Below are 52,912 nucleotides of genomic sequence, written 5' to 3' on the forward strand. Positions count from 1 at the left end.
GGAAAAGCCCTATTAGACACCACGGATTTGTATTGTTCATCTTCATTATAAGCTAAACTTCTTTTTCTGTCATGAGTTAGCAGGCTCTGCCTGCTTAGAGTTTTTTTAGTTCTAAGAACGCCATCTTAACTAGATGGTTTTCTTGTCCATTGTTTGTGATAGTTAAGACCTCACCTGTAATATCCTCTCGCATGCTAAAGCTATGAAAGGCTAAATCATCTTGGAAATAATTACTATCGACAATTGCGATAGCGTATACTGGTGCGATGTGTTTATAGCTCTGGTGGGTATCACCTTCTCGCTGGCGAACTTTTTCAAGATTTTGATTGACCTGACTGCAAAGGTAAGCCCACAGGCGATTGATTAAAAAATTCTGATGATGAACTTGAATCTCAATGATAACTTGAGTCCCATTGTCTAGTTCAGCTAAAACGTCTATGCTGGTATAGAAATCTTGTGCTGAATAAGGTAGGGAAGGCAAGACGTGAATATTGCTTCCCTCCAAAATAGTCACATTTTTAGCTGGCAAGTCCAGCATATCGCGAATAAATTGACAAGTGATTTCTGGATTGCTGAAAATTTTCTTAGCTACCAAGTCATTAGTTGGGCTGATGCCCGGATGTCTTAGAATCATCCTTTTCCTCCTTTTATTATACCACAGTTTTAAATCTAAGTTTACTAGATTCACTGCTACTATCTATTTATTCGGAAAAGTAAACAAAAATCAAAAAGAAAAGTATAAATCTTATCTAGTACAGCTCAAAATATTGATTTGAGACCGATGATAAGACTGGAATGCCAATTAATGAATTTATAGTAAATAGCTGACAGCTTGTATAATTGCTTAGTTTAAAATAAGCATGTTATAATAAAGCTATTGCATATAGTAGAGAGTTTAAACAAAGAACACTAGATTACATCAAACAGGGGCATAGACATGTCGAAGCAGCCAAAGTTTTTGATGTTGGAGTTAGAACTCTCTTCACGTGGGAAAAGAAATTACATGAACAAGGACACTTAGAGCGGAAGTAGATAGAGAGTTTATAGTTCCTAAGATCTATAAGGAAAGTATGACGAGCGACTTTTTTGTAGAGTGTTTCAAAATGCAACTCCTACCTGCTTGGAAGACACCTCATATTATTGTCATGGACAATGATATATGCATAAATCAAGTACCTTAAAGATTCCGATCGAACTTTGGAAGATGTCATGAATCAACTTCAAGATGTCATACAAGGACTGGAGAAGGAGGTGATAAAGTCCATCGTTAATCGGAGATGGACTAGAATGCTTTTTGAAAGCAGATGAGTATTAAAAAGCAGAAAAACGCATAGTATCAGGTGTTGAAAAACTTGATATTATGCGTTTTTTTGATTATGTGACTATTAGTCCGTCTCGCTCCGTTAGGTGCGAGACAAAAAAACCACCCGCTATGCGGGTGCGCGTCGAAGGTTATACCCAAAAAACTCCAAACGCGATACAATAAAGGTATTCAAACCAATTGTAAAGCGAAAGGAGAAAAATATGGCACAAAAAGCTCATAGTTTATCGCACACAAAGTGGCACTGTTCTATCACATTGTGTTCACCCCTAATTATAGACGAAAAGTCATCTATAATCAATATCGAAGTAGTTTAGGCGAAATATTTCATCGCTTGTGTAGTTATAAAGGAGTTGAAATTATCGAGGGTCACTTAATGCCAGGCCATGTACACATATTAGTAAGTATTCCACCAAAGATAAGTGTCTCGAGTTTCATGGGTTATTTAAAAGGCAAAAGTGCACTCATGATGTTTGACAAACACGCCAACCTCAAGTACAAGTTTGGGAATCGGCATTTCTGGGCAGAAGATTATTATGTAAGTATAGTAGGGCTTAATGAAGCCACAATTAAGAAATATATCCAAGATTAAAGAAATTATCCAGTGGATGATTTCTTCATGAGTATGAAAATTTGAGAACGAGTAAAGCATGATATAGCACTAGATAAATTGAGTGTGAAAGATATGAGGATCCCTTTAGGGATAGTGGCAAGTAATACTAAAGCCTCTTTAAGAGGAAAGTGACGAGTCAAGAGCAATGAGGCTTGAACAAAGTGAAAGCCAGCGTCTTTAGGCGCTGGCTGGTAATTTTGGCTTATAGCCCTGGGACAAACCACCCGTTTGACGGGTGGTCATGATTGTGGAAAGATCTACTTCAATTTCTCCTAAAATTGAGTTTTTTCCCAGCCTCCTCATTTATCCTATATTACAAAATCTATTATTTCTCATCTTCTTCCTTCTTCTTGAAGAATCCTAATCCTAGACCAGCTAACAAGGTCATGATACCAGCGCTAGCCAAGGTAGCATTAGCTTCTGTACCTGTGTTTGGCAACTCCTCTCTTCTATTTGTCTCAGAAGTTGGAACTTCTGGTTTTGGACTCACTGGAGTTTCAGGTTCAGGAGTTGGTTCTGGTTGGTTCGGTAGTTCTGGGCTTGGTGTCGGAGCACTTGGATGCTCTGGATTTGGTTGTGGTCTTGGCTCCTCAGGTCTATCTGGAATTGGTTCGTTAGGAAGAACTGGCGGTATCTTTTCAAATCTATGAATCGTAATACCATCCTTCGTTACAGTTGTAATATATCTGTATCCAGGAATATTTCCAGCTTCATGAGTACCTGGTTGGTCTGGTTTAAGTCGAGTACCATCTTTATCAAACCAGACTGTAATTTTATATTCTTGTTCTGGCTTGTCTACAGATGGAGAACCTGCAAAGAAAATATGTGTGACTTTTTTTCCTTCCAAACGACTTTCCAACCAAACATGATTTGCAATTCGACCTTTTTCATGTAAACCATTTTCAGTTGGTCTTAATACTTTTCCATTTACGTCAATCCATTCTGTCGTTCCTTCAAATTTAGGTAAATCAAGGATATTCGTCATAACACTAACAATCTTACTTTGTTTGTATTTATGTTTTGTTTGCGTATCTACCCATGTCTTCGGTTGAACTTGCTTACTTGGAATGTAGACACGACCATTTGTCGGATTGATAGTAACTCCATCTGGAGATTTTTCAATTTTCCACGTACCATCTTTATCTTTCTTCGTAACGATAGTTTCTTTTTCAGTACTGTTTCGTTTTGTAAATGTAATAGATAAAGTATCGGCATCTTTATTTGGCACGTCAACTTCTACAGTATTACCGCTTGGACGTTCGACAATTCTCGGTGTCGGTGGAATAACATAGATTTGACGTAACTTCACGACAAAGACTTGAGACGGATCTTTTCCTTCTTCATCTTTTACGTTATCAAATGTTGCTCCATCTTTCAGAGGATTGTCTACTAACTCGTAGTCACCATTATTAACTGGGTCACCTGTTAGTTTCTTCAATGTATCATTAAAGTTTTCTGTTGGGATTCCCTCTCCAGTTTTACCTGTCAGCGACATCCTTGAAGCAACAAGCTCCGTTTCTTTTCCGTCTTCGCCTATGACAACAAATTTGACAATAGCTCTTTGTCCATCTGGTGTATACTTGATTGGTGTATCCATCTTAGGATCATTTGGCGTTTCTGGAACTGGTGGCACCTTATATCCTTTTTCTGGATGTTTTGGATCCACTGGTTCTAACGGATTCCCTCCAATTTTTGGTGTGTAACCTGGAACGTATGGAATCACTGGTGGTGTTGGTTTATTAGGATCCGATGGAGTTCCTGGTGTCTCATTACCACCTGGTGTTTCTGGATATTCCGGATTCTTAGGTTTAGTAGGGTCGTCTGGATCGTTTGGATATGGAATTGGAGTTATATCCGTTCCTGTTGGTGGTTTTACTCCATCTGGAACTTTCGGTACCCTGATCCGATTTTTCTATATACAATTTTTTCCACAATATCCGCACTGTCAGCTGTTACTTCACTTGATTCTACTTTAGCTTTATCAGCTATATATCCTGTTAAAACTGGAGTTTTTACTTCTTCGAAAGTTTGTTTTTCACTCCATGGTCCATTTGTTGTTAATCCTGTAACTAGGTTAATTGTTAAGTTGCGTGTAAACTCAACTGTTTTCGTATTTGTTGGCTGTACATTTTCAACTTCTACTTCTTTTCCGGTTGAATCGTCAATTTTAACGTATTTAATTGTACGTGTTACTTTTTTAGTTTCCGTATCAGTTGTTATACGTTCCTTAACTACTACATTATACACCTGACTTGGCTCTTGTCCATCAGCATCGGTCTGAGAATCAATTTTTTTACTTTTTGTTTCAAATTCATTCGTTACAATATCATATCCACGTCTTTTCAGTTCTGTAATTGTAGAATTAACTGAATCAGATGAAAATTCTTTTCCTACTTCACCTTCTAGAGTAATATCATCATAACCTTTTAATGCTTCAGTTTTAGTCTCCGTCACTTGTTTCTTAAAGCGTACGACACCTTTACCTGTTGTTGGTGCTACTGGCTTTTCTATTTCTTCATATACAAAAGTAACAACTTTATCATCTACCGAATCAATTTCGCCTTTAACAGGTGCTGATCCTGTTAAAAGTCCACCATTTTCTTCAACTAATTTATAGTAGTGGTCATTCGTTCCTTCAATTGTCGCATGTTTACTTGATGTTACATCATATTCACTTGTTAATAAGACATCTTTTGCGGCAATATAAGTATTATCGCTATCTTTTTTACCGAAATTACTATCATCCTTAATGTTCAAGGCATTTCCCTGTTTATCTACATACTTCACCTTGACATTGGCTGATAATAAACTACGTAGCTCAGAAGTTTTTTTCTTTTTCTCAATTTTTTCTTTTATTTTTTTTCTCTTCTTCTTCAGTAATCTTACCTTTTTCTTTTAGTTTAGTAATAATTCGTTTTGTGACTTCTTTAGACGGTGCTACTGTATCTTGAATAACTGAGAAGTCGGCTAGGATAGGTAAGTTATATTGAAGTCTTGGACTTTGCTTATTAACACCAACACGTTTTTCGTTTTCAGCAAACACCTGTATCTTGTAGGCTACAACATCTTTGTCCAATGGAATATCTCCCGTTGAGAAATAACCCCCTTTACCTAGTTTATTCTCATCTCCACCAATTTCCTCAGTAATTTTTTTGGATAATTCAGCATCAGGTAGTACGTTTGAACGCTTAACTTTGTATTTTTCGACAAAGTAGGCAGTGAATTTTGAAAGACCGTCTTCTGCCTTCGCAGCAAGTTCATTCGTCTTTATTCTATTGTACTTATCTGCTGCTAGTTCACTTGCACTAGGTTGTTCAGTCGCTTCCATTTTTGAGCCAAGGATTTTCGCTTCTTTACTACCGTTTCTTGCTTCTACGTAAGTGTATGAGTTTGTGGATCCAATGGCTGATTTTAAGGCTGAGATTTCTTTCTTAAGTTTAGTTTTATCATCCTCTTTCGTAGTAGTCTCTAAAAGAGCTACTTTTGCCTCTAGTCTCTTTTTTAACTCCGCACGATGAGTCTTCACTTTTTCTGGATCTGTTTGAAGTTCTAATTGATCTGTATCTGCATGATAGATAATTTTTTTCGCAGTCGGCAATACAAAATCTAATATTTTATAAACACGATCTGAGTCTTTAGCTTTTACTGTTCCGTCTAAATTTGTTTCAGTGCTAACCAACCATATTGGGGAGTTTTTTCGCACCTCTGTATCCAATTTTTTGTTAAGACTATTATTAAGCTTATTGGCTACAGTTGCATATGGAACTGTAAAAATACTTCCCTCTTTAAATTTATAAGTTGGTTTTCCATTTTTTTCTACTTCATGCAATTCATCCTTATCTATAGGTAACTCAAATGTAACGTCTCCCTTTTTGGCAAGTTCTTGTTTAACTTCCTCTTTTAAAGCGTCTAGTTTGTCTTTATCTATTTTTTTGTCGTTCGGATATTTTTCTTTATATTTAGGATTTGCAAGAGCATTGACTTTTTTAATGTATTCATCTTTTAATAATTTTTTAATTACTTGATTAAACACACTTAAATCTACACCTTGACTGTAACGTTCTTCGTTCTCTACTATACCGTCAATTCGGTTGATCGTGTGGTCATAGACAGTTTCTTCAGAATTATCCTTTTTAATAGCTTTAACAACGATACGATAAGTCCCTTTTGACCCTTCATAGTCTGAGATATACCCAGTTACAAAGTCGATTTTCAAACGACTTCCATATTCTGTCGAAAAGGCTTTAAAAGTTTTTTCCATTCCATTGAACCCTTCGATATTTGGTGAATGTTGAAGCTTATCATCTTTTTCTTTCACAGGTAATTTATTAAGTTCATCTTTTTCAAACTTGTTATTTGCTGTCTTTATATCAAACTCAGATTTATCTTGTGCTTCATCTTCTTTATTGGCGATAGTACGTCCTTTGGCAAGCATTAACATATATTTGAAGCGACGGTCTAATGCTTGCTCGTGAAGAAAGATTTGGTCAAGGGCATTAGAACCAAGCATTCCACCTTCTTGGCGTTCACCATTTTTGTTATACCAACCAGTGAAATAGCCTTGTTCATTTTTCATCCCAATAGCGAACTTACCAGTTTCACCATCTTTTTTCATAATAGCTGTCCATCCACCAAAGCTACTGATTTCTCTAATTTCACCTGGTTGAAGTTTTTTACCATTTGGATTATCAGTGACGTTCCCATTTTCGTCAAATCGAAGATTGTCCCCAAGCGTATCCATATTTCTTAAATAAGAACGCTCGTTATTTTGAAAATCATCCGGCATATTTTGGATAATTTTCCACATTTCTTCAACTGTAGCATCATCTCCAGGTTTCTTAAATGTTAAATGAGCATTAGGATCGTCTGCGCCTTCCTCACCTTTTTTAGGCACGTTTACACCCGGATGATTTTCTTGTACTGTCTCACCCTTACGTTTTGGGTCAACGACTGTTTCCTTTTTATTTACTGTGGTTCCGGTAGAGGTTTCATCTGTTCCTCCATCTGTATTATCCCCTACCTCTCTTCTCACACGACGACTTCTAGTAGTTGTCGTTTCTGAAGTTGATGAAGAATTACTTGATGCAGATTCCTTTTTAGAATAATACACCAGCACTGTTTCATCTTTAGTTGACGATGTTACTTCTTTTGCTTCTACAGTATTGTTTCCAGACACATCATATCCATCAACTGGCGGAGCAGTTTTCGCTTCCCATTTTTCTGTTGACCACTCTTCTGTACCTTTTTTACGTGTTAAGGTAACTGTTTGAATGACTGGTGTTGCTACTTCTTTACTTTCATCAGAAGCATCTACATATTTAATGGTACGTGTAACGGTTTTTGTTTCTGTTTCTTCCTTAACAGAATGAGCCACTCCAGCTAGAAGGGTAGCTGGATTTGGGGCAGGTTCCGCCTGATAGTTAGACCCAGGCAAACTATTAGGGTTATTGGTATTAGATTCTGGGGACGGACTAGAGTGGCTTGTTCCTCCCTCAGTAGTAGCATTCGTCTCCGCATGTACTACACCTGCACCCATAGCAAAGTAAAAAGCGCCAATAACGACACTAGCTGCACCGACGCTTACTTTTCGAATACTGTATTTTAATTGTTTTTCTGTATGATTCATTTTTACACTCCATATATATATTGCGCTCTATTGCTTGCTATATATATATATATTATTTAATAGACAAACTATACATATTATACACCAAATGACTGTAAATTTCAAATTTTACGAATGGTAGATTAGGTGATAGAAGACTCTTTTTGCCAAAAGCAACGGGAGCTTCATCAGTAAGCCGACATCAAAGATGAAGCCTCATTAACCTTGCCTTGTCGTGTGCATCTTATGGACTTACTTCCTCCTATCAGCAAGCTCAGCGCCGTGCTTCAGGTAAACCCTACCGAGACTTGTCTATAACATCAAAGAGCGCTTTTATATTGATAATCTACCTAAAAAATATATCAATCCCTCCGTATCCAAGAGTCAGTGACAGAAAGGACTGTATTATACGGAAAGAGAGGATTTTTTGACTTCAAACACCTATAAACTTTAAGCACGATGGCGATGGAGAAGAAAGAAACCCAACTGATTTACAAGCAAACAGCCTTACTATTTTTAAACTTTCTCCTCTCTTTTCCGAATAAATAGATAGTAGCAGTGAATCTAGTAAACCTAGATTTAAAAATGTGCTATAATGAAAGGAGAAGAAATATGACTGTACGTCATCCGGGCATCAGCCCAACTAATGACTTGGTTGCTAAGAAAATCTTTAGTAATCCAGAAATCACTTGTCAATTTATTCGCGATATGCTGGATTTACCAGCAAAAAATGTGACCATTTTGGAGGGAAGCAATATTCATATCTTGCCTCCCATGCCCTACTCGGATCAGGATTTCTATACCAGTATTGATGTCTTGGCGGAGTTGGATAATGGAACGCAAGTAATTATTGAAATCCAAGTTCATCATCAGAATTTTTTCATCAATCGTTTGTGGGCTTATCTATGTAGTCAAGTCAATCAAAACCTAGAAAAAATTCGCCAGCGAGAAGGTGATACCCACCAGAGTTACAAACATATTGCACCCGTTTATGCTATTGCTATCGTAGATAGCAATTATTTCCAAGATGACTTGGCTTTCCATAGCTTTAGTATGCGCGAGGACACGACAGGTGAAGTCTTAACTATCACAAACAATGGTCAAGAAAACCATCTGGTCAAGATGGCGTTCTTGGAATTAAGAAAATACAGAGAAACCAGCAAAGATAGCATTCGCAAGCCATGGTTGGAGTTTTTCGGGAACAAACCCTTTACCCAAGAACCCGAGCGAGCCATCAGCCAGGCAGACCAACTGCTAGACTACAAGAGCTGGTCCGAGGAGGACAGGAAGATGTTTAGTCAACTACGTATGCGAGAAGAACAGGCATTGTTAGCGCATGACTATGCCTTGGAACAAGCGGAGGAGCGTGGTCGTGCTGAAGGTGGTTTCGCGATGTTAGCAAATCTAGTCCGCCAACATGTATTAAGCACTGAGTTTGCCAGTCAGCAATTAGGTATGTCAGTATCTGAGTTTGAAGCCTTGCTGGAAGATTATCACCAATAACAGTCAAGAAAACCATCTAATCAAGATGGCATTCTTAGAACTAAACGTCTAGTCACAGATTACTCAAAACACTGTTTTGAGGTTGTGTATAAAGATGCTGGGTAAAAGTCTTCTCATAATAAAACGTTTAGTATCAATGTTTTATTATGAGAAGACTTACTTTTTTACTGAAATTGAATTTTTCCTAGCCTCAACATCATATAAACCCCAAATTCAATCTGACCTGGTTTGAAGAGATTTTCGAAGCAGATAAGGTTTTACTAAAACTAAAAAAAATGATATAATCAAACTGATTAAATGTTTTAAAAATAAAGGAGAATTTGAATGTCTTACCAAGAAAATTACCAGAAATGGGTTGATTTTGCGGAGCTTCCTGACTATCTTCGTCAAGATTTGGAAAATATGGATGAAAAAACTAAGGAAGATGCCTTCTATACAAATCTTGAATTTGGTACTGCAGGTATGCGTGGCTTGATTGGTGCTGGTACAAACCGTATCAACATCTACGTTGTTCGCCAAGCTACTGAGGGATTGGCTCGTTTGATTGAGTCAAAAGGTGGAAACGAGAAAGAACGCGGTGTAGCAATCGCCTACGATAGCCGTCACTTCTCACCTGAGTTTGCCTTTGAATCTGCGGCAGTTCTTGCTAAACACGGCATCAAATCTTACGTATTTGAAAGCCTTCGTCCAACTCCAGAACTATCATTTGCGGTTCGTCACCTCAACTGTTTCGCAGGTATCATGGTCACAGCCAGCCACAACCCTGCTCCATTTAACGGTTACAAGGTTTACGGTGAAGACGGTGGACAAATGCCTCCACACGACGCGGACGCTTTGACTACTTATATCCGTGCAATCGAAAACCCATTTGCGGTAGAAGTTGCTGATGTGGAAGCTGAAAAAGCTTCTGGCTTGATTGAAGTTATCGGCGAAGCTGTCGATGTAGAATACCTCAAAGAAGTCAAAGATGTGAACATCAACCCAGCCTTGATTGAAGAATTTGGTAAAGACATGAAGATTGTCTACACACCACTTCATGGTACTGGTGAAATGTTGGCTCGTCGTGCTCTTGCCCAAGCAGGATTTGACTCTGTTCAAGTCGTTGAAGCGCAAGCAACTGCTGATCCTGACTTCTCAACTGTAAAATCTCCAAACCCAGAAAGCCAAGCAGCTTTTGCCCTTGCTGAAGAACTTGGTCGTCAAGTTGGTGCAGATGTTCTTGTCGCAACTGACCCTGATGCTGACCGTGTTGGTGTTGAAGTTCTTCAAAAAGATGGTAGCTACCTCAACCTTTCAGGTAACCAAATCGGTGCCATCATGGCTAAATACATCTTGGAAGCCCACAAAAATGCTGGAACTCTTCCTGAAAATGCAGCGCTCTGCAAATCTATCGTATCAACTGACTTGGTAACGAAGATTGCTGAAAGCTACGGCGCAACCATGTTCAACGTCTTGACAGGTTTCAAATTTATCGCTGAAAAAATCCAAGAATTCGAAGAAAAACATAATCACACTTACATGATGGGATTCGAAGAAAGCTTCGGTTACTTGATTAAACCATTCGTACGTGATAAAGATGCTATCCAAGCCGTTCTTGTCGTTGCTGAACTTGCTGCCTACTACCGTTCACGCGGTTTGACACTTGCTGATGGTATCGAAGAAATCTACAAAGAGTACGGCTACTATGCAGAAAAGACAATCTCTGTTACCCTTTCAGGTGTCGATGGTGCTGAACAAATCAAAGCAATTATGGCTAAATTCCGCAACAATGCTCCAAAAGAATGGAACGCAACAGCTATCACTGTCGTAGAAGACTTTAAAGCTCAAACTGCTACTGCTGCTGACGGTACTGTTACAAACTTAACAACTCCTCCAAGTGATGTTTTGAAATACACACTTGCTGACGGTTCATGGATTGCCGTTCGTCCTTCAGGTACAGAACCAAAAATCAAGTTCTACATTGCAGTTGTAGGGGAAACCAACGAAGAATCACAAGCTAAGATTGCTAATATCGAAGCAGAAATCAATGCTTTTGTAAAATAAAGACCTAAAAAGATGAGACCAATCAATCTCATCTTTTTTTCATATCAAATCTAAGCAATTTTAGAAACTTTATGGCATACTAGACATATCAATGAAAGCGAGGTAATCTCATGGAACAATTTTTAGATAATATCAAAGACCTTGAAGTCACTACAGTTGCGCGTGCGCAAGAAGCTCTTGATAAAAAAGAAACTGCAACCTTCTTTATCGGTCGCAAAACTTGCCCTTACTGCCGTAAATTTGCGGGTACCTTGGCAGGTGTCGTAGCTGAAACTAAAGCTCACATCTACTTCATCAATAGTGAAGAACCAAGCCAACTCAATGAGTTGCAAGCATTCCGCTCACGCTACGGAATCCCAACTGTACCAGGATTTGTTCACATTGCGGATGGACAAATCAATGTCCGTTGCGACTCTTCAATGTCAGCACAAGAAATCAAAGATTTCGCAGGATTGTAAAAAAGCCACTCATCGAGTGGTTTTTAAATGGTCAAAATTACCTTTTTTCAATCAAATCTTGTATCATTCTATGCAGTTCTTCTATCTTCTCGGATTGTTTCTCTAGTAATATTCTCTGACTAGACAATTCATCTTGAAGTTTATCAAGTTTTATCTGTTCATCTGGATTATCTTTTACAAAAAAGTTCGTCAAGGCACTTGTTAACATCCCTATTGTTCCAATACCGACAAGCATCAGTAAAACTGCTATCCATTTCCCAAAAAGGGAAACTGGAACAATATCACCATAACCAACAGTAGTTACTGTCACAAGAGCCCACCAAAGACTATCTGAGAATGATTTTTCTTCAACTACAGATAAAATTGAACTTCCTACTAGCACGATAAATATATTAACATACAAGACATAAATCAGGCCATTTGTCCGTAAGAATCTACTAATTTTTCTTTCTAATTTACCTGTAAGTCCAATTATTCTAAGTAAACGAGTCAGTTTCAGTAATTTTGTCAGCCTTGCTAAGCGGAAGATACGCCCTAATCGAAACACTGTAAAAATAGCATTTAAAGGCAGGATAGCTAGCAGATCAAAGATATTTTCAATTATGAATCGCCATTTCCCTTTACTTAAAAAGAACCGCCAGCCATAATCTACCACAAAAACACCCCAGATTGCTAAATCAATAATACTATAAGGCGGATTATCCAAATCAATCATCTCAGAAAATCCAAGCAAGACTAGAACAACAGATATCAACGCAAGTATGATAATCGATGTGTCATAGTAATCTTTAAATAACCATTTTCTTTTCACGCTATTTCTCCTATACCATTTTTGAACATTATACCACAACAAATATCTATTAATTTATAAAAAAGAAGGCCCTCGCCTTCTTTTTTATATATCTGTCAATGGTGTTGCGGTATCTGGTGAGGTATCATAAACCTTAAAGTCTACTCCAACTCCCAGATCAGCTTGTGCTAGCTGATTGACCATGGTCATATGAGCCAGTTCCTTGATATTGTTCTCCTTAGATAAATGCCCAAGGTAGATTTTCTTAGTACGATTCCCAAGTGTACGAATCATAGCTTCAGCACCGTCCTCGTTAGAAAGGTGACCTAGATCCGATAGGATTCGTTGTTTAAGTCGCCAAGCGTAAGAACCTGCTCGCAAAATCTCTACATCATGGTTGGACTCGATAAGATATCCATCCGCATTTTCGACAATTCCCGCCATACGGTCACTAACATAACCTGTATCTGTCAAAAGGACAAAACTCTTATCATCCTTCATAAAGCGATAGAACTGCGGTGCGACTGCATCATGGCTTACACCAAAACTCTCGATGTCGATATCTCCAAAGGTTTTGGTTTTACCCATTTCAAAGATATGCTTTTGCGAAGAATCCACCTTGCCGAGATACTTGCTATTTTCCATAGCCTGCCAGGTCTTTTCATTGGCATACAAATCCATACCATACTTTCGAGCCAAAACACCTACTCCATGAATATGGTCTGAATGCTCATGCGTAATCAAGATGGCATCCAAGTCTTCTGGCTTGCGATTGATTTCAGCAAGTAAGCTGGTGATTTTCTTACCAGACAAGCCAGCATCCACTAAAAGCTTCTTTTTTGGGGTTTCCAGATAAAAGGAATTTCCACTGGAACCCGACGCTAAAATACTGTATTTAAAGCCTATTTCACTCATTCTAGTCTTCTACTTCATCCTCCCATACTTCTTCTTTCACTGCATCCTTATCATAAGGGAGCACAATGGTAAAGGTTGATCCCTTACCGTATTCACTCTTGGCCCAAATAAAGCCCTTATGTTGTTTGATAATTTCTTTGGCAATAGACAGTCCCAAACCTGTACCACCTTGGGCACGACTTCTAGCACGATCCACACGATAGAAACGATCAAAAATACGTGGTAAATCCTGCTTAGGAATGCCTAAACCATGGTCAGAAATGGATAAAATCATCTGGTCTTCAGTTGTCTTCATTCTGACAGTGATTTTACCCCCATCTGGCGAATACTTAATAGCATTATTTAAAATATTGTCGATAACCTGCGTCATCTTATCTGTATCAATTTCCATCCAGATAGAATTGATGGGGTAATCTCTCACCAACTCATATTTTTTCTCCTTTTCCTGTCCTTTCATCTTGTCAAAACGATTGAGGATAAAGGTAATAAAGGCAGTGAAGTTAATCAGTTCCACATCCAAGTGACTAGTGGCGTTATCAATCCGTGAAAGATGAAGGAGGTCCGTCACCATGCGCATCATACGGTTGGTTTCGTCCAGAGACACCTTGATGAAGTCTGGTGCTACAGTTTCACACAAAGCTCCCTCATCCAAGGCTTCAAGATAGGATTTCACGCTGGTTAAAGGAGTCCGTAACTCATGACTAACGTTGGAAACAAAGAGTCTCCGTTCGCGCTCTTCCTTCTCCTGCTCCGTCGTATCATGCAAAACAGCCACCAAACCTGAAATAAAGCCAGACTCTCGACGAATCAAGGCAAAGCGAACTCGAAGGCTCAGATATTCGCCATTGATGTCTTGAGAATCTAGCAACAATTCTGGACTTTGGGTAATCAAATCACGCAATTCATAGTCTTCTTCTATCTTGAGCAATTCCAAAATGCTTCTATTCAGAACATCTTCTTTAACCAGCCCCAGTTGCTTCTTGGCTGTATCGTTAATCATGATAATCTGCCCCCGACGATTGGTCGCAAGAACCCCATCCGTCATATAAAACAGGATACTATTTAGTCTCTTACTCTCTTGTTCTAGATTTTCCTGAGTGAGACGAATAACCTCCGACAAGTCATTCAAATTATTGGTAATATTGGTGATTTCAGACCCACCTTGCATATCAAGAACCTTGGAATAATCTCCTGCAATCAAATCTTTAACCTTTTGATTGATTTGCTTCAATCGAATATTATCACGTCTATTTTCCAGTAATAAGAGGGTCACAACAAGGATGAAACCTAACAAAATCAGGATAAAGATAAAATCTCTGGTAAAAATGGTTTGTTTCAGTAAATCAAGCATTATTTCTCATGTAATACCCTACACCACGGCGCGTCAAGATATACTCTGGTCGGCTGGGCGTATCTTCAATCTTCTCACGCAGACGTCGGACAGTCACATCAACTGTACGGACATCACCAAAATAGTCATAGCCCCAGACAGTCTCAAGCAAGTGTTCGCGCGTAATGACTTGACCTGTATGCGATGCTAAATGATACAAAAGCTCAAACTCACGGTGGGTTAAGTCTAGTTCTTCGCCATATTTTTTAGCCACGTAGGCGTCTGGAACAATTTCTAAATCCCCAATTTGGATAGGCTGAGGTTTGCTATCTGCTTCCTGCCCATCTACTGGCATAGGTTGAGAACGACGCAGCAAAGCTTTAACACGCGCCTGTAACTCACGATTGGAGAAGGGTTTTGTCACATAGTCATCTGCCCCAAGCTCCAAACCGATGACCTTATCAAATTCGCTGTCTTTAGCCGACAGCATGATAATAGGTACACTACTTGTCTTGCGAATGGTCTTAGCAACTTCTAAACCATCAATTTCCGGAAGCATCAAATCCAGAATAATAATATCTGGCTGCTCTGCTTCAAATTGCTCTAGCGCTTCACGACCATTAAAAGCAGTTACAACCTCGTAACCTTCCTTGGTCATATTAAACTTGATAATATCCGAGATTGGTTTTTCATCATCTACAATTAGTATTTTTTTCATATGTTCACCTTTTTCTCTACTATTATACCAAAAAAATAGCAAGAAGACACGATAGCTAGTCTTGGCTACTGTCTAAGTTGGCTTTTGCATAAGCCTGCCAGATTTTTTGTTGGGGTTTAGCAAGTGGGTAATTCTTAAACTCTTCTGGTGAAAGCCAGCGAACTTCCCTATCTGAAAAGTCATGGAAGTCACTTACCTGACCTGCTGCAATTTGAACATGCCACTTGCGATGGCTAAAGATATGCTTGACAGTCTCAAAATAAGTATCAAACCAATCAACATCTAGGTCATAGTCCTGCTGGAAACTCTCCTCTGGACTGGGGCCAAAGTTCACACTTTCTTCTGCAACCTGATGAAAGAGGTCAAACTGCTCTTCTTGCGGAAACTCATCAACTTCTATCAAGGGGAAATGCCAAAATCCTGCCAAGAGCTTTTCACTTTCATTTTTTTCAAGCAAAAATTGTCCCTGACTATTCTTTACCACCAAGGCTTTAAGATAAATAGGGACCGGCTTTTTCTTGGGAGCCTTGATTGGATAACGGTCCATTGTGCCATTCTGATATGCCGCACTAAAGTCCTTAACTGGACTTTCTTCTGGTCTGGGATTTACAGGAGCCTCAATATCTGAGCCCAAGTCCATTAAGGCTTGGTTAAAGTCACCTGGCCGTTCTGGGTCAATCAAGATTTCCATCATTGCCTGAAAAATTTTGCGATTACTTGGAATCCCAATATCGTGGTTGACTTCAAACAGACGCGCCAAGACCCGCATGACATTACCATCGACCGCTGGCTCAGGCAAGTTAAAAGCAATACTGGAAATCGCTCCTGCTGTGTAAGGGCCAATCCCTTTCAAACTGGAAATTCCTTCATAGGTGTTTGGAAATTGGCCACCAAAATCAGTCATAATCTGCTGGGCTGCAGCCTGCATATTACGAACTCGAGAATAATAACCCAAACCTTCCCAAGCCTTCAACAAACGCTCTTCAGGCGCATTCGCCAAACTTTCTACTGTTGGAAACCAGTCCAAGAATCGTTCATAGTAAGGGATAACCGTATCCACCCTGGTCTGCTGAAGCATGATTTCAGATACCCAGATGTGATAAGGATTTTTACTTCTACGCCACGGTAAATCTCTTTTGTTTTCATCATACCAACTGAGAAGTTTCTCACGGAAAGAAATAATCTTCTCCTCTGACCATATAACGATACCGTATTCTTTCAAATCTAACATATCTCTAGTATAACACAGAAGACTCTAACTGTCCTTTTCCCAGTATTAAAAAGCCTCTTCCCAAGGGAAAGAGGACTAAATCTTATTGATGAACTGCTTGAGCTGCTGTGATAAGGGTCAACTTGTAAACATCATCTGCATTACATCCACGAGAAAGGTCATTAACTGGCTTGTTTAAACCTTGCAAAACAGGTCCTACAGCCGCAAAGCCACCAAGACGTTCGGCCATCTTGTAGCCAATATTTCCTGCTTCGATACCTGGGAAGATGAAGACATTTGCTTGACCAGCTACCGTACTTCCAGGAGCTTTCAGAGCTGCAGTTTCTGGAACAAAGGCTGCATCAAATTGCAACTCACCATCAATTTCAAGGTCAGGACGCAAGTCGTGAGCAATTTTAGTTGCTTCAACGACCTTATCAACGCTTTCACCAAAACCTGAACCTTTAGTAGAATAGCTTAGCATAGCAATTTTAGGTTCGATACCAAACATCTTAGCTGTGATTGCTGAGTTGATGGCAATTTCAGCCAAGGCTTCTGCATCAGGATTGATGTTAATGGCACAGTCTCCAAATAGATAACGTTCAGAGCCACGAACCATGAGAAAAGCACCTGAAGTACGCGTTACATTTGGACGAGTTTTGATGATTTGTAGGGCTGGGCGAACTGTCGAAGCTGTTGAGTGAATAGCTCCAGATACCATTCCATCAACCAAGCCCAAGTAAACCAACATAACACCAAAGTAGTTTACATCTTCAACCAAAACCTTGCGTGCTTCTTCTTCAGTCATTTTACCCTTGCGACGCTCCACCAAGGCAGCAACCATTTCTTCAAATTGAGGATAATGTTGAGGGTCAATGACTTCATAACCATCCATGATCCCTTCAATTTCAAGATAAATTTTAATTTTTTCAGGATTTCCAAGCAAAACAGGAATCACTTCTGTTTCTTTTACCAAGCGTTTAGTCGCTTGAAGAATACGTGGCTCTTCCCCTTCGGGGAGAACGATACGAGCATTTTTACCAACTAGGTTGGCTTTGAGACTTTCAAAAACTTCCATGAGTTTTCTCCTTTAAGATAATAATTATACTCTGAAATAGTTTTTATAGAGTATTAGTTGTTAACTGAGTAATAAGGTTACTGAAATCATCCGGCAAGGGACTTTCTAACTGCAAGTCTTGCTCTAAAAATGGATGATAAAAGGATAGGTAATGGCAATGCAGGGCCTGACGTTGAATGCCGTCGTCCAGACTACCACCGTACAAGTCATCTCCCAACAAAGGAAAACCAATATGAGAAAAATGGACTCGGATTTGGTGGGTTCGTCCAGTGTGCAAACGAATATCTACCAGGTGAATATTTCCATAAGAAGCTACAATCTTGTAGGATGTATGGGCATACTTTCCACCTTTAGCCACCCGTCTGGTGATAATAGAGTCTTCATCACGCGCAATAGGAGCAATAATTTCCTCCTCTGGCTCCAAGTATCCATCACCTTTAACCAAAGCAAAATAGCGTTTCTCGATAGATTTCTTCTGCAACTGCTTGTCTAATCGTGCGTGGGCATAGCCGTGCTTGGCAAAGAGCATCAAGCCAGAAGTATCTCTATCAAGCCTGGTTACAATGTGAACCTGCTGATTTTCATAATTTTGCTTGACATAGTAACCCTTAATAAAATTGGCAATGGTATTAGAGTGATTGATACTAGGAATAGAAGCCACTCCATAGGGTTTGTTTAAAACTAGAAAATGATCATCCTCATAGAGAATGTCTAATGGTCTCTCGATAGCTTCTAGAGTTTCAAAGCCTTCCTCAGCGGGAATATCAATGGTAACGCGGTCCCCAATATCCAATAGATGGGTTGCATTTTGAGGTTGGTCATTGACCAGAATAGCTCCGCCTCGAAACTTAATCTTGGCCAGAAGTCCCTTAGAAACCTCGTGCTTTTTTAAGAAGGTCTTAACCTTGACATGTTCATCTGCGATAAATTCAAACCTCATTCATCCACCTCGCCGATAAATGCATCCTTAACACGATTCCAGAAACTGGTGTGGCTAGGTGTAGCGACAAAGTGAATCTTATGATGGTCAATTTGATACTCGATTCGCTCGATACTACGAAAAGAATAGACACTATTGTCAACCGAAATGGTGTGGTAATCATTTCTTGTTGGAATGAGTTCAATCTTATCCTTCTTAGGCACAATAATGGACGAACCCAGCGTTCGATAGACGCGATTGTTAAGACTGGCAATTTCCGTTAACTGAAGAGCTTCAATGGTAGGGTGCAAAACAGCACCACCAAGAGACTTGTTATAGGCAGTACTACCAGTCGGTGTCGAAACTGTTAGCCCGTCTCCACGAAAACGTTCAAAGGGAACACCATTGATGACAATATCTGCCACCATGGTTCGATCAGACCTGCGGATGCTGGCTTCATTGAGGGCACGAAAAATCTTGACCTCTCCATTTCCAAGAAAAACCTTCACATTTAGAACAGGGTAAGAAACCCTTGCTCCGGTATCTAGCTGCAAATTGGTCATTAACTTATCCAACTCAAAATCACGATAATCAGTATAAAAGCCCAGATGTCCTGTATGAAGACCGATAAAGCGTACCTTATCAAGTTGGTCTTCGTACTTATGAAAGGCCGACAAGAGCATGCCATCTCCACCAATGGAAATGACAATGTCCGGACTGCTATCATTAAGTATAAACTGATTTCTCTTCAAACGATCTCTCAATTCATACAAAACCTTTTGACTCTGCGGTTTTCTATTGGCTATCAGATCAATTCGTTTACCTGTATTCTTCATCTGTATCGTCACTGTTTCCTACACCGTCATTTAATTTTCTACTCAAGGGATCAAAAAGTGCCTGGGCTTCTTGGATATCATCACGAATTTTACCCATTTCTTCATCCAACTGATGGGCGATTCTAGCTGTAATTTCCAGTCGCTTCTTAATCTCATCTGGGAAATCCCCTTGGTACTTGTAGTTGAGAGAATGTTCTATCGTTGCCCAGAAATTCATGGCCAAGGTACGAATTTGAATCTCTGCCAAAATAGTCTTAGCTCCATTGATGGTATCAACCATATATTCTACTACCACATGATAGGAACGGTAGCCTGAAGCCTTTCGATGAGTAATGTAATCTCGCTCCTGTATGATTCGCATATCCTGACGCTTGTGCAAAATAGCCACAACTTCTTGGACGTCATCTACAAACTGAACCATCACACGTAAGCCAGCAATATCCTGCAAATCGTGTTCCAAGGTCGCATAAGTAATGCCACGACGAGCCATTTTTTCCTTGATACTTTCAATTGGCTTGACTCGACCAGTCACAAACTCAATCGGAGAGTGCTTATTTTGCTTACGATATTGCTTGCGAATACCACGTAGTTTAATCTTTAACTCACCAACAGCTTGAATGTAAGGATCTAGAAATTCTTCCCATTCTAAGGTCATATATTCTCCCTTGTTCTCATATTATCCGTCAAAAATATCTTTGATTTTTTCTCCAGATTCATATACAATAAATACAAAGCTATTATATCATATAATCCGCTTTCATAGATAAAGAAAAGGTAAGAAAAATGAAACATTTAGAAATTGAATTGAAAACACTCTTGAAAAAAGATGAGTATGATCGTCTAAAAGACCAGTTCACAGGTGTCACTCCTGTTCTTCAAAAAAATTACTACATGGACACGCCTGATTTTGAGCTGCGAGAAAAGAAAGTTGCTATGCGCATTCGAACCTTTGAAGACTGGGCAGAATTGACACTCAAAGTCCCACAAAGTGTTGGGAACATGGAATACAACCAAAAATTGCAACTAAAAGATGCTGAAAACTATCTGAGCAAGAAAGAACTTCCTCAAGGGCTGGTTCTTGATGAATTGGCTAAACATGGTATCCAAACTAGTGAATGGCAGGTTCTTGGTTGTCTAACGACACTTCGCTATGAAATGAAGACAGCTATTGGCCTCATGGCACTGGATGAAAGTCAGTACTTTGATATGATAGATTACGAATTGGAGCTTGAAGTGGAAAATCATGAGCAAGGCAAACAGGATTTCCAGCAATTTTTAGAGGAAAATCAGATTTCTTATCAAAAAGCTCCCTCAAAATTGGTTCGATTTGTCAAAAGTATGAAAAATAGCTGAAATAATCTCCATTTTTTGGTAAAATAGAAAAAATAAAAATACACGAATCCCAGTTCATATATGTAAGGCAAATATCACTAGGATTTATAAAGTTTACAGAGGACGGTCTATAATGTCAGATAGAAAAAACATGAAACTTTTCGCACTCAACTCTAACCAAGAGATTGCACAGAAAATTGCACAAGCTGTTGGTGTCCCACTTGGAAAACTATCATCACGTCAATTTTCAGACGGAGAAATCCAAGTGAATATCGAAGAAAGTGTCCGTGGTTATGATGTTTACATCATCCAGTCTACAAGTTTCCCTGTTAACAACCACCTAATGGAATTGTTGATCATGGTTGACGCTTGTGTGCGCGCAAGTGCCCACAGTATCAACGTTGTCCTTCCATATTTTGGCTATGCACGTCAAGACCGCATTGCTTCACCACGTGAGCCACTTACAGCGAAACTAGTTGCAAATATGCTGGTTAAGGCTGGTGTTGATCGTATCCTGACTCTTGATTTGCATGCTGTTCAGGTTCAAGGTTTCTTTGATATTCCAGTGGATAATCTTTTCACTGTTCCCCTATTTGCAAAACATTACTGCGATAAAGGTCTACTTGGCTCAGATGTTGTTGTCGTCAGCCCTAAAAATTCAGGTGTCAAACGTGCTCGTAGCTTGGCTGAATATCTTGATGCTCCTATCGCCATTATCGACTACCCTCAAGACGATGCAACTCGTAACGAAGGTTATATTATTGGTGATGTTGAAGGTAAGAAAGCCATCTTAATTGACGATATTCTGAATACAGGACGTACCTTCTCTGAAGCTGCTAAAATCGTTGAACGTGAAGGGGCTACAGAAATTTATGCTGTTTCTAGCCACGGTCTCTTCGTCGAGGGAGCTGCTGAACTTCTTGACAATACTAAGATTAAAGAAATTCTTGTGACTGATTCAGTAGCAACAAAAGAAAAAACTCCTAAAAACGTATGCTACATCACTGCTAGTGAGTTAATTGGTGATGCCATCGTCCGTATTCACGAAAGAAAACCAGTCAGCCCACTCTTTGCCTACAACAAAAAGAAATAAGGTGATTCTTTGATTTATTTGGACAATGCTGCGACGACTCCTATGTCAGCAGTTGCTATTTCAGCTATGACCGAGGTTATGCAAGGAACCTATGGAAATCCTTCTAGTATTCATGGTCATGGTCGTCAAGCTGGTAAACTCTTACGAGAAGCCCGTCAGGAACTAGCTCAGTTACTGGGGACAAAACCTCAACATATCTTTTTCACTTCTGGTGGGACTGAAGGCAACAATACTGCCATCATTGGCTACTGCCTTCGTCATCAAGAACAAGGAAAACATATCATCACAACTGCCATTGAGCACCATGCCGTCCTTGAAACCATTGATTACTTGGTTCAACACTTTGGTTTTGAAGCAACCATTATCCAGCCAAAAAATCAAGAAATCGCAGCCCAGCAAATTCAAAAGGCTTTACGTGACGATACGATTTTGGTTTCTACCATGTTTGCCAATAATGAGACAGGAAACCTACTGCCCATTGCTGAAATTGGCCAAATACTCAAGCAACACCCAGCCGCCTATCATGTCGATGCTGTTCAGGCTATTGGTAAGATCCCTATACATCCAGAAGAATTGGGCATTGATTTTCTCACTGCTTCTGCCCACAAGTTCCATGGTCCTAAGGGAATCGGTTTTCTCTACGCATCTAGCATGGACTTTGATTCCTATCTTCATGGCGGAGACCAAGAACAGAAAAAACGAGCCGGAACTGAAAATCTAGCTGCCATCGTGGGTATGGTTGCAGCCCTAAAAGAAGACCTAGAAAAACAAGAAGAACATTTCCAACATGTACAAAATCTAGAAACTGCCTTTCTTGCAGAGCTAGAAGGAATTCAGTATTACGTGAATAGAGGAGAACATCATCTCCCTTATGTTCTCAATATTGGATTTCCTGGTCAGAAAAATGACCTCTTACTCCTTCGGCTAGATTTAGCTGGAATTTCAATCTCTACTGGCTCAGCCTGTACGGCAGGCATTGTCCAATCCAGCCATGTTCTTGAAGCCATGTACGGGGCAAATTCAGAACGTCTGAAGGAATCCGTTCGTATCAGTTTGTCGCCACAAAATACTCTTGAAGACCTACATACCCTCGCAAAAACCTTAAAAGAAATTATCGGAGGTTAGCCATATGGCATTTGAAAAAACCATTCAGTTAAAAAATTGTCGTTACGACTACACTCTTAGCCCTTCTGTTAAAAAATTCACCCTTAAGGACAACACTTTTTTTGAAACAAAGGTTGGTAACTACGAACTAACTCGCCTTTTGGAAAAAGTGCCAAACAGCGGTGAAGGCTTCCGACTCAAAATCATCATTAACAAGGAACTTACAGGGGCTAAAATCAATATCACTGACAAGTTTGGCCTTCGTCTAGTTGATATTTTCAAATCAGAAGACCACCACATTCATCAGGAAAAATTCTACTTCCTCATGGATAGCTTAGTAGAACGTGGTGTCTTTACAAAATCTGAAAGATAGGTCCCATATGTTTAAACTGACCTATAAAGACAGCTATCATGTAGAGCGGACTCTCAAGTATGAAGATTATGAGGCACTCATGCTGGCTTTGTCAGGATGTGTGACCCTGCCAGATACACTTTATGTAACTTCTCTGACTTTTAAGGGCCAGAAAGTTTATCAGGGTCTGGTCGGAGACCTCTACCGTTTTCTATCACATGCAGATTTTTTACATCAAAACTAAGATTTTTCTTAGTTTTTTCTTGTTTTTGTTGATTTTTTCACAATGTTTCTATAAAATAGAAGAATAGAAAGGTTGTGATTTTGTGAAAGATAAACAGTCTGCTATTCCAAAAGCTACAGCAAAAAGACTCTCTCTCTACTATCGAATTTTTAAGAGATTTCATGCAGAAAAGATTGAACGTGCCAACTCTAAGCAAATTGCAGAGGCTATCGGTATTGATTCAGCGACCGTACGTCGTGATTTTTCCTATTTTGGTGAACTAGGTCGTCGTGGTTTTGGCTATGATGTCAAAAAACTGATGACGTTTTTTGCCGATTTGCTCAATGATAACTCTATTACCAATGTCATGCTGGTAGGTATTGGAAATATGGGCCATGCCCTTCTCCACTACCGCTTCCATGAACGTAACAAGATGAAGATTATCATGGCCTTTGACCTAGATGACCATCCCGAAGTCGGCACCCAAACTCCTGATGGGATTCCCATTTACGGAATTTCTCAAATCAAGGATAAAATCAAGGATGCTGATGTGAAGACTGCTATCCTGACCGTTCCCAGTGTTAAGTCACAAGAGGTTGCCAATCTCTTGGTAGATGCTGGTGTGAAAGGAATTCTCAGTTTTTCACCAGTCCATCTGCATTTACCAAAAGACGTGGTCGTTCAGTATGTTGATTTGACAAGTGAACTCCAAACCCTCCTCTATTTCATGCGAAAAGAGGATTAGAAAGCGAAAATCATTTTATGAAAAAACCAGTTATAGGGATTACAGGAAACGAAAAAACTCATCCTGATGATGACATCATGATGAGCTACGCAGCAAAAGGCTTTGTGGAAGGCGTTAAAGACGCTGGAGGGATTCCCATCATCCTACCGATTGGTGATCAAGAAATGGCCTGCCACTATATCAGTATGATTGACAAGCTCATCTTGACAGGTGGGCAAAATGTTGATCCAAAATTCTATGGTGAACCAAAAACCATTGATAGCGATGACTACCACCTTCAAAGAGATATCTTCGAACTGGCCCTCATCAAGGAAGCTATTAAACAGAAAAAGCCAATTTTTTCTGTCTGCCGTGGTACCCAACTCTTTAACGTTGCCATGGGTGGAACTTTGTATCAAGATATCGAAGACCACTGGCAGGATTGTTCCGCAGAGTACACAACCCAACGCTTGGTGACAGAACCTGATACTGTTCTTCGAGAAATCTATGGAGAAATCTCCCATATCAACTCCTTCCACCATCAGAGCATCAAGGATTTAGCACCAAATTTAAAGATTGCGGCTCATGATCCTAAAGATGGCATTATTGAAGCTGTCATGAGTACGGATGATGTCGCCTTTCTCGGTGTCCAATGGCATCCAGAATTTCTATTTGAAAATCGCCCCAAAGATAAAAACCTCTTTGACTATGTTGTTAATGAACTTTAGATTAAATCCGTCTTTTCACGATAACTAAAGTAATTAGAATTAGAGACAATCAAATGGTCCAAGAGGACAATCCCCATTAGGTCACAGGCTTCTTTTACAAGTTTAGTGACTTGATCATCATTTCGGCTAGGCGCTACCGCTCCCGAAGGATGATTGTGAACCAAGATGAGAGAAGTCGCCATATGCTTGATAGCATAGTGAAGAATCTCACGTGGTTCAGCAATACTACGAGTAGCTGAGCCGATAAAAATGGTCTGTTGATGAATGATTTGATTTTGAGTATTGAGATAGAGCGCCACCAGGTGCTCTTGTTTTTTATGTCCCAACTCCTGCTGCATCTTCTTGGCCAACTTTTGGCTACTGAGAATACTTTCCATCTCAAGGGTCTCATGTTTATGAATACGATGCCCCAGTTCAATCATTGCTTGTAATTCTATTGCCTTAACACGTCCGATACCAGATAGACTCTGCAATTCCTGCAGGGTCATTTTTTTCAAATCCGTTAGGCTTGAAAGATTGCTCAAGACTTTCTGGGCAATTTCAAAAACGCTAGCTTGACGTGTTCCTGTCCTGAGTAAAATAGCTAGCAACTCTTGATTACTGAGCGCTTCCACTCCTTCTTGGGTCAGTCTCTCTCTTGGTAATAATGAATCTTCTTGGAATGAAATACTGTACATAAAAATCCTCCTCACTTTATTATTCGTGAGAAGGATGAAAAATTAGATTTTTTTCTCAATTGGAGCCACACTAGCTAAAAGTTTTTTCAAACCTACTTCTGGGAAATTGATTTTTAATTCCTGAGTAGCACCGCTACCTGAAACTTCCAGAACAGTTCCCTCTCCCCATTTCTTGTGGAGAGCAATATCACCAATAGACCAATTTGTCTCGCTAGAAGCTGATTTTGCGCCAGCTGTAAATTGACCAAATGGAAGACCGCTTGACTGGATAGATTTTGGGGCAGCACTGCATTTACGGTCTTGAAGAGCTTGAGCCAGACTCATACCTTGACCAAAGGCAAGACCACCACTACTATATGATGCCTTAAAACTTGAATTTGCTGGGCGCGCCAATCCTTGATACTCAAGCAAGTCTGAACTGATTTCGTTAATAAAACGAGTTGGACGGTTGTAGTTGGTACGACCAAAAAGCAGGCGTGAGTTGGCATTGGTCAGATAGAGGATTTTCTCTGCACGCGTGATACCTACATAAGCCAGACGGCGCTCTTCCTCTAATTCATCTTGATCTTCAGCCGCACGACTAAGAGGAAAGACATTTTCTTCCATCCCAATCAAAAAGACAACTGGAAACTCGAGACCTTTGGCAGCGTGCAGGGTCATCAAGGTCACTTCTGATGTCTCCTGACTACCTGAATCTGTATCGGCAATCAAGGCCAAGTCATTTAAGAAACGGCTCAGTTTGTCCAGACCAGTTTCTTTTTCTAGCCCATCAGAGGTGTCATCAAAGTTTTTCGTCACAGAAAGGAACTCTTCAATATTTTCAACCCTAGCCTTGCTTTCTAAAGTCGCTTGAGCATTTAGAATATTGACGTAACCTGTTTTTTCTAGGACAGCCTCAACCAACTCTGTAATAGTTAATTGATCTAGCTGCTCTCGTAAATCTAGAATCATATTGGCAAAATCCCAGATAGACTGGGCTGCTTTACCTTTGATACCAGATAACATGATATTGGCTGAAGCATCTAGCATGGACATGTCTTGCATATTCGCAAAGTCACGGATTTTCTCAACTGTACCTGGCCCAATTCCACGTTTCGGTTCGTTGATAATACGCTCAAAACTGATATTGTCACACAAATTGGCAATGAGGTTGAGGTAAGCGATAATATCACGAATTTCCTTACGGCTGTAGAACTTGGTTCCGCCAACCATGGTATAAGGGATATTTGACTTAAGCAAGGCTTCCTCAATAGTACGAGACTGGGCATTAGTCCGATAGAGAACTGCAAAATCCTTGTGAAGAAAGTTTTGACTGCGACTAAGTTCATCTATAGTTCTAGCTACAAATACAGCCTCATCCAGCTCATCATCGGCACGATAGTAAACGATTTGTTCCCCATCAGCATTTTGAGTCCAGAGATTCTTAGGACGGCGGTTTTTATTGTTTTTAATGACCTCGTTGGCCGCTTGGAGAATGGTTTTAGTGGAACGGTAATTCTCCTCCAACAAAACAACCTTGGCTTGGGGATAATCTTTCTCGAAATCCAAAATATTCTGCATATCAGCACCACGCCAACCGTAGATAGACTGGTCCGCATCCCCAACCACACAGATGTTTTTAAAGCGCGAAGCCAAGAGTTTGACCAATTGGTACTGAGCGTGGTTGGTATCTTGGTACTCATCAACATGGATGTATTGAAACTTCTGCTGGTAGTAGGTCAAAACATCAGGATTTTGATCAAAGAGACGCAGGGTCAGCATAATCAAATCATCAAAGTCAACCGACTCAGACTGACGAAGCTCTTTCTGATAAGCAGTATAGCACTGAGCCACGATTTGCGTATACATATCGCCAGCTTGAGCAGCATAAGCTACATCATCAATCAAATCATTCTTAGCATTTGAAATGGTCCCTAAGATGCTCCGTTCATTCCATTTTTTCGGATCCAAGTTTAACTGCTTAAGAATGCGTTTCATGAGCGTTCGCTGTTCACCAGGATCGACAATTGTAAAATTACGATTGTAGCCAATATGGTCCGCATCGCGACGCAAAATACGAACACACATGGAGTGGAAGGTCGCAATCAGACAGTCCTGAGTGGCTGGATTAAGGCTATAAGCACGCTCTTTCATCTCACGCGCAGCCTTATTAGTAAAGGTAATAGCCAAGATATTCCAAGGATTGACCAGCTTTTCATCAATCAGATAAGCAATGCGGTGGGTCAAAACTCGGGTCTTTCCAGAGCCAGCCCCCGCCATGATTAACAAGGGCCCTTCTGTCGTTTGCACCGCCTCAGCCTGACGGTCATTCATTCCATTTAATAATGCGTTCATCTTCTCTTCCTTACTCTTGAAGTCAATATTTCTATTATATCAGAAATCAGGGAAAATATCTTTACCTAGACTGGTTACGACTAGTAAACAACTCTCTCATCAGCTGAAGACAAGGCCTTATATCTAGATAAAAAATGAGCTTGGGTTAAAATCTCCAAACTCATTTCAAGTCAATTTTAATATACTAGAACAAACCTAGGACTGTTCCATCGCTTTCAACATCCATATTGAGAGCTGCTGGTCGTTTTGGAAGTCCAGGCATGGTCATGACATCACCAGTTAATGCAACGATAAAGCCTGCACCTAATTTTGGTACCAATTCGCGAATGGTAATTTCAAAGTTTTCAGGTGCTCCAAGTGCATTTGGATTGTCTGAGAAGCTATACTGGGTCTTAGCCATACAGATTGGCAATTTGTCCCAACCGTTTTGAACGATTTGAGCGATTTGTGTTTGAGCTTTCTTCTCAAAGTTTACTTTGCTACCACGGTAGATTTCAGTAACAATCTTTTCAATCTTTTCTTGAACAGAAAGATCATTGTCATACAAACGTCTATAGTTAGCTGGGGTTTCAGCGATAGTCTTGACAACTGTTTCGGCAAGTGATACTCCACCTTCTGCACCATCAGCCCAGACACTAGCCAATTCAACTGGTACATCAATTGAAGCACAAAGTTCTTTTAAGGCTGCAATTTCAGCTTCTGTATCAGAGACAAATTCGTTAATAGCCACAACTGCTGGAATACCGAACTTACGGATGTTCTCAACGTGGCGTTTCAAGTTAGCAAAACCTGCTCTAACTGCTTCTACGTTTTCTTCTGTCAAAGCTTCTTTAGCCACGCCACCATTCATCTTAAGGGCACGAAGGGTTGCAACAATAACTACTGCATCTGGAGATGTTGGCAAGTTTGGTGTCTTAATGTCAAGGAATTTCTCGGCACCAAGGTCTGCACCAAAACCAGCTTCAGTAACTGTGTAATCAGCCAAGTGAAGGGCTGTTGTCGTTGCCAAGACAGAGTTACATCCGTGAGCAATATTGGCAAATGGACCACCATGTACAAAGGCAGGTGTACCATAAATTGTTTGAACGAGATTAGGCTTAATCGCATCCTTCAAGATCAAAGCTAAGGCACCTTCAATCTGCAAATCACCTACAGAAACAGGTGTACGATCATAGCGATAACCGATAACGATCTTCGCCAAACGACGTTTCAAGTCCTCGATATCCGTAGCCAAGCAAAGAATCGCCATGATTTCGGAAGCGACGGTAATGTCAAAGCCATCCTCACGAGGAATACCGTTTAGAGGACCACCAAGTCCAACGGTCACATGGCGAAGAGCACGGTCGTTCAAGTCCACAACGCGTTTCCAGAGGATACGACGTTGGTCAATTCCAAGCTCATTTCCTTGGTGCAAGTGGTTGTCAATCAAGGCAGAAAGAGCATTGTTGGCAGTTGTAATCGCATGCATATCCCCAGTAAAGTGGAGGTTGATGTCTTCCATTGGCAGAACTTGTGCATACCCACCGCCTGCAGCACCACCCTTAATCCCCATTACTGGACCAAGAGATGGTTCGCGAATAGCAATCATGGTTTTCTTGCCAATTTTGTTCAAGGCATCCGCCAGACCAATGGTAATGGTTGATTTCCCTTCACCTGCAGGCGTTGGATTGATGGCAGTAACCAAAATTAATTTCCCAACTGGATTGCTCTCAACTGCACGAATTTTATCAAAGCTAAGCTTAGCCTTATACTTTCCGTACAACTCCAAATCATCGTAAGAAATGCCCAGTTTCTCTACAACATCAACGATTGGCTTCAACTCAATACTCTGTGCGATTTCAATATCTGTTTTCATTCAAAACTCCTCTAACCTCTTATATGATAATTCATTATAACACAAAACAAGATTTTTAACATCCAAAAACTCTCTAAACGTTCGTAAATATCCCTATTTTTGAGGTTTTTAGAGTCCTTTCTTAAATTTTATATGGCTTTATAGTTTTAAACTATAGTAGATTCTTATTATTTTTTATATATATTCAAGCGCTTTCTTTTGCTTATTATTTTTTTTTTGGTACAATGGTGCTATGAAAATTTTAGTTACATCGGGCGGTACCAGTGAAGCTATCGATAGCGTCCGCTCTATCACTAACCATTCTACAGGTCACTTGGGGAAAATCATCACAGAAACCTTGCTTGCTGCAGGGCATGAAGTTTGTTTAATTACGACAAAACGAGCTCAGAAGCCAGAAGCTCACCCTAATCTAAGCATTCGTGAAATTACCAATACCAACGACCTTCTACTGGAAATGCAAGAACGGGTTGCAGATTATCAGGTTTTGATTCACTCAATGGCGGTGTCCGACTACACTTCTGTTTATATGACAGGACTTGAGGAAGTTCAGGCTAGCTCCAATCTAGAAGAATTTTTAAGCAAGCAGAATCATCAAGCTAAGATTTCTTCGACTGATGAGGTTCAGGTTTTATTCCTGAAAAAAACACCTAAAATCATCTCTCTAGTCAAGGAATGGAATCCTGCTATTCATCTGATTGGCTTTAAACTGCTGGTTGATGTCTCTGAGGATTATCTCATCGAGATTGCCAGAAAAAGTCTTATCAAGAACCAAGCAGACTTGATTATCGCAAATGACCTGACTCAAATTTCAGCAAACCAGCATCGTGCAATCTTTGTTGAGAAAGATTATCTTCAAACGGTTAACACTAAAGAAGAAATTGCAAAACTCCTCCTTGAAAAAATTCAAGACTATCATTCATAGAAAGGAAAGCTATGGCACATATTCTCTTGGCTGTAACGGGCTCAATCGCCTCTTACAAGTCGGCAGATTTAGTCAGTTCTCTAAAAAAACAAGGCCACCAAGTCACTGTTTTAATGACTCAGGCTGCTACAGAGTTTATCCAACCTTTGACACTACAGGTACTCTCACAGAACCCTGTCCACTTGGATGTCATGAAGGAACCCTATCCTGATCAGGTCAATCATATCGAACTTGGAAAAAAGGCGGATTTATTTATTGTGGCCCCTGCAACTGCTAACACTATTGCAAAACTAGCCCACGGCTTTGCGGACAACATGGTGACCAGTACGGCTCTAGCCTTGCCAAGTCATATCCCAAAACTCATCGCACCAGCAATGAATACAAAAATGTATGACCATCCAGCAACTCAGGCTAATCTGAAAACATTAGAAGCCTACGGCTATCAGCTGATTGCTCCTAAGGAATCCCTACTAGCTTGTGGAGACCACGGACGAGGAGCCTTAGCTGACCTCACAATTATTTTAGAAAGAATAAAGGAAACTCTCGATGAAAAAACGCTCTAATATTGCACCTATTGCTATCTTTTTTGCAACCATGCTCGTGATACACTTTCTGAGCTCACTTATCTTTAACCTTTTCCCATTTCCAATCAAACCGACCATCGTTCATATTCCTGTCATTATTGCCAGCATTATCTACGGTCCACGAGTTGGGGTTACACTTGGATTTTTGATGGGGCTACTTAGTTTGACGGTTAACACGATTACAATTTTACCAACAAGCTACCTCTTCTCACCATTTGTACCAAACGGAAACATCTACTCAGCTATCATTGCCATCGTCCCACGTATTTTGATTGGTTTAACTCCGTATCTAGTCTATAAACTGATGAAAAACAAGACTGGCCTGATTTTAGCTGGTGCCCTTGGTTCACTAACCAACACAGTCTTTGTACTTGGTGGAATTTTCTACCTTTTTGGAAATGTCTTTGATGGTAATATCCAAAAACTCCTAGCAACTGTTATCTCAACAAATTCGATTGCCGAATTAGTCATTTCCGCAGTTCTAACCCTAGCCATTGTTCCAAGATTACAAACTTTGAAGAAATAAAAACAATCTCCGCTTTCATGCTTGAAGGTGGAGATTTTGTTTGAAGTAGTTTCTTTTTAGTGAACTCTTTACCAATATTTATACTCAATGAAAATCAAAAAGTAAACTAGGAAGCTAGCCGCAGGTTGCTCAAAACACGGTTTTGAGATTGCAGATGGAAGCTGACGTAGTTTGAAGAGGTTTTCGAAGAGTATTAACTTAAAAATGACCTATAAACCTAAGTAAATCCTTGCTTTATTGTCTATTTTATTGTACTATACTAGTGTATATACAATAAAAAGGAGATTCTTATGAATACACGGAAAAAGACACAATTTATGACAATGACTGCCCTCTTAACGGCTATTGCAATTTTGATTCCAATTGTTATGCCTTTCAAGATTGTCATTCCACCTGCTTCCTATACTTTAGGAAGCCACATCGCTATTTTTATTGCCATGTTCTTATCGCCCTTGATGACTGTTTTTGTCATCCTAGCTTCTAGTTTCGGATTTTTGATGGCTGGCTATCCCATGGTTATCGTTTTTCGAGCTTTTTCCCATATCTTTTTTGGGACTTTGGGGGCTCTTTACCTACAAAAATTCCCCGATACCCTAGATAAACCAAAAGCTTCCTGGATTTTCAACTTTGTTTTAGCGCTTATCCATGCCCTTGCTGAAGTATTAGCCTGTGTCGTTTTTTATGCAACTTCCGGTACCAATGTAGAAAATATGTTTTATGTTCTCTTTGTACTAGTTGGATTTGGCACAATTATCCATAGTATGGTAGACTATACATTAGCACTAGCTGTCTATAAAGTACTTCGAAAACGCCGTTAAAAGGAAAAGCTATGACAAAAGATCGCAAACAAGCCCTGCTCCAACTCTTGAAAGAAGCTCCTAAAGCCCTTAATGGCCAAAGTTTGGCGGAGCATTTTCATGTAACACGCCAAGTCATTGTACAAGACATTGCAATTTTAAGAGCCGATGGCGCTCCTATCCTATCCACTAATCGTGGCTACATCTATAAGCAAGTTGATACCAATCCTTATGTTCACAAACTTTTCAAAGTGAAACATGAAGTTGAAGAAATCGGTCAGGAACTCCTTGCTATCGTCGATAATGGAGGGCGTGTCCAGAATACCTTGATTGACCATCCCGTTTATGGAGAAATCGAAACCTTGCTGAAACTGTCTTGTCGCAGAGATGTGCAACATTTTCTAGAACAAGTCGAGCATTCTGACTTTAGACCTCTGTCTGAATTGACAGATGGCATCCATTACCACCTAGTCGAAGCCGAAACACAACAAGACCTCCGCTATATCGAGGAGGCCTTGAATCAGCTAGGTTATTTAGTAAAGGATTAGAAAATTTTCTTTTCCCAATCGTCTTCTGTACGGCGAGGGTAGAAAAATTCAGATTTGTCCGGAGCTTCCATCATCTCCATCAAAGGTAGCATATCATAGGCCAGATCCAAGTTTGGAATCTGGTCTTTTTGAATCCAAAAGCTCAAATAGTAACAATGATATTTAAAAACTACATTGAATGAAAATTAACAACTACCTACTTACTAAAAATATATCACCAGTTATGTTGATCAACATTATCCTTAGTCACAAGATAAATTGGAGAAACTGTTTCTTTTTCCAGTTTTTTCCCTTGATAATGATCGATAGCTGATTGAATAGCAATTTCACCCATCTTAGCTGGTTGCTGAGCAATAGTGGCAGTAATATCACCTTTTGCAATAGCATCATGTGCATCTGGTTGACCATCAATACCAACAATTAATACATTGCTAAGACCAGCTGCTTTTACTGCTTGTGCAGCTCCTAACGCCATCTCATCATTCTGTGCAAAGATTGCTTGTACTTCTTTGTTTCCTTGAATCATATTTTGCGCTGTATTCAAAGCTTTTGCGCGATCAAAATTAGCGGATTGACTAGAAAGAACATCTAAATTTGTCTTTGAAATTTGTTCAAATCCTTTACCTCTATCTACAGTTGCAGAAGCGCCAGGGACTCCTGATAATTCAAAAGTTTTTGCTTTTTCTCCCAATTGCTTGGTAATAAATTCTGCAGCCATTTTACCTGCTTCTACGTTATCAGAAGCAACAGTTGTCAAGACTTCACCACCATTACTACCGCGGTCAATTAAGATTACCGGAATGTTTGCATTATTAGCAGCTTTAATAGATGTAACAATTGCATCAGAATCAACTGGATTAATTAGTAAAGCATCTACATTTTGACTAATAAAATTTTGAATATCATCTGCTTGTCTAGCAGCATCATCTTGTGCATCTGCTATCTTCAAAGTTACTTCTTTTTCCCCTGCAGCTTTTTCAAGGCCATCTTTCATAGCCACAAAATAAGGATTGTTAGTAGTAGAAATAGAAACTCCTAATTTTAATTCTTTTGCCGACTTTTGAGTCGTAGATTTATTATCATTTGATGAATTTCCTAAACCAGTTTTTCCACAAGCTACTAAAGCAAAAATAAATGTTACAAACAAAGCAAAAATGCTAATTTTTTTAATAATTTTCATGTTATTACTCCTCGTAATATATATCTATAGGGATAGTTTCCATCCCGATTATTGTACGTCATCTAATAAATTGTTACTATTTCCAAAAAAATTGAAAATTATTCTACTGTTTTACAACTTTAAAACGATCAATCAGAACAGCAATTAAGATTACAACTCCTTTTACTACTTGTTGCCAAAATGCTGACACACCGATAATATTAAGTCCATTATTCAAAACTCCAATAATTAAAGCACCTATTAGAGTCCCAAGTATACGACCTTTACCTCCAGATAAAGAGGTTCCTCCAAGAACAACAGCTGCAATAGCATCCATTTCATAACTAGCACCTGCTGTTGGTTGAGCAGAACTTAAGCGTGATGTTATAATTAATCCAGAAATTGAAGCCATAATACCTGATATTGAATAAATGATAATTTTCACTTTATTTAATTTCACACCTGATATATATGCTGCTTTTTCATTCCCCCCTATAGCATATACAGATTTACCAAATGCTGTTTTATGAAGTAAAACATATAAAACAATAAATACAATAAACATAATAATTACAGGAAATGGAATTCCTACTATGTAACCTTGCCCCAAAAATTGAAATAAGAATGTATCACTTAATCCTTTTGTAATAGGATTCCCATTTGTATAAACAAGTGTTGCGCCTCTAAAAATAGTCATAGTTGCTAAAGTAACGATAAATGGAGCTAATTTCCCGTAGGAAATCAATAACCCATTCATCATCCCCAGAATGCAACCCAAAATTAAAGAGATGAGAATTGCTAACGTAACAGGCATTCCAGATCCTAATAGGCCAGCTGTGAGCGCACTGGATAAGGCTAAAATTGATCCTACTGATAAATCAATTCCACCTGTTAGAATAACAAAAGTCATTCCAAAAGCGATCAGTGCATTTGATGTTACTTGCAATAGTAAATTTAACAGATTATTTGCTGTTAAAAAATTTGAATTGATAATAGTGATAACAGCCATTAAAATTATCAATGCTATTACTGTTGTCAATTCTGACATGTACTTCATAGTATTTTTCACACTATTGTCCTCCTGTAGCTAGTTGCATAACTTTTTCTTGTGTAGCTTCTCGACGTGTTAATTCCCCACTAATTCTACCTTCATGCATGATCATAATGCGATCACTGACTCCAATCACTTCTGGTAAATCTGAAGATACCATAATAATCGGTACACCTCGTTCAGCCAATTCATTCATTAATTGGTAAATTTCACGCTTAGCTCCAACATCTACCCCACGAGTTGGCTCATCTAAAATCAGTACTTTTGGTGCAATACCTATCCATTTTGCTAAAACTACTTTCTGTTGATTACCACCAGAAAGTGTCCCAACTTCCTTATCTGGATAACCTGATTTAATTCGTAGCCTATCAATTAAACGTTGTACAAATATATCACTTGTTTTATTATCAAAAATGCCATTTTTAACAAAATCACGAGTACTAGGTAAAGTCATATTATCTTTAATAGAAAAATCTAAAATCAATCCCTCGTCTTTACGATCTTCTGTTAAGAAACCAATTCCATGCTTAATTGCTTCAAAAGGATTTTTAATTATCAGTTGTTCTTCGTTTATTATAATTTGACCAGATTTTAAAGAATCAATTCCAAAAATTGCTCGCATTATTTCAGTACGACCAGCACCCATCAAACCAGAAAAACCAAGAATTTCCCCTTGACGTACATAGAAAGAAATATCCGTAAAAGCATCACCAGAAAGATTCTTAGCTTGAAAAACAATATTCCCAATCTCAGCCTTTTTTTCTGGATAATAATCTTCTAATTCACGACCTACCATCTTCTGAACTAATTCATCCGCATTGGTTAACTTCGTTTTCTTGGTATCAATTACAAACCCATCCCTCATAACAGTTATAAGATCTGTAATCTTAAAGATTTCTTCCATCCGATGTGAAATATACACAATACCTACACCATCAGATTTTAATCCTTCTATCACTTTAAAAAGTGTTTCAGTTTCACGATCAGTTAAAGCTGCTGTGGGTTCATCCATAATCAACAAGGAAACTTCTGATAATAAACATTTTGCTATTTCTATCATTTGTTGTTGTCCGACTGATAATTGACCAATGATTGCATCGAGAGGAATAGATATATTAAGACGTTTAAATGCTTCTTTAGCTTTCCTTTCCATACTAGCCTTATCTAGAAATCCAATCGAATTTTTAATTTCTCTTCCTAAAAAAAGATTATCAAGTACAGTCATATCTGGCCAAGTATTCATTTCTTGATGAATAAAACTCAGTCCAAACCGTTCTGCCTCTTGAGGATTAGAAAATGTTTTTTCTTTTCCATCAATAAAAATAGTTCCTGAAGTAGCTGGAAAAAGTCCAGTTAAAATATTCATTAAGGTTGATTTGCCTGCACCATTCTCTCCCATTAAAGCATGAACTTCTCCTGAATTAAGAACCAAATCAATACTTTCTAAAACACGATTATTCCCAAAAGATTTTGAAATGTTCTTCATTTCAATTTTCATAGGTAACCCCCTTCTAAATAATAACTCCTGATTGCAAGATTATATTCGAATATGGTGTATCTTCCCCAGTGCGAATAACTGCCTTAACTTTAGTATTCATAGCTTTCAATTCTTCATGACTAATATATTCAATAATTATATTCGATCCTAAAAGATCTAGAACTGCTTGCCACTGTTCTTTGTTTTTTTCCTTAATTTCTTCTGCTAAGAAAATTTTTTCAATAAGTACATGATCTGAATATTCTTTTAAAACTTCTAAAAAACTTGGACTACCTTTTCTTAATGCTAAATCAATTTTGTCAACACCTTTTGGAACTGGCAATCCTAAATCTCCGATACAAACCAAATCCATATGACCTAAATCATCAGCTAGTTTTGCTATATTACTATTTAAAATCCCATATTTCTTCATATCCTGAATGCTCCTTTATTTCTTTCAAACTCGGCATGCCTCCTTGCGCTCCAAATCTTTGAACAGAAAGATGTGAAGCAATCGTTGCAAAGAACAATGCAACATTCATCTCTTTTCCTTTTGAGATAGCATAAGCAAAAGCACCATTAAACGTATCTCCTGCTCCTGTAGTATCAACTACTTCTGCTTTTATAGCAGGAATCTTCTGAACTGCTGTCCCATCATAATAAATAGAACCTTCAACTCCTAATGTCACAATCATTTTATTAGGATAAATTTTAATAATTTCTTCTAATTTCTTATCTGGAAAAAGCTCTGAACATTCATGCTCATTAGGAGTAATAAAATCACAAAAAGGAATCATCTCTATGTCTGTTTCTCTAGCTGGTGCAGGATTGTAAAGCACCTTAACTTGATTTTCTTGACAAAATTTAGCTATAGATAGGTTGGCTTCATGTGGTATTTCATTCTGTAATACAACAATACTTGCATCACTAATCAATTCCCACTCATTTTTCCAATCATTTGTTTTAACTAAATTATTCGCTCCGGGATAATAAATAATCCTATTATCACCTCCATATAAAGTAATTTGTGCAACTCCTGTATATTGTGGTACCGTTCCCACATGTTCTGTAGAAATATTATTATTTTGCAGATTACTTAGTAAATCTGCTGAAAAAATATCTTCTCCGACGTTTCCAAATATGTAAATATTATCTTCTACACTTGATAATCTACCAATAGCTACCGCTTGATTTGCACCTTTTCCACCTGGAACTATATTAAATGAATCCCCAAAAATCGTTTCACCTCCTTCTGGAATCCTTTTTGTTCTCATAACTAAGTCCATTGAAATACTTCCAACAACAACAATTTTACTCATTACTTTCTCCTTAATGTATTTCTTTCTACGTATCTAACAGGTAGTTTAATTTTAGCTTCATCTATAGAGAACTTATTTGCCATATTATAGATTAGCTTTGCAGCCTGTTCTCCCATTTTATATGATGATTGGTGGATAGTTGATAAAGAAGGATAAATAAATTGACTAAGTACAATATCATCATAACCAATGATTTGAATATCATCTGGAATTTTTTTACCAATTGCTAAAATTTCATGAATATAAGCTATCGCATGAATATCAGAAGGTGCTATAATACTATCGATATTTGGATTTCTTTTTAGATTCTCTTTAGCTTCTTTTTGAATTTTTTCAAAGTCAAACGTTTCACTTTCTTCAATACAAATTTCTAAAGATTTATTCCTCAAATAGTTTAAACTTGCTTCAAACCGTTCCGCGATATTCTCGGCTTTATCATCTAAAACTTTAATAATCAGAACTTGTTTAGCACCTGCATTACAGATTGCTTCAGCAGCCAAACGTCCACCCAACTGATTATCAGAAAAGACACCGTAACCTGTATCTTTACTAATCCGGTCAACCACAACAACAGGTAATGATAAATCTGGATATTCTTTTGTGAAGTCATGTGTAGTAATAATTCCAGCAGCATTTGTTTTTAACAGTAAATTAACATATTCACTCAAAGATTCTTGGTCTGAAATCGTACCAACCATAATTCTATAACCTTTATCTTTCAAATATGATTCAGCTCCTCGAACCAATCTTGGGAAGAAGGGATTTGAAATATCTGGCAATAAGAGTCCTACCATTTGGTTTTTTTTAGTTTTCAAAGATTGTGCTAATACATTTGGTGTGTAATTTAATTTTTTAATCGCATTTTTTATTTTCTCTCTCGCATCATCTCCAACATAACCTTTTTTTGATATATATCTTGAAACCGTTGATTTTGATACTCCAGCTTCTTCAGCAACCTGTTTTATTGTAGTCATCATTCCTCCTTCTTACGTTGTGGAACCGTTCCCTTATTCTATAGTAAACGTTTTCTTTCGATTTGTCAATACTTTTCTAAAAATATTTTAAATTTATTTCAGAGTACATATATTTTTTCCAAATCTATTATTACTATTATACAGGAAACACAACAAGACCTCCACTATATCGAGGAGGCCTTGGATCAGCTTGGTTATTTAGTAAAAGACTAGAAGATTTTCTTTTCCCAGCCATCTTCTGTACGATGGCGGTAGAAAAACTCTGACTTGTCGGGAGCTTCCATCATCTCCATCAAGGGTAACATATCATAGGCCAGATCCAAGTGTGGAATCTGGTCTTTTTGCACCCAAGAAACTTCTCCCTCTTCTGAAGATTGAAGGGTACCAGAGAACTCAGTCGCCTTATAACAAATGACAATATAGCGCCCACCTGTATCTAGTGGCCAATTTTTAATGCCGACAAGTTGAGGATTTTGGATAGTCAACCCTGTTTCTTCGTAGATTTCACGAATGACAGACTCCGCAAAAGCCTCATCATTTTCTACATGACCTCCAGGAAAGGCATAACCAGACCAGCGATTGTTTTCAGGGGCGCGATACTGCATAACCACGCGCTGTGTTTCGAGGTCTTCAATCAGACAAATATTTGTTAAAATCGTTAATTGGGAACGAGCCATATTTTCTCCTTTAGGTACTATTCTAATCCAACGCCTTGACTTCCAACATCATATCACGTATCTGAGCTGCTAATTCAAAGTCAAGCACCTCAACGGCTTCTTGCATTTGTTTTTCAAGTTTCTTGACTAGTTCTTTGCGCTCTTGTTTGTTGAGGCTATTAATATCGACTTCCTTGTCCTCTTCCTTAGCAACTGCCTTGGTCACGGCAATCAGGTCACGAATTTCTTTCTTGACGGTTTGTGGAACGATACCATGTTCTTCATTATAGGCCATCTGGATTTTCCGACGGCGGGCAGTTTCATCGATAGCACGTTGCATAGACTGGGTAACGGTGTCAGCATACATGATGACATGACCTTCACTGTTACGGGCAGCACGCCCAATGGTCTGGATGAGTCCACGTTCGTTACGAAGGAAACCTTCCTTGTCAGCATCAAGAATAGCTACGAGACTCACTTCGGGAACGTCAATCCCTTCACGGAGGAGGTTGATTCCGACCAAGACATCAAAGACACCCAAGCGTAGGTCACGAATTATCTCCGTCCGCTCCAAGGTCTTGATATCCGAGTGCATGTACTTGACCTTGATGCCCATTTCCTTGAAGTAGTCGGTCAAGTCTTCTGCCATTTTCTTGGTCAAGGTTGTGATAAAGGTTCGTTCGTTCTTTTCAACACGGGCATTGATTTCACCTAAGAGGTCATCAATCTGTCCCATTGTCGGACGGACTTCCACCTCTGGGTCTAAAAGCCCAGTCGGGCGAATAATTTGCTCAATCACTGTCTCGGTCTGTTCATTTTCATAGTCACCAGGTGTCGCTGAAACGTAAACAATCTGATGCACATGGCTTTCAAACTCTTCACGGCGAAGAGGACGATTGTCCAAAGCAGACGGCAAACGGAAACCATAATTAACCAGCATTTCCTTACGCGAACGGTCTCCATTGTACATGCCTTTGATTTGTCCCATAGTCATGTGACTCTCATCAATCATAATTAAGAAATCATCTGGGAAGAAGTCGAGAAGGGTATAAGGAGGCTCACCTTCGCTACGTCCATCCATATGGCGTGAGTAGTTTTCAACCCCGTTGGTATAGCCCATCTCACGTAACATCTCAATATCATACTCTGTTCGCTGTTTCAAACGCTGGGCTTCAAGCAGTTTGCCTTCCTTTTCAAAGACAGCTAGTTGCTCTTCTAACTCGGCCTGAATCTTGGCAATGGCAACTTCCATGTGATCATCATTGGTCACAAAGTGAGTGGCTGGGAAAATCGCCAAATGATCCACTTCTCCCAAGACCTGACCTGTCAAAGCTTCAACCTCACGGATACGGTCAATTTCGTCACCGAAGAACTCTACTCGAAAAGCGTGTTCATCTCGGGAAGCTGGGAAAATCTCCACTACATCCCCACGAACGCGAAATCTTCCCCGTTGGAAATCAATATCGTTTCGCTCAAACTGGATATCAACCAAGTCATTTAAGAGTTTATCACGAGAAATCTCTAGACCAGGACGGAGACTAACGACACTATCAGCGTATTCTTTGGGCGAACCCAGACCGTAGATACAAGAGACAGAAGCTACGACAATAACATCATTACGCTCCAGAAGGGCCGAAGTCGCTGAGTGACGAAGTTTGTCAATCTCATCATTGACAGAGCTATCCTTTTCAATATAGGTATCGCTAGAAGGGACATAGGCCTCAGGTTGGTAATAATCATAGTAAGACACAAAGTACTCAACTGCATTTTCAGGGAAAAATTCCTTGAACTCCCCATAGAGCTGACCAGCCAGAGTTTTATTGTGGGCGATGACCAGAGTGGGTTTATTGACTTTGGAAATGACCTGACTCATGGTATAGGTCTTCCCTGTACCAGTCGCCCCCATCAGAATCTGAGCTTTTTCTCCCCCCTCGATATTATCAACCAACCGCTCAATAGCCTGAGGTTGGTCTCCTGAAGGTTGATATTTTGATACTAGTTTAAATTGATTATCTGTAATGCGGTTAATCATAAGAATCCTCTCTCGATGTGCTATTCCTATTTTAGCATACTTATAGCATTTTCACGAAGAAAAGGACAGACCGAAGTCACATCCTTTCATTTTCTTTCTTTAATTGGTAAGCGAGATAAAGAATCAGCAGAAACAAAATAATACTGGACACGATGGAACCCTCAATACCAAAAGACCCACCAGATAGCCAGTCTTGATTGCCTTGTGGAGTAAATTTCATGATTGATGTTCCTGAAGACTGACCACTAACTAATACTCCAAAGAGGTTTCCCTGTGCGAAATTCCAAGCTCCATGAATACCACCTATACCCCATATAGTATCTGTTTTAAGAAGATATAGGGACATGGCAACCCCAAATAAAAAGAGATCAATTGCAGATAAGAAAGTTATGCCTGGATTTCCTAAATGAAGTAAGGTAAAGAGACTACTAGATATGCTAATAGCGACTTTAAGATTGGTTCTCTTAGCCAATTGTGGAATCAACCAAGCACGAGTAACCAATTCTTCTGCCGTTCCTTGTAAAATCCAAAAAGGTATTGTAAATAAAGTAAAAGCTAGCAAATAAGTATCCAAGTGAATGGAGTCAAATTGATACTGCCCCAACACTACTAGTCCAGCCAAAGCAAGTATAAAGAGGGATAGACCAAGACCGTATCCTTTAAATAAGGCACTTAAAAAATTTTCTTTATAGAATCCCAAGGTTCGAATCGGTCTTTTCTCTACTTTTCTAGTCCATCTAAACACAGTTAAGATGATAAAACCAAAGGACAATAATTCAAATATTAAATGGATGTCACTTGTTTTATCAGATAAATTCTGAAATAACATTTGAAGGAAATCTGCAATTCTTTGACCACCCATACCAAGATTGCTAAATAGCCCGATCAATGCTAAAAAACTAAGGCCAAAAAATAGAGAGGATATGAACTCAGATATATAGACGAAAAATAGAGCTAACAAGGGGCTTGTGTAAATGTTTAAACTCATTTTTGAAGCTTGGAAGTCTTTAAATATTCTTTTGTTCTTCATATCCTTGTCCTCTTTTCTTCTATTATATACTATTATTATATCACTTTATAGTAGCAATTCAAGAAAGAAAAGAAATAATCAATGTTATATTTTCTGACACAAAAATATAAAAATTTGCCTTTTTTTAATTTTTCTGATATAATGGGAAAATATTCGGAAAAGGAGACTAAAAATGAAGAAAAAATTTCTAGCATTTTTGCTAATTTTATTCCCAATTTTCTCATTAGGTATTGCGAAGGCAGAGACGATTAAGATTGTGTCTGATACAGCCTATGCGCCTTTTGAGTTTAAAGATTCAGATCAAACTTATAAAGGAATTGATGTTGACATTATCAACAAAGTCGCTGAGATTAAAGGATGGAACATTCAGATGTCCTATCCTGGATTTGACGCAGCGGTTAATGCGGTTCAAGCTGGTCAAGCTGACGCTATCATGGCAGGGATGACAAAGACTAAAGAACGTGAAAAAGTCTTTACCATGTCTGATACTTACTATGATACAAAAGTTGTCATTGCAACTACAAAAGCACACAAGATTAGCAAGTACGACCAATTGTCTGGTAAAACTGTTGGTGTTAAAAACGGAACAGCTGCTCAACGTTTCCTAGAAACGATTAAAGATAAATACGGCTTTACTATTAAAACATTTGACACTAGTGATTTGATGAACAACAGCTTAAGCGCTGGTGCTATTGATGCTATGATGGATGACAAACCTGTTATCGAATATGCCATTAACCAAGGGCAAGACCTCCATATTGAAATGGATGGGGAAGCTGTAGGTAGCTTTGCTTTCGGTGTTAAAAAAGGAAGTAAATACGAGCACCTGGTTACTGAATTTAACCAAGCCTTGGCTGAAATGAAAAAAGATGGTAGTCTTGATAAAATCATCAAGAAATGGACTGCTTCATCATCTTCAGCAGTGCCAACTACAACTACTCTTGCAGGATTAAAAGCTATTCCTGTAAAAGCTAAATACATCATTGCCAGCGATTCTTCTTTTGCACCTTTTGTTTTCCAAAACTCAAGCAACCAATTTACTGGTATTGATATGGAATTGATTAAGGCAATCGCTAAAGACCAAGGTTTTGAAATTGAAATCACCAACCCTGGTTTCGATGCTGCTATCAGTGCTGTCCAAGCTGGTCAAGCAGATGGTATCATTGCTGGTATGTCTGTCACAGATGCTCGTAAGGCAACTTTTGACTTCTCAGAATCATACTACACTGCCAATACTATCCTTGGTGTCAAAGAATCAAGTACCATTGCTTCTTATGAAGATTTGAAAGGGAAGACAGTCGGTGTTAAAAACGGAACTGCTTCTCAAACCTTCCTAACAGAAAATCAAAGCAAATACGGTTATCAAATTAAAACCTTCGCTGATGGTTCTTCAATGTATGACAGTTTAAACACTGGTGCCATTGATGCTGTTATGGATGATGAACCTGTTCTCAAATATTCTATCAGCCAAGGACAAAAATTGAAAACACCAATCGCTGGAACTCCAATCGGAGAAACAGCCTTTGCCGTTAAAAAAGGCACAAATCCAGAATTGATTGAAATGTTCAACAATGGACTTGCAAACCTTAAAGCAAACGGTGAATTCCAAAAGATTCTTGACAAATACCTAGCTAGCGAATCTTCAACTACTTCAACAAGCACTGTTGATGAAACCACAATCTGGGGCTTGCTTCAAAACAACTACAAACAACTCCTTAGCGGGCTTGGTATCACTCTTGCTCTAGCTCTTATCTCATTTGCTATTGCCATTGTCATCGGGATTATCTTCGGTATGTTTAGTGTCAGCCCCTACAAATCTCTTCGTGTGATCTCTGAGATTTTCGTTGATGTCATTCGTGGTATCCCATTGATGATTCTTGCAGCCTTCATCTTCTGGGGAATTCCAAATTTCATCGAGTCTATCACAGGACAACAAAGTCCAATTAACGACTTTGTAGCTGGTACCATTGCCCTATCGCTCAATGCAGCCGCTTATATCGCTGAAATCGTTCGTGGTGGTATTCAGGCCGTTCCAGTTGGTCAAATGGAAGCCAGCCGAAGCTTGGGTATCTCTTATGGAAAAACCATGCGTAAGATTATCTTGCCACAAGCAACTAAATTGATGTTGCCAAACTTTGTCAACCAATTCGTTATCGCTCTTAAAGATACAACCATCGTATCTGCTATCGGTTTGGTTGAACTCTTCCAAACTGGTAAGATTATCATTGCCCGTAACTACCAAAGTTTCAAGATGTATGCAATCCTTGCTATCTTCTATCTTGTAATTATCACACTTTTGACTAGACTAGCGAAACGCTTAGAAAAGAGGATTCGTTAATGGCAAAACTAAAAATTGATGTAAATGACTTACATAAGCAATATGGAAAAAATAAGGTCCTAAAAGGGATTACAACTAAATTCTACGAAGGAGACGTTGTCTGTATCATCGGGCCTTCAGGTTCTGGTAAGTCAACTTTCCTTCGTAGTCTCAATCTCCTAGAAGAAGTTACGAGTGGTCATATCACTGTGAACGGTTATGACTTAACTGAAAAAACAACCAACGTTGACCACGTCCGTGAAAATATAGGCATGGTTTTCCAACACTTCAACCTCTTCCCACACATGTCTGTTTTGGACAACATCACCTTTGCTCCTATTGAGCACAAGTTGATGACTAAGGAAGAAGCTGAGAAATTAGGAATGGAGTTGCTTGACAAGGTTGGACTAGCAGATAAAGCTAATGCTAACCCAAATAGCCTATCAGGGGGTCAAAAACAACGTGTGGCTATCGCTCGTGGACTAGCAATGAATCCTGATATCATGCTCTTTGATGAACCAACTTCTGCCCTTGACCCTGAGATGGTCGGAGACGTACTAAACGTTATGAAGGAATTGGCTGAGCAAGGTATGACCATGATTATCGTAACCCATGAAATGGGATTTGCTCGTCAGGTTGCCAACCGTGTTATCTTTACTGCGGATGGTGAATTCCTTGAAGACGGAACACCTGATCAAATCTTTGATAACCCTCAACACCCTCGTCTGAAAGAGTTCTTGGACAAGGTCTTAAACGTCTAAACTCAAACTGTAAGGATTTCCTTGCAGTTTTTTTCTATCTCGTATTGGATTTTTTGATTTTTCGGAAAATTATGTTAGAATTAAGTTTATGAAATGAGGTTTCCTCATACCTAGCAAGACTAGGAATAAAAATAGAAATTAGGTAGCTAGATGTCATCTAAGGTTATTGTTACAATTTTCGGTGCGAGTGGAGACCTGGCTAAACGCAAGCTCTACCCTTCCCTATTTAGACTATATAAATCCGGCAATCTTTCCAAACATTTTGCCGTTATTGGAACTGCCCGTCGTCCTTGGAGCAAGGAATATTTTGAATCTGTAGTAGTCGAATCAATCCTTGATTTGGCAGATAGTACCGAACAGGCTCAGGAGTTCGCTAGCCACTTCTACTATCAAAGTCATGATGTCAACGATACAGAACACTACATTGCTTTGCGTCAATTGCAGGCTGAACTAAATGACAAGTACCAAGCTGAACACAACAAGCTCTTCTTCTTGTCTATGGCGCCTCAGTTCTTTGGAACTATAGCAAAACACCTCAAGTCTGAAAACATTGTTGACGGTAAAGGTTTTGAACGTTTAATCGTTGAAAAACCATTTGGTACAGATTACGCAACTGCAAGCAAGTTAAATGACGAGCTCCTAGCAACATTTGACGAAGAGCAAATTTTCCGTATCGACCATTATCTTGGTAAGGAAATGATCCAAAGCATCTTTGCAGTTCGCTTTGCAAACTTGATTTTTGAAAACGTTTGGAACAAAGACTTTATCGACAATGTTCAAATTACCTTTGCGGAGCGCTTGGGTGTAGAAGAACGTGGTGGCTACTATGATGAATCTGGTGCCCTCCGTGACATGGTACAAAACCATACACTACAACTTCTTTCTCTCCTTGCCATGGACAAGCCAGTCAGCTTCACAAAGGACGAGATTCGTGCTGAAAAGATTAAGGTCTTTAAAAACCTCTATCACCCAACGGATGAAGAGCTAAAAGAACACTTTATCCGTGGTCAATACCGTTCAGGTAAGATTGATGGCATGAAATATATCTCTTATCGTAGCGAGCCAAATGTGAATCCAGAATCTACAACTGAAACCTTTGCATCTGGTGCCTTCTTTGTAGACAGCGATCGATTCCGTGGTGTTCCTTTCTTCTTCCGTACTGGTAAACGACTGACTGAAAAAGGAACTCATGTCAACATCGTCTTTAAACAAATGGATTCTATCTTTGGTGAGCCACTTGCTCCAAACATTTTGACCATCTATATCCAACCAACAGAAGGCTTCTCTCTTAGCCTAAATGGGAAGCAAGTAGGAGAAGAATTTAACTTGGCTCCTAACTCACTTGATTACCGTACAGATGCGACCGCAACTGGTGCTTCTCCAGAACCATACGAGAAATTGATTTATGATGTCCTAAACAACAACTCAACTAACTTTAGCCACTGGGATGAAGTGGGTGCGTCATGGAAATTGATTGACCGTATCGAAGAGCTCTGGGCTGAAAATGGTGCCCCACTTCATGACTATAAAGCTGGAAGCATGGGACCTCAAGCAAGCTTTGATTTACTTGAAAAATTCGATGCCAAATGGACTTGGCAACCAGATATCGCCTATCGTCAAGATGGTCGTTTAGAATAAAAAAAATTTCCTGCAAGTTTGTAGCTTGCAGGATTTTTGCTTCTGATTAGATTAAGCCTTCCAAGAGACCCTTCATAAAGTTTTCTGAGTTAAACTCTCCAATATCATCGATTTTTTCACCAAAACCAATCAATTTTACAGGAATATTGAGTTCTTCACGAATAGCTAGAACAACACCACCTCGAGCAGTTCCATCAATCTTAGTCAATACAATTCCTGTCAAAGGGGTAATTTTCGAAAATTCTTTGGCCTGTACCAGGGCATTTTGACCTGTTGATGCATCAAGTGCCAAGAAGGTTTCATGCGGAGCTTCTGGCACAACACGTTTGATGATACGACCAATCTTTTCCAACTCAGCCATAAGATTGTCCTTGTTTTGCAGACGACCAGCGGTATCAATCATGAGAATATCGATACCTTCGGACACGGCACGTTCCATGCCATCAAATACGACACTGGCTGGGTCAGCTTTTTCAGGTCCAGTTACAACTGGAACATCTACACGTCGACCCCATTCAGCTAGCTGGGCTACTGCCCCTGCACGGAAGGTATCTGCCGCAACCAGCATGACCTTCTTACCTGCTTGTTTGTAGCGGTGGGCTAGTTTCCCAATAGAAGTTGTTTTCCCAACACCATTAACACCAACAAAGAGCATAACTGTCAAACCCTCTTGGAAGTGGATGCTTTCATCGTAGTTACCATCCTTCTCATAAAGCTCAACCAATTTCTCAATGATGACACGGCGTAGTGCGTCGGGTTTCTTGGCGTTTTCAAGCTTGGCTTCGTAGCGTAACTCCTCTGTTAAGTTAGAAGCGACCTGTACACCAACGTCACTCATGATTAGTAATTCTTCCAGTTCCTCGAAAAATTCTTCGTCAACAGAACGGAAGTTGGCAAAGAAGGCGTTCAAGCGGGCACCAAATCCTGTACGAGTTTTCTTAAGACTACGGTCATATTTTTCCTGAACAGTTTCTTCTACTTGAGACCTTTCTGGTTCAAGAACTTCAGAACTATTTTCTTCTACAGTCTCTAGGAGCTCAGTATTCTCTTCCTCTGTGACTTCTTCTGAGTTTGGTAATTCTTCTATTTCTTCTTGAGAAACCTCTACAACTGGCTCTGAATCCTGACTCTCTTCAACTGTCTCTTGATTTTCCTCTTCTTGGAGCAGAGCTTCTTCAGAACTTTCAACTTCTGCATCTTCTTGAGGAACTTCCTCAGCTTCTGTGAAGGCAGGATCAACATCTTCAGACAAATCAAGATTTTCCAGAGCTTCTTTTACAACTTCTTCGATTTTAGGTTCTTCTTTTTTTCCGAATAGACGGTCAAATAATCCCATATCTTAGTTCTCCTTTAGCACATATTCTTCGATAGCCCAGGCAACAGCCTCTTCATCGTTGGTCATTGGAGTCACTACATTTGCGACTGCCTTGACTTCAGGAACAGCGTTTTGCATGGCAACACCGAGCCCTGCCCATTCAATCATAGAGAGGTCATTGGCCTCGTCACCACATGCCATGACTTGGCTTTGGTCTATTCCAAGATGGTTGATTAGTTTTGCCAAACCTGTTGCTTTATGAACATTCTTTGGTGACCATTCTAGCAACATTTCACGTGATTTAAAGATTTCATATTGATCAAACAACTCTGGAGAAATCTTCTGAATAGCTGTATCCAAGGGTTCTTGAGCAAAGGCAGTCACGCATTTATTATAAGTCATTTGACTAGATAGGTCTTCAAAGTCAACTGGAACAAAGGTCAAAGCTGGATTGAATTTGGCATAAAGACTTTCTTGGTCCGATTGGATTTGATAAACAGTTCCTTCTGAGATGGCATCAAGAGGCAGTGATAATTTCTCTGTTTCCTCATACAAGCGTGCCACATCATCATATGAAAAAACTGTTTTATCAAGGATTTCACCTGTATTCTTCTGAACCAAACCACCGTTAAAAGTAATGGTATACTCATCTTCGTGGCCGTCAGTCCCTAGCTCATGGAGAAAGAAATCCATAGCTTTTAAAGGGCGACCAGTTGTCAATACGACCTTGATACCACGATCACGCGCAGCTTTCAAGGTTGCCTTGGTGCGATCCGTCAGCCTTTTATCAGTAGTCAGCAAGGTCCCATCCAAGTCCAATGCAATCAATTTTATATCTGCCATTATAAGCCCTCCATATAAGCTATAACCGACTGGTCCTTATGGTGACCAATCACAATCTCTGCTAATTCTAAAATCTCTGGTCGTGCATTTTCAGGAGCTACAGGATGTCCCACAACCTGCATCATATGCAAGTCATTTAGATTGTCTCCAAAAGCCATAACCTGATCCATTGTGATAGCAAGTTTTTTAGCTAATTCAACAATAGCCACACCCTTATCGACATAGTCCAGAACAATATCAATGGATTCAAAGCCAGTTGTCATAGCCTTGACACCAGGAACATGTTCATTAACCCAAGCTTCTCCAGCTTCTAGCGTTTCTTCTGTGAAGTTGGTTGTAAATTTGAAAATGTCATCTGTAATATCTTCCAGACTCGCTACTTTTTGGATATTTTCATTATAATGCTGACTCACTTTCAAATAGGTCTCATCAACCGTATCTAACACATAAGAACCCTTCTTACCCGTCAAGAGCAATTTATTGACATCTACATAAGGTGACGCTTTCAGCTTTTTAAAAGTCGTCAAATAAAACTCACGAGACATGGTCGCTTCATACAAGTCTTGACCTCGATACTCTACCAAACTGCCATTTTCCGCAATGAAAATAATATCATCACGAACATCAGCAAATAATTTTTCTAAGGATAGAAATCCCCGACCCGAAGCCACCGCAAAGTAAATTCCTTTTTCCTTGTAGGAAACCAAGAGAGACTTGAGGCGGTCCATATCAAAGCGTCCATTCCCATCTAGGAAGGTTCCGTCCATATCTGTTGCTACTAGTTTAATCATAAATTCTTCATACTCCTTAATAAATCCACCTTCTATTATACCATAGAAAAAGCAAATAGCGCCTAATACATTTGAGATTAGACGCTTGATAAACTCCCTACTTTATCACTTGATTTTTATCCAATATCGCTTACCCCTTTGGTATATCTGGATTTTTTCTAAATTCCCAAACTAACTTCCAATGCCAATAAAAGTTGAAATTAATCTGATAAAAATCATGACCACCCGTCAAACGGGTGGTTTGTCCCAGGGCTATAAGCCCAAATTACCAGCCAGCGCCTAAAGACGCTGGCTGCTTTCACGTTGTTCAAGCCTTATTGCTCTTGACTCGTCACTTGCCTCTCAAAGAGGCTTTAGTATTACTTACCACTATCCCTAAAGGGATCCTCATATTCTTTTACACTTAATTTATCTAGTGCTATATCATGCTTTACTCGTTCTCAAATTTTCATACTCGTGAAGAAATCATCCACTGGATAATTTCTTTAATCTTGAATATATTTCTTAATTGTGGCTTCATTAAGCCCTACTGTACTTACATAATAATCTTCTGCCCAGAAATGCCGATTCCCAAACTTGTACTTGAGATTGGCGTGTTTGTCAAACATCATGAGTGCACTTTTTCCTTTTAAATAACCCATGAAACTCGAAACACTTATCCTTGGTGGAATACTGACTAACATGTGTACATGGTCTGGCATTAAGTGACCCTCGATAATTTCAACTCCTTTATAACTACACAAACGATGAAATATTTCGCCTAAACTACTTCGATATTGATTATAGATAACTTTTCGTCTATACTTAGGGGTGAACACAATATGATACTTACAGTGCCACTTTGTGTGCGATAAACTATGAGCCTTTTGTGCCATATTTTTCTCCTTTCGCTTTACAATTGGCTTGAACACCTTTATTGTATCGCGTTCGGAGTTTTTTGGTATAACCTTCGACGCGCACCCGCATAGCGGGTGGTTTTTTTGTCTCGCACCTAACGGAGCGAGACGGACTAATAGTCACATAATCAAAAAAACGCATAATATCAAGTGTTAAAAACCTTGATACTATGCATTTTACTGTGGAAAGATTTACTTCATTTTCTCCTGAAGTTGAGTTTTTGCCCAGCCTCAAAGTTGAATTTACAGTTTAACAACAAAATTATTTAATAAAGCTATTAAATAATTAGAGAAACCAAAGCAATACCTTCAAGTAGCCAAACCAGGGGGAGATATTTATTTAGTTATTGCTACCTAAGCATGTCTGGATCCACAAATAATCTAACTTCTCCAGTTTGATCATCAACAATAGCTTTTACTTCAACCCCCTTTTTTATAAACCCCTTAGAGGAAGTTATGTCAAGCCTTAGTCGAATAACATCATCTGTATTTCCAAACCCACTCGTTAGGGTTCTAAATGTTTTTTTCATAATAGATTAGTCACCTGCACTAGATACTGAGGAAGCAGATGATATAGAGCTACCGCAACTACCAGCACATGCAAAGCTACCTCCAGTCGCAAATGAACCCGCAGTAGTGAAACCTGCTAACTCCGCTTCATCAAATTGCTCTTCTATATAAACATCTTCCATAACACTGGGATTAATAGTAGAGATAGTAGTGTTATAAATATTTTCCATTTTGAATACCCTTTTTCTATGATAAATTATGCAAACTAACCGAAGGACGATGCACTGCCTCCGCTTGAAGCAGTAGCTGCACAACCTCCAAAAGTCGATGCAGAGGAAAATGTTGAAGCAGAGCCCCATGTTCCAGCCATATTATCCATTTCCAACTGTTCTTCTACAAAAAGGTCCGTTGAACTTACTGATTCAATATCAATAATATTTTCCATTTTTATCCTTTTCTAAAATATTTTACTGATGTCATTATTACCCACAACTAGAAGCTGACGAAAGTGAAGCAACCGTTGATGCTGGACAAGAACCTGAACTTGCTAAGCTAAAAGTGCCAAATGAAGCTGCCATATTATCCATTTCTAACTGTTCTTCCAAAAAAAAATCTTCAGTAATAAATGGATTTATTTCTTCAAGAATATGTTCTATAGTAAAATGAACCAAAAATAGTACATAATGTGGTATAATCTTCTTATGGCATATTCAATAGATTTTCGTAAAAAAGTTCTCTCTTATTGTGAGCGAACAGGTAGTATAACAGAAGCATCACACGTTTTCCAAATCTCACGTAATACTATTTATGGCTGGTTAAAGCTAAAAGAGAAGACAGGAGAGCTAAACCACCAAGTAAAAGGAACAAAACCAAGAAAAGTTGATAGAGATAGACTTAAAAACTATCTTACTGACAATCCAGACGCTTATTTGACTGAGATAATTGCTGAATTCGGATGTCACCCAACTACCATCACTATGCTCTTAAAGCTATGGGGTACACTCG

At 39.2% G+C, this 52,912-nt stretch carries 50 protein-coding genes and 7 pseudogenes; 23 read left to right on the forward strand and 34 right to left on the reverse strand.

The window, feature by feature from the left end:
- Nucleotides 1-100 precede the first annotated feature (100 nt).
- Nucleotides 101-634: pseudogene (locus tag PCY12_RS08670) on the reverse strand (PD-(D/E)XK nuclease family transposase); the annotation flags it as partial.
- 242 nt (nucleotides 635-876) lie between these two features.
- Between PCY12_RS08670 and PCY12_RS10360 the strand changes: the two are divergent.
- From PCY12_RS10360 to tnpA (PCY12_RS08680), 3 genes and pseudogenes are all read left to right on the forward strand, one after another.
- Nucleotides 877-1,032, forward strand: coding sequence for an IS630 transposase-related protein (locus PCY12_RS10360; protein WP_367316732.1), 156 nt, complete (start codon nucleotides 877-879; stop codon nucleotides 1,030-1,032).
- Nucleotides 1,033-1,185: 153 nt separating this feature from the next.
- Nucleotides 1,186-1,308, forward strand: a pseudogene (locus tag PCY12_RS08675) (IS630 family transposase); the annotation flags it as partial.
- A gap of 216 nt (nucleotides 1,309-1,524) precedes the next feature.
- Nucleotides 1,525-2,038 (forward strand): annotated as a pseudogene (gene tnpA / locus PCY12_RS08680) (IS200/IS605 family transposase).
- A gap of 221 nt (nucleotides 2,039-2,259) precedes the next feature.
- On the opposite strand, the gene PCY12_RS08685 reads toward tnpA (PCY12_RS08680), so the two are convergent.
- The 3 genes from PCY12_RS08685 to PCY12_RS08695 all read right to left on the reverse strand — a co-directional run bounded on the left by PCY12_RS08685 (nucleotide 2,260) and on the right by PCY12_RS08695 (nucleotide 7,560).
- A complete protein-coding gene (locus PCY12_RS08685; protein ID WP_301352518.1) occupies nucleotides 2,260-3,657 on the reverse strand; it encodes an LPXTG cell wall anchor domain-containing protein in 1,398 nt (465 codons plus the stop codon).
- A 149-nt stretch (nucleotides 3,658-3,806) separates the two neighbouring features.
- On the reverse strand, nucleotides 3,807-4,691 hold the full coding sequence (locus PCY12_RS08690; protein WP_301352519.1) for a hypothetical protein: 885 nt from the start codon (nucleotides 4,689-4,691) through the stop codon (nucleotides 3,807-3,809).
- An 82-nt stretch (nucleotides 4,692-4,773) separates the two neighbouring features.
- On the reverse strand, nucleotides 4,774-7,560 hold the full coding sequence (locus PCY12_RS08695; RefSeq protein ID WP_301352521.1) for a YSIRK-type signal peptide-containing protein: 2,787 nt from the start codon (nucleotides 7,558-7,560) through the stop codon (nucleotides 4,774-4,776).
- A gap of 591 nt (nucleotides 7,561-8,151) precedes the next feature.
- On the opposite strand from PCY12_RS08695, the gene PCY12_RS08700 reads away from it, so the two are divergent.
- From PCY12_RS08700 to PCY12_RS08710, 3 genes are all read left to right on the forward strand, one after another.
- On the forward strand, nucleotides 8,152-9,042 hold the full coding sequence (locus PCY12_RS08700; protein WP_301352523.1) for an Rpn family recombination-promoting nuclease/putative transposase: 891 nt from the start codon (nucleotides 8,152-8,154) through the stop codon (nucleotides 9,040-9,042).
- Nucleotides 9,043-9,366: 324 nt separating this feature from the next.
- Nucleotides 9,367-11,085: a phospho-sugar mutase gene (locus tag PCY12_RS08705; RefSeq protein ID WP_000121686.1), complete on the forward strand. Its 1,719-nt coding sequence runs from the start codon at nucleotides 9,367-9,369 to the stop codon at nucleotides 11,083-11,085.
- Nucleotides 11,086-11,195: 110 nt separating this feature from the next.
- Nucleotides 11,196-11,543, forward strand: coding sequence for a thioredoxin (locus tag PCY12_RS08710; RefSeq protein WP_000434635.1), 348 nt, complete (start codon nucleotides 11,196-11,198; stop codon nucleotides 11,541-11,543).
- 37 nt (nucleotides 11,544-11,580) lie between these two features.
- On the opposite strand, the gene PCY12_RS08715 is transcribed toward PCY12_RS08710, so the two are convergent.
- From PCY12_RS08715 to PCY12_RS08755, 9 genes are all read right to left on the reverse strand, one after another.
- Entirely contained in the window at nucleotides 11,581-12,354 is a 774-nt protein-coding gene (locus PCY12_RS08715; protein WP_301352525.1) for an ion channel, read from the reverse strand.
- Nucleotides 12,355-12,438: 84 nt separating this feature from the next.
- The gene (locus PCY12_RS08720) at nucleotides 12,439-13,248 is read right to left on the reverse strand and encodes an MBL fold metallo-hydrolase (protein ID WP_054384038.1); all 810 of its coding nucleotides are present in this window, start codon (nucleotides 13,246-13,248) and stop codon (nucleotides 12,439-12,441) included.
- Between the two features lies 1 nt (nucleotide 13,249).
- Nucleotides 13,250-14,599 carry a cell wall metabolism sensor histidine kinase VicK gene (gene vicK, locus PCY12_RS08725; RefSeq protein ID WP_061387623.1) on the reverse strand — a complete coding sequence of 450 codons (1,350 nt, stop codon included), beginning with the start codon at nucleotides 14,597-14,599 and terminating at the stop codon, nucleotides 13,250-13,252.
- Complete coding sequence (yycF, locus tag PCY12_RS08730) at nucleotides 14,592-15,296, reverse strand: response regulator YycF (RefSeq protein ID WP_050259789.1); 705 nt, start codon at nucleotides 15,294-15,296, stop codon at nucleotides 14,592-14,594. The genes vicK and yycF overlap by 8 nt, the downstream gene beginning before the upstream one ends.
- 55 nt (nucleotides 15,297-15,351) lie before the next feature.
- A complete protein-coding gene (gene mutY / locus PCY12_RS08735) occupies nucleotides 15,352-16,527 on the reverse strand; it encodes an A/G-specific adenine glycosylase (RefSeq protein WP_301352527.1) in 1,176 nt (391 codons plus the stop codon).
- Nucleotides 16,528-16,609: 82 nt separating this feature from the next.
- The gene (pta, locus tag PCY12_RS08740) at nucleotides 16,610-17,584 is read right to left on the reverse strand and encodes a phosphate acetyltransferase (RefSeq protein ID WP_301352528.1); all 975 of its coding nucleotides are present in this window, start codon (nucleotides 17,582-17,584) and stop codon (nucleotides 16,610-16,612) included.
- 43 nt (nucleotides 17,585-17,627) lie between these two features.
- Nucleotides 17,628-18,524, reverse strand: coding sequence for an RluA family pseudouridine synthase (locus PCY12_RS08745; RefSeq protein ID WP_301352530.1), 897 nt, complete (start codon nucleotides 18,522-18,524; stop codon nucleotides 17,628-17,630).
- On the reverse strand, nucleotides 18,521-19,339 hold the full coding sequence (locus PCY12_RS08750) for an NAD kinase (protein WP_061424624.1): 819 nt from the start codon (nucleotides 19,337-19,339) through the stop codon (nucleotides 18,521-18,523). The genes PCY12_RS08745 and PCY12_RS08750 overlap by 4 nt, the downstream gene beginning before the upstream one ends.
- Nucleotides 19,323-19,994, reverse strand: a complete 672-nt coding sequence (locus PCY12_RS08755; protein WP_301352532.1) for a GTP pyrophosphokinase family protein — start codon at nucleotides 19,992-19,994, stop codon at nucleotides 19,323-19,325. The genes PCY12_RS08750 and PCY12_RS08755 overlap by 17 nt, the downstream gene beginning before the upstream one ends.
- 128 nt (nucleotides 19,995-20,122) lie before the next feature.
- Here PCY12_RS08755 and PCY12_RS08760 point away from each other — a divergent pair, with 128 nt between their 5' ends.
- The 7 genes from PCY12_RS08760 (at nucleotide 20,123) to PCY12_RS08790 (ending at nucleotide 24,895) form a co-directional block, all read left to right on the forward strand.
- Nucleotides 20,123-20,692 (forward strand): CYTH domain-containing protein, encoded by a 570-nt coding sequence (locus PCY12_RS08760; protein WP_301352534.1) that lies wholly within the window; start codon nucleotides 20,123-20,125, stop codon nucleotides 20,690-20,692.
- Nucleotides 20,693-20,804: 112 nt separating this feature from the next.
- Nucleotides 20,805-21,764: a ribose-phosphate diphosphokinase gene (locus PCY12_RS08765; RefSeq protein ID WP_004254210.1), complete on the forward strand. Its 960-nt coding sequence runs from the start codon at nucleotides 20,805-20,807 to the stop codon at nucleotides 21,762-21,764.
- 9 nt (nucleotides 21,765-21,773) lie between these two features.
- Entirely contained in the window at nucleotides 21,774-22,889 is a 1,116-nt protein-coding gene (locus tag PCY12_RS08770; RefSeq protein WP_301352536.1) for a cysteine desulfurase family protein, read from the forward strand.
- Between the two features lie 4 nt (nucleotides 22,890-22,893).
- On the forward strand, nucleotides 22,894-23,241 hold the full coding sequence (locus PCY12_RS08775) for a DUF1831 domain-containing protein (RefSeq protein WP_301352538.1): 348 nt from the start codon (nucleotides 22,894-22,896) through the stop codon (nucleotides 23,239-23,241).
- A 7-nt stretch (nucleotides 23,242-23,248) separates the two neighbouring features.
- The gene (locus PCY12_RS08780) at nucleotides 23,249-23,464 is read left to right on the forward strand and encodes a DUF4649 family protein (RefSeq protein ID WP_301352540.1); all 216 of its coding nucleotides are present in this window, start codon (nucleotides 23,249-23,251) and stop codon (nucleotides 23,462-23,464) included.
- 82 nt (nucleotides 23,465-23,546) lie between these two features.
- Complete coding sequence (locus PCY12_RS08785) at nucleotides 23,547-24,188, forward strand: redox-sensing transcriptional repressor Rex (protein ID WP_000653417.1); 642 nt, start codon at nucleotides 23,547-23,549, stop codon at nucleotides 24,186-24,188.
- Nucleotides 24,189-24,205: 17 nt separating this feature from the next.
- Nucleotides 24,206-24,895 (forward strand): gamma-glutamyl-gamma-aminobutyrate hydrolase family protein, encoded by a 690-nt coding sequence (locus PCY12_RS08790; protein ID WP_000743337.1) that lies wholly within the window; start codon nucleotides 24,206-24,208, stop codon nucleotides 24,893-24,895.
- Here the strand turns inward: PCY12_RS08790 and radC are convergent.
- The 3 genes from radC to PCY12_RS08805 form a co-directional block, all read right to left on the reverse strand.
- Entirely contained in the window at nucleotides 24,892-25,572 is a 681-nt protein-coding gene (gene radC, locus PCY12_RS08795) for a DNA repair protein RadC (protein ID WP_301352542.1), read from the reverse strand. The genes PCY12_RS08790 and radC overlap by 4 nt on opposite strands.
- 42 nt (nucleotides 25,573-25,614) lie before the next feature.
- Nucleotides 25,615-27,906, reverse strand: a complete 2,292-nt coding sequence (gene pcrA, locus PCY12_RS08800; protein WP_301352544.1) for a DNA helicase PcrA — start codon at nucleotides 27,904-27,906, stop codon at nucleotides 25,615-25,617.
- A 184-nt stretch (nucleotides 27,907-28,090) separates the two neighbouring features.
- Complete coding sequence (locus tag PCY12_RS08805; RefSeq protein ID WP_301352546.1) at nucleotides 28,091-29,761, reverse strand: formate--tetrahydrofolate ligase; 1,671 nt, start codon at nucleotides 29,759-29,761, stop codon at nucleotides 28,091-28,093.
- A 232-nt stretch (nucleotides 29,762-29,993) separates the two neighbouring features.
- Between PCY12_RS08805 and coaB the strand changes: the two genes are divergently transcribed.
- The 5 genes from coaB to PCY12_RS08830 all read left to right on the forward strand — a co-directional run bounded on the left by coaB (nucleotide 29,994) and on the right by PCY12_RS08830 (nucleotide 33,138).
- Complete coding sequence (coaB, locus tag PCY12_RS08810; RefSeq protein ID WP_173303149.1) at nucleotides 29,994-30,683, forward strand: phosphopantothenate--cysteine ligase; 690 nt, start codon at nucleotides 29,994-29,996, stop codon at nucleotides 30,681-30,683.
- Between the two features lie 11 nt (nucleotides 30,684-30,694).
- Nucleotides 30,695-31,246, forward strand: coding sequence for a phosphopantothenoylcysteine decarboxylase (coaC, locus tag PCY12_RS08815; RefSeq protein ID WP_301352548.1), 552 nt, complete (start codon nucleotides 30,695-30,697; stop codon nucleotides 31,244-31,246).
- Complete coding sequence (locus PCY12_RS08820; RefSeq protein WP_000747412.1) at nucleotides 31,230-31,793, forward strand: ECF transporter S component; 564 nt, start codon at nucleotides 31,230-31,232, stop codon at nucleotides 31,791-31,793. The genes coaC and PCY12_RS08820 overlap by 17 nt, the downstream gene beginning before the upstream one ends.
- Before the next feature lie 290 nt (nucleotides 31,794-32,083).
- Nucleotides 32,084-32,611, forward strand: coding sequence for a hypothetical protein (locus PCY12_RS08825; protein ID WP_301352549.1), 528 nt, complete (start codon nucleotides 32,084-32,086; stop codon nucleotides 32,609-32,611).
- An 11-nt stretch (nucleotides 32,612-32,622) separates the two neighbouring features.
- Nucleotides 32,623-33,138 carry a transcription repressor NadR gene (locus tag PCY12_RS08830; RefSeq protein ID WP_301352551.1) on the forward strand — a complete coding sequence of 172 codons (516 nt, stop codon included), beginning with the start codon at nucleotides 32,623-32,625 and terminating at the stop codon, nucleotides 33,136-33,138.
- On the opposite strand, the pseudogene PCY12_RS08835 reads toward PCY12_RS08830, so the two are convergent.
- From PCY12_RS08835 to PCY12_RS08865, 7 genes and pseudogenes are all read right to left on the reverse strand, one after another.
- Nucleotides 33,135-33,275, reverse strand: a pseudogene (locus PCY12_RS08835) (NUDIX hydrolase); the annotation flags it as partial. The gene PCY12_RS08830 and the pseudogene PCY12_RS08835 sit on opposite strands and share 4 nt — an antisense overlap.
- Nucleotides 33,276-33,352: 77 nt before the next feature.
- Nucleotides 33,353-34,318: a substrate-binding domain-containing protein gene (locus tag PCY12_RS08840; protein ID WP_000691495.1), complete on the reverse strand. Its 966-nt coding sequence runs from the start codon at nucleotides 34,316-34,318 to the stop codon at nucleotides 33,353-33,355.
- A gap of 103 nt (nucleotides 34,319-34,421) precedes the next feature.
- Entirely contained in the window at nucleotides 34,422-35,366 is a 945-nt protein-coding gene (gene rbsC, locus PCY12_RS08845) for a ribose ABC transporter permease (RefSeq protein ID WP_004248623.1), read from the reverse strand.
- A gap of 1 nt (nucleotide 35,367) precedes the next feature.
- Nucleotides 35,368-36,846, reverse strand: a complete 1,479-nt coding sequence (locus tag PCY12_RS08850) for a sugar ABC transporter ATP-binding protein (RefSeq protein WP_301352552.1) — start codon at nucleotides 36,844-36,846, stop codon at nucleotides 35,368-35,370.
- A 13-nt stretch (nucleotides 36,847-36,859) separates the two neighbouring features.
- On the reverse strand, nucleotides 36,860-37,258 hold the full coding sequence (gene rbsD / locus PCY12_RS08855; RefSeq protein ID WP_000759835.1) for a D-ribose pyranase: 399 nt from the start codon (nucleotides 37,256-37,258) through the stop codon (nucleotides 36,860-36,862).
- Nucleotides 37,233-38,144 (reverse strand): ribokinase, encoded by a 912-nt coding sequence (gene rbsK, locus PCY12_RS08860; protein WP_301352554.1) that lies wholly within the window; start codon nucleotides 38,142-38,144, stop codon nucleotides 37,233-37,235. The genes rbsD and rbsK overlap by 26 nt, the downstream gene beginning before the upstream one ends.
- A complete protein-coding gene (locus tag PCY12_RS08865) occupies nucleotides 38,144-39,118 on the reverse strand; it encodes a LacI family DNA-binding transcriptional regulator (protein ID WP_301352557.1) in 975 nt (324 codons plus the stop codon). The genes rbsK and PCY12_RS08865 overlap by 1 nt, the downstream gene beginning before the upstream one ends.
- A 144-nt stretch (nucleotides 39,119-39,262) precedes the next feature.
- On the opposite strand from PCY12_RS08865, the pseudogene PCY12_RS08870 reads away from it, so the two are divergent.
- Nucleotides 39,263-39,331, forward strand: a pseudogene (locus PCY12_RS08870) (DNA-binding transcriptional regulator); the annotation flags it as partial.
- Here the strand turns inward: PCY12_RS08870 and PCY12_RS08875 are convergent.
- The 3 genes from PCY12_RS08875 to PCY12_RS08885 all read right to left on the reverse strand — a co-directional run bounded on the left by PCY12_RS08875 (nucleotide 39,328) and on the right by PCY12_RS08885 (nucleotide 42,836).
- The gene (locus PCY12_RS08875; protein ID WP_301352559.1) at nucleotides 39,328-39,795 is read right to left on the reverse strand and encodes an 8-oxo-dGTP diphosphatase; all 468 of its coding nucleotides are present in this window, start codon (nucleotides 39,793-39,795) and stop codon (nucleotides 39,328-39,330) included. The pseudogene PCY12_RS08870 and the gene PCY12_RS08875 overlap by 4 nt on opposite strands.
- 22 nt (nucleotides 39,796-39,817) lie before the next feature.
- Nucleotides 39,818-41,806, reverse strand: a complete 1,989-nt coding sequence (uvrB, locus tag PCY12_RS08880) for an excinuclease ABC subunit UvrB (protein ID WP_301352561.1) — start codon at nucleotides 41,804-41,806, stop codon at nucleotides 39,818-39,820.
- A 76-nt stretch (nucleotides 41,807-41,882) separates the two neighbouring features.
- Nucleotides 41,883-42,836: a CPBP family intramembrane glutamic endopeptidase gene (locus tag PCY12_RS08885; RefSeq protein ID WP_301352562.1), complete on the reverse strand. Its 954-nt coding sequence runs from the start codon at nucleotides 42,834-42,836 to the stop codon at nucleotides 41,883-41,885.
- A 172-nt stretch (nucleotides 42,837-43,008) separates the two neighbouring features.
- On the opposite strand from PCY12_RS08885, the gene PCY12_RS08890 reads away from it, so the two are divergent.
- The 3 genes from PCY12_RS08890 (at nucleotide 43,009) to zwf (ending at nucleotide 47,552) form a co-directional block, all read left to right on the forward strand.
- Nucleotides 43,009-45,174 (forward strand): ABC transporter substrate-binding protein/permease, encoded by a 2,166-nt coding sequence (locus PCY12_RS08890; RefSeq protein ID WP_301352564.1) that lies wholly within the window; start codon nucleotides 43,009-43,011, stop codon nucleotides 45,172-45,174.
- On the forward strand, nucleotides 45,174-45,914 hold the full coding sequence (locus PCY12_RS08895) for an amino acid ABC transporter ATP-binding protein (protein WP_301352565.1): 741 nt from the start codon (nucleotides 45,174-45,176) through the stop codon (nucleotides 45,912-45,914). The genes PCY12_RS08890 and PCY12_RS08895 overlap by 1 nt, the downstream gene beginning before the upstream one ends.
- A gap of 150 nt (nucleotides 45,915-46,064) precedes the next feature.
- Nucleotides 46,065-47,552 carry a glucose-6-phosphate dehydrogenase gene (gene zwf / locus PCY12_RS08900; RefSeq protein WP_301352567.1) on the forward strand — a complete coding sequence of 496 codons (1,488 nt, stop codon included), beginning with the start codon at nucleotides 46,065-46,067 and terminating at the stop codon, nucleotides 47,550-47,552.
- Nucleotides 47,553-47,598: 46 nt separating this feature from the next.
- Here the strand turns inward: zwf and ftsY are convergent, their stop codons facing one another.
- From ftsY to PCY12_RS10365, 8 genes and pseudogenes are all read right to left on the reverse strand, one after another.
- A complete protein-coding gene (ftsY, locus tag PCY12_RS08905; protein WP_301352569.1) occupies nucleotides 47,599-48,888 on the reverse strand; it encodes a signal recognition particle-docking protein FtsY in 1,290 nt (429 codons plus the stop codon).
- Nucleotides 48,889-48,891: 3 nt separating this feature from the next.
- Complete coding sequence (locus PCY12_RS08910; protein WP_173276460.1) at nucleotides 48,892-49,710, reverse strand: Cof-type HAD-IIB family hydrolase; 819 nt, start codon at nucleotides 49,708-49,710, stop codon at nucleotides 48,892-48,894.
- A complete protein-coding gene (locus PCY12_RS08915) occupies nucleotides 49,710-50,501 on the reverse strand; it encodes an HAD family hydrolase (RefSeq protein WP_301352571.1) in 792 nt (263 codons plus the stop codon). The genes PCY12_RS08910 and PCY12_RS08915 overlap by 1 nt, the downstream gene beginning before the upstream one ends.
- 359 nt (nucleotides 50,502-50,860) lie before the next feature.
- Nucleotides 50,861-51,376, reverse strand: a pseudogene (tnpA, locus tag PCY12_RS08920) (IS200/IS605 family transposase).
- A gap of 371 nt (nucleotides 51,377-51,747) precedes the next feature.
- The gene (locus tag PCY12_RS08925) at nucleotides 51,748-51,927 is read right to left on the reverse strand and encodes a hypothetical protein (protein ID WP_049511729.1); all 180 of its coding nucleotides are present in this window, start codon (nucleotides 51,925-51,927) and stop codon (nucleotides 51,748-51,750) included.
- 6 nt (nucleotides 51,928-51,933) lie between these two features.
- Entirely contained in the window at nucleotides 51,934-52,137 is a 204-nt protein-coding gene (locus tag PCY12_RS08930) for a thiocillin family RiPP (RefSeq protein ID WP_301352573.1), read from the reverse strand.
- 35 nt (nucleotides 52,138-52,172) lie between these two features.
- A complete protein-coding gene (locus PCY12_RS08935; RefSeq protein ID WP_112443757.1) occupies nucleotides 52,173-52,352 on the reverse strand; it encodes a thiocillin family RiPP in 180 nt (59 codons plus the stop codon).
- Between the two features lie 37 nt (nucleotides 52,353-52,389).
- Nucleotides 52,390-52,578, reverse strand: coding sequence for a thiocillin family RiPP (locus tag PCY12_RS10365; protein WP_367316731.1), 189 nt, complete (start codon nucleotides 52,576-52,578; stop codon nucleotides 52,390-52,392).
- 30 nt (nucleotides 52,579-52,608) lie between these two features.
- On the opposite strand from PCY12_RS10365, the pseudogene PCY12_RS08940 reads away from it, so the two are divergent.
- A pseudogene (locus PCY12_RS08940) lies at nucleotides 52,609-52,912 on the forward strand (IS630 family transposase); the annotation flags it as partial.

Origin of the sequence: Streptococcus sp. SPS1 (genome assembly GCF_030439915.1) — a bacterium.
Lineage (GTDB): Bacteria > Bacillota > Bacilli > Lactobacillales > Streptococcaceae > Streptococcus.

Excerpts from the sequence above, each read along its gene's own strand:
- PCY12_RS08695 (WP_301352521.1), bottom strand. The coding sequence starts at position 7,560 with ATGAATCATACAGAAAAACAATTAAAATACAGTATTCGAAAAGTAAGC.
- PCY12_RS08700 (WP_301352523.1), top strand. The coding sequence starts at position 8,152 with ATGACTGTACGTCATCCGGGCATCAGCCCAACTAATGACTTGGTTGCT.
- PCY12_RS08705 (WP_000121686.1), top strand. The coding sequence starts at position 9,367 with ATGTCTTACCAAGAAAATTACCAGAAATGGGTTGATTTTGCGGAGCTT.
- PCY12_RS08710 (WP_000434635.1), top strand. The coding sequence starts at position 11,196 with ATGGAACAATTTTTAGATAATATCAAAGACCTTGAAGTCACTACAGTT.
- PCY12_RS08720 (WP_054384038.1), bottom strand. The coding sequence starts at position 13,248 with ATGAGTGAAATAGGCTTTAAATACAGTATTTTAGCGTCGGGTTCCAGT.
- vicK (WP_061387623.1), bottom strand. The coding sequence starts at position 14,599 with ATGCTTGATTTACTGAAACAAACCATTTTTACCAGAGATTTTATCTTT.
- yycF (WP_050259789.1), bottom strand. The coding sequence starts at position 15,296 with ATGAAAAAAATACTAATTGTAGATGATGAAAAACCAATCTCGGATATT.
- mutY (WP_301352527.1), bottom strand. The coding sequence starts at position 16,527 with ATGTTAGATTTGAAAGAATACGGTATCGTTATATGGTCAGAGGAGAAG.
- pta (WP_301352528.1), bottom strand. The coding sequence starts at position 17,584 with ATGGAAGTTTTTGAAAGTCTCAAAGCCAACCTAGTTGGTAAAAATGCT.
- PCY12_RS08745 (WP_301352530.1), bottom strand. The coding sequence starts at position 18,524 with ATGAGGTTTGAATTTATCGCAGATGAACATGTCAAGGTTAAGACCTTC.
- PCY12_RS08750 (WP_061424624.1), bottom strand. The coding sequence starts at position 19,339 with ATGAAGAATACAGGTAAACGAATTGATCTGATAGCCAATAGAAAACCG.
- PCY12_RS08755 (WP_301352532.1), bottom strand. The coding sequence starts at position 19,994 with ATGACCTTAGAATGGGAAGAATTTCTAGATCCTTACATTCAAGCTGTT.
- PCY12_RS08760 (WP_301352534.1), top strand. The coding sequence starts at position 20,123 with ATGAAACATTTAGAAATTGAATTGAAAACACTCTTGAAAAAAGATGAG.
- PCY12_RS08765 (WP_004254210.1), top strand. The coding sequence starts at position 20,805 with ATGTCAGATAGAAAAAACATGAAACTTTTCGCACTCAACTCTAACCAA.
- PCY12_RS08775 (WP_301352538.1), top strand. The coding sequence starts at position 22,894 with ATGGCATTTGAAAAAACCATTCAGTTAAAAAATTGTCGTTACGACTAC.
- PCY12_RS08780 (WP_301352540.1), top strand. The coding sequence starts at position 23,249 with ATGTTTAAACTGACCTATAAAGACAGCTATCATGTAGAGCGGACTCTC.
- PCY12_RS08790 (WP_000743337.1), top strand. The coding sequence starts at position 24,206 with ATGAAAAAACCAGTTATAGGGATTACAGGAAACGAAAAAACTCATCCT.
- radC (WP_301352542.1), bottom strand. The coding sequence starts at position 25,572 with ATGTACAGTATTTCATTCCAAGAAGATTCATTATTACCAAGAGAGAGA.
- pcrA (WP_301352544.1), bottom strand. The coding sequence starts at position 27,906 with ATGAACGCATTATTAAATGGAATGAATGACCGTCAGGCTGAGGCGGTG.
- PCY12_RS08805 (WP_301352546.1), bottom strand. The coding sequence starts at position 29,761 with ATGAAAACAGATATTGAAATCGCACAGAGTATTGAGTTGAAGCCAATC.
- coaB (WP_173303149.1), top strand. The coding sequence starts at position 29,994 with ATGAAAATTTTAGTTACATCGGGCGGTACCAGTGAAGCTATCGATAGC.
- coaC (WP_301352548.1), top strand. The coding sequence starts at position 30,695 with ATGGCACATATTCTCTTGGCTGTAACGGGCTCAATCGCCTCTTACAAG.
- PCY12_RS08820 (WP_000747412.1), top strand. The coding sequence starts at position 31,230 with ATGAAAAAACGCTCTAATATTGCACCTATTGCTATCTTTTTTGCAACC.
- PCY12_RS08825 (WP_301352549.1), top strand. The coding sequence starts at position 32,084 with ATGAATACACGGAAAAAGACACAATTTATGACAATGACTGCCCTCTTA.
- PCY12_RS08830 (WP_301352551.1), top strand. The coding sequence starts at position 32,623 with ATGACAAAAGATCGCAAACAAGCCCTGCTCCAACTCTTGAAAGAAGCT.
- PCY12_RS08840 (WP_000691495.1), bottom strand. The coding sequence starts at position 34,318 with ATGAAAATTATTAAAAAAATTAGCATTTTTGCTTTGTTTGTAACATTT.
- PCY12_RS08850 (WP_301352552.1), bottom strand. The coding sequence starts at position 36,846 with ATGAAAATTGAAATGAAGAACATTTCAAAATCTTTTGGGAATAATCGT.
- rbsD (WP_000759835.1), bottom strand. The coding sequence starts at position 37,258 with ATGAAGAAATATGGGATTTTAAATAGTAATATAGCAAAACTAGCTGAT.
- rbsK (WP_301352554.1), bottom strand. The coding sequence starts at position 38,144 with ATGAGTAAAATTGTTGTTGTTGGAAGTATTTCAATGGACTTAGTTATG.
- PCY12_RS08865 (WP_301352557.1), bottom strand. The coding sequence starts at position 39,118 with ATGACTACAATAAAACAGGTTGCTGAAGAAGCTGGAGTATCAAAATCA.
- PCY12_RS08875 (WP_301352559.1), bottom strand. The coding sequence starts at position 39,795 with ATGGCTCGTTCCCAATTAACGATTTTAACAAATATTTGTCTGATTGAA.
- uvrB (WP_301352561.1), bottom strand. The coding sequence starts at position 41,806 with ATGATTAACCGCATTACAGATAATCAATTTAAACTAGTATCAAAATAT.
- PCY12_RS08885 (WP_301352562.1), bottom strand. The coding sequence starts at position 42,836 with ATGAAGAACAAAAGAATATTTAAAGACTTCCAAGCTTCAAAAATGAGT.
- PCY12_RS08890 (WP_301352564.1), top strand. The coding sequence starts at position 43,009 with ATGAAGAAAAAATTTCTAGCATTTTTGCTAATTTTATTCCCAATTTTC.
- PCY12_RS08895 (WP_301352565.1), top strand. The coding sequence starts at position 45,174 with ATGGCAAAACTAAAAATTGATGTAAATGACTTACATAAGCAATATGGA.
- zwf (WP_301352567.1), top strand. The coding sequence starts at position 46,065 with ATGTCATCTAAGGTTATTGTTACAATTTTCGGTGCGAGTGGAGACCTG.
- ftsY (WP_301352569.1), bottom strand. The coding sequence starts at position 48,888 with ATGGGATTATTTGACCGTCTATTCGGAAAAAAAGAAGAACCTAAAATC.
- PCY12_RS08910 (WP_173276460.1), bottom strand. The coding sequence starts at position 49,710 with ATGGCAGATATAAAATTGATTGCATTGGACTTGGATGGGACCTTGCTG.
- PCY12_RS08915 (WP_301352571.1), bottom strand. The coding sequence starts at position 50,501 with ATGATTAAACTAGTAGCAACAGATATGGACGGAACCTTCCTAGATGGG.
- PCY12_RS08925 (WP_049511729.1), bottom strand. The coding sequence starts at position 51,927 with ATGAAAAAAACATTTAGAACCCTAACGAGTGGGTTTGGAAATACAGAT.
- PCY12_RS08930 (WP_301352573.1), bottom strand. The coding sequence starts at position 52,137 with ATGGAAAATATTTATAACACTACTATCTCTACTATTAATCCCAGTGTT.
- PCY12_RS08935 (WP_112443757.1), bottom strand. The coding sequence starts at position 52,352 with ATGGAAAATATTATTGATATTGAATCAGTAAGTTCAACGGACCTTTTT.